Source organism: Nitrospira sp. T9 (assembly GCF_052156535.1).
GTDB lineage: Bacteria > Nitrospirota > Nitrospiria > Nitrospirales > UBA8639 > Nitrospira_E.
The window spans coordinates 322,501-380,171 of sequence record NZ_JBQKUP010000034.1; the positions used below are offsets into that span (position 1 = coordinate 322,501).

Below are 57,671 nucleotides of genomic sequence, written 5' to 3' on the forward strand. Positions count from 1 at the left end.
CATAACGACTGGAGCGCTGTCTCGGGGAGAGACTCAGCGAACTTGTTGTTCCGGTGAAGAAGCCGGGTGCCCGCAACTAGACGGAAAGACCCTGTGCACCTTCACTACAACTTGACATTGGGTGTTGGGCGAGTATGTGTAGGATAGGTGGGAGGCTATGAAGCGGGAGCGCTAGCTTTCGTGGAGCCAACCTTGAAATACCACCCTTGCTTTTCTGACATTCTAACTTGGCCCTGTCATCCAGGGTGAGGACATTGTCTGGTGGGTAGTTTGACTGGGGCGGTCGCCTCCCAAAAGGTAACGGAGGCGCCCAAAGGTTCCCTCAGGCTGGTCGGCAATCAGCCATTGAGTGTAAAGGCAAAAGGGAGCTTGACTGTAAGAGCGACAGCTCAAACAGGGACGAAAGTCGGGCTTAGTGATCCGGTGGTTCTGCGTGGAAGGGCCATCGCTCAACGGATAAAAGGTACGCCGGGGATAACAGGCTGATTTCCCCCAAGAGTTCACATCGACGGGGAAGTTTGGCACCTCGATGTCGACTCATCGCATCCTGGGGCTGAAGCCGGTCCCAAGGGTCGGGCTGTTCGCCCGTTAAAGCGGTACGAGAGTTGGGTTCAGAACGTCGTGAGACAGTTCGGTCCCTATCTGTTGTGGGCGGAGGTGATTTGAGAGGGTCTGTCTCTAGTACGAGAGGACTGAGATGGACGGACCGCTAGTGTGCCGGTTGTCGCGCCAGCGGCAGTGCCGGGTAGCTATGTCCGGTTTAGATAACCGCTGAAAGCATCTAAGCGGGAAGCTAGCCTCAAGATTAGATCACACGGAGGGTAACCTCCCTAAAGGCCACTTGTAGACTACGAGTTTGATAGGCTGGGTGTGGAAGGGCTGTGAGGCCTGAAGCTAACCAGTACTAATCGGCCGTGCGACTTAACAACATTTGTTCTTGATAGACATGGTCTAAGTGAATATGTGAGTTTGATTTAAAAAAATCTGCGTAATTAAAATTTTTTAAATTATTTACTATTCACAAACACTTTCTCGGTGACCTTACCGGAGGGGTACCACCCGTTCCCATTTCGAACACGGAAGTTAAGCCCTCCAGGGCCGATGATACTGCAGCCGTGAGGCTGTGGGAAAGTAGGTCGTTGCCGAGATTTAAATAGGAAAAGCCCAGGGATTTATCATCCCTGGGCTTTTCTGTTTCAAAGAAGTCCATACTAAGTTGAACATTCATTATAAGCACAGTGTGGGCGATGCATAGCATCATACATGGTATCAAATGTGGGTATGGTATGAGGAATTTTTCCTCGAACAAGTTCATTCCTTACCGAACTAAGTGGGCTTACCAATGAAAATGTACCTGAATTAGCTTGAAGAAATTGCTGTGCAAAAAAAAGGAGATTCACCACTTTAGGATCCAAATAGTACAAAGGAGACAAATTTAATATTAAATGTTGAATGCCATGGTTTTGTAATTGTTCAAGCCACTGAATAAATTGTTTTGTATCTCCCTCATCAAATCTTCCAAAACAATCAAGAATTGTTATTTTATTCTTTCTCCGTTGTTCACAATACATTGGTTCATCCCAATATGATTAAAAATTGTTGATTGTTGACGGTATTCTAAAATTTTCGGTTAAAAGTTATAAAAATAAATAGGAAAATTTTGCACTGCAGGCATGAAAAGAAGGCAGGAAAAATTTAATAGTTGCGACAATTGTTTACGTCTAAAATTTGAAGCTACATAGAAAATATATAATTGGAACCGGTCTCGAAACGTTTCTAAGTTCTGAATAGTAAAAGATGGGAAAAATTGGATGGCTGGTTGTTTCTCTGGGAAAAAAGTAGTGGTATGGTTGAAGCTCTGTAAAGTTGGAGTCAGACTGAAGGAGAATAAAAAAACCATTCTTGATAAATTTGGGGAGTTATGAATGTTTAGAATAATAAGAAAATTAAAATTTTGAATTCTTTGGAATGGTATGAATTTTTGAAAGTGCTTGGGTAGGTTTTGCTTTTGGGAAGACGGCTCAAATAACCTATTTAATTGATTTTAAAAGATTGAGGAAAATTTCGTGAAAACAACAAGGTCCCGTGCATTATTTCAACGAGCGAATTCATTTATTCCAGGGGGTGTTAACAGTCCCGTCAGAGCTTTTCGCTCAGTCGGGGGAGATCCCTTATTCATTAAGCAAGCTAAAGGAATAGTGTTAGAGGACGTGGATGGCAATAAATTTTTGGATTATGTTTTATCTTGGGGGCCTATGATTCTTGGGCATGCTAATTCGCGGGTATTAAAGGCTATCATCAGTGCGTCAAAACGCGGGACGAGCTATGGAGCCCCTTCCGAAGGAGAAGTGGACTTAGCCAAAACTATTATCAAAATGGTTCCCTCAATTGAAAAAGTCCGTCTCGTAAATTCAGGGACGGAAGCCGTTATGAGCGCAATTCGTTTAGCCAGGGCTTACACTAAACGTGACTCAATATTGAAATTCGAGGGCTGCTATCATGGGCATGCCGACCATTTGCTCGTTAAAGCCGGATCAGGCGTGGCTACGCTAGGGATACCTGATAGCCCTGGCGTACCAGAATCGTTTGCCCGCCATACACTGACCGCGCCATATAACGACATTAAAACTACCGAAAAACTCATTCATAAACATGCACAAAGTTTGGGCGCAATTATTGTAGAGCCTATTGCAGGAAATATGGGCGTGATTCCTCCGTCGGATGAATTTCTGCCATGGCTCCGAATGATCACTAAAAAGTACGATATTCTCTTAATTTTCGATGAAGTCATTTCTGGTTTTAGAGTGGATCCGGGAGGAGCGCAAGCCCTCTATAAAGTCATACCTGACCTCACGATTTTAGGGAAAATCATCGGGGGAGGCTTGCCCATTGGAGCATATGGAGGCGCCAAGGACATTATGCAAATGATTGCCCCGGCTGGTCCTGTGTATCAGGCCGGAACTCTCTCTGGAAATCCAGTGGCAGTGGCTGCCGGACTAGAGACACTCCGAATCCTTCAAACACCTGGAGTCTATAAAGAATTAGAAAAAAGATCCAAAGTGTTGGCCGAGGGATTAGGAGAAGCAGCTAAGAAAACAGGGATTCCCTACTATCAAACTCGAGTTGGCTCCATGGTGGGTGGATTTTTTACCGAAGGACCTGTCACTGATTACGCCGAGGCCAAAAAGTCAGACACCGTGCGATACGCAAAATTTTTTCATGGAATGCTCAATCATGGAATATATTTAGCTCCCTCTCAATTTGAAGCCATGTTGCTCTCAACGGCTCACACCAATAGGCACATTCATCAGACGATAGCTGCCGCACAAGAGGTCTTTCCTACACTAAGATAATCTCCTTATTGTTGCAGAGCCATAATATGGTTTGGCGTTTGGTTTATTGATTGCCAAGCAGAACTCCCCATGGTTTACCTATCAGTCTTTTCTGCTATGAATGGCCGAAGGATGCCTTCCTTCCATTGTCCTGATTGGGAATGGTTAAAAACCATGCCGGCGTGGTTCTCGCCCTTGGTCGTGCTCACGTTGTAAGCTTCCTGTAAGCTTCCCCGTCAAGCGGACAGTTCATAAGTAGAGTTTTCCGGTGTTGGGTTGTGATAGGTACACGGAGCCGCCCCCTGTAGCGCGTCATGTGGTCGGTGTTCATTATAGATGGTGATCCACTCTGCCGTGAGTTCACGCACCTGCTCCAAACTGCGAAACAGATAGAGATTGAGCACCTCATTCCGATAGGTACGATTGAAGCGCTCGATAAAGGCATTCTGTGTTGGGCGGCCGGGTTGAATGTGATAAATCAACACCCGATTGGCCTTGCCCCACTCGTGAAGCTGCTGTGAGAGAAACTCTGGCCCGTTGTCCACTCGGATCATGTGCGGTAACTCCCGCTCCGCTTTCAGGCGGTCTAACACCCGAATCACCCGCTCAGCTCTCAGAGAGGTATCCACTTCAATGGCTAAGACCTCTCGATTGAAATCGTCGATGATATTGAACGTGCGAAAACGAGTGCCGTGATACAACGCATCACTCATAAAGTCGGCTGACCATATTTCGCTCGGGGCCTCCGGAACGAACACGGAGATCGAGGGTCGCGTGGGTAAGCGGCGTTTCGTGCGTCGGGGATGATTCAACCCCAATTGACGATAGATCCGATGAATGCGTTTGTGATTCCAGGGATGGCCTAAGGCGTGGAGTCGGTCGATATATTTCCACACCCCCCAGCGCGGATGCGCCTCCACCATCTGATTCAGGGCGTCAATAATTTCCTTGTCCCGGGTTTGCCAATCAAAAGGTGTTTGATAATAGGAGGAGCGGGACAGGCCCACCGCCTGACAACTGCGGACCACCGAGAGGCCATGAGTCTCTCGCATCGTCGTGACCGCCGCCCGTTTGTCGGACGGCGTTAGAACTTTTTTTCAAGCAAATCCTTTAAAGCTTGATTCTCTAGGGCCAGCTCCGCATACATCCGTTTGAGCTTCGCGAGTTCGCTCTCGGTTTCCTTGAGCCGCTTGAGATCCGACACCTCCACCCCACCGTACTTCGCTTTCCAGTTGTAGTAGGTGGCATCGCTGATGCCATGTTCCCGACACAGGTCTTTGACTTTGACTCCAGCATCGCCTTGTTTCAAGATGGCAAAAATCTGTGTTTCGCTGAATCGACTCGTTTTCATGAGAACCTCCTGGGTGAATGATGCCAGAAAGCTCTACTTTTCGCCTGTCCATATTTTGGGGAAGCTTACAACGTATTCAGCCGTAACCTCCGTTTGCCAAAGCCGCGACGGGCTTGCGGGATGATTCTTCTTGAGCACTCCATTATTTTTCCTCGTGGGGGAGTTCTGTCACTTACTTAAAAAATATTCAACAGTGCGTGATTGCAAATTCTGGAAACAATTAGCAGGTATTCTTTAACTCCACTACCTGTCTATATCTATCGGAAATAATGGAATTTTTTGGAAAATTTCGCATAGTAGGCAAGGCATCGTATCACGACCAATTTCAAAAGATTGCCAAAAAATGGTTTGTTGACGCCAAAGGACAACCTAACGGACTAGGGTTTGCACTAGATATTGAATCGTCGCCATAATAAGAGGTAGTTCGAAATCCTTGGAGTCATAGGTGAAGCCGACGTCAAGAAGGGTGCCAGCGACAAAATCAGATTTTCAACCACCTTATATTTTTAAGGCAACTCATATGCCTGGTTCTTGAAATCCGATACAGATGATTTTTCCGAAAAAAAAGGAGGTACCCCAATGAGTATGGCGACTTCAACTGAACGGCTTCATCCGGCTGTCCAATCTTTTGTGTCCCATCCACGAAAAATGCTGATTAATGGTCAGTGGGTTAACGCACAATCAGGCAAAACATTTTCCACGTTTAATCCTTCAACGGGTGAAGTAATGGCGGAGGTGGCGGAAGGCGACAAGGCTGATATTGATCTTGCCGTGAAAGCTGCCAGAAAGGCCTTTGAACAAGGCCCATGGCGAAAGATGACGCCGTCTGACCGCGGCAAACTCCTATGGCGGTTGGCGGACCTTCTGGAGTCGAATATAGAAGAATTTGCTCAGTTAGAGTCTTTGGATAACGGCAAGCCGTTAACCATGGCGCGGGCAGCAGACGTGCCATTGGCTGTTGATTTGTTTAGATACATGGCGGGATGGTCCACAAAAATTGAGGGCAATTCCATTCCCATTTCGGTTCCCTATATGCCTGGGACTCAATTCCTGGCCTATACTCTTCGTGAGCCGGTTGGAGTTGTCGGGCAAATTATTCCTTGGAATTTTCCTCTGTTAATGGCGGCATGGAAACTTGGACCGGCGTTGGCCGTGGGATGTACTATAGTGATGAAACCGGCTGAACAAACTCCCTTGTCGGCATTGCGGTTGGGCGAGTTGTTCATCGAGGCGGGATTTCCCGAAGGAGTCGTGAACATTGTTCCCGGCTATGGGGAAACCGCAGGTGCGGCCTTAGCTGCGCATTCTGATGTGGATAAAATTGCATTTACTGGATCGACCGAAGTCGGCAAACTTATTGTGAATGCTGCGACAGGGAATCTTAAAAAAGTCACATTGGAACTTGGCGGGAAATCACCAAGTGTCGTCTTGCCGGATGCTGATCTGGAAACGGGAATACCCGGAGTAGCGAGTGCGATTTTCTTTAATCATGGGCAATGTTGCGCCGCAGGCTCACGGCTGTATGTGGAAAAGAGCATTTTTGACAAGGTCGTGGCAGGGGTTGCCGATCAAGCCAAACAAATTAAGATAGGACCGGGACTAGATCCTGCCACTCAAATGGGGCCATTAGTCTCTGATGAACAGCAACACCGTGTCCTGGGATATTTGGAGTCGGGGTTTGCCGAAGGTGCTCAAGCGGTTGCGGGTGGAAAACGGTCTGGAGACAAAGGGTATTTTGTTGAACCGACCGTCCTGGTCAATACCAATTCAACCATGAAGGTTATTCAGGAAGAAATTTTTGGCCCTGTGGTGTGCGCTGAACCTTTCACGGAAGTAAAAGAAGTGATCGCCAAGGCCAATGATAATATCTATGGATTGGCAGCAGCGGTCTGGACAAAAGATTTGAGTAAGGGCCATCGCATTGCCGCGCAATTACGGGCTGGAACGGTTTGGATTAATTGCCATAATATTTTTGATGCGTCACTCCCATTTGGCGGGTACAAGCAATCCGGCTGGGGGCGGGAAATGGGCCACGAGGCCTTGAATCTCTATACGGAGGTCAAATCGGTCTGCGCCAAATTGGCCTAAGACTGGAACGAAATTCTAAGGAACTTTTGGAAAAGAAGATTTTGTATAAACTCCCAATTTTCCTTCTTCGGATGAAGAGGAAGCCTATGGATAAACTAACGACGAAAGCCTCAAAAAACTTATGCAGGGGAAGCATTGAGTTGGGGGTTCGGCAAGAGGGAAATGCAACCCATATTGGTTGTCGGCCTCGGCTTCGAGGGAGTTCTGCCGAGCTCTCGACTGCATTCGGTGTTTAACGACGGCAGTGGGTTGCTCCGCGATTGGACTGCGGTTTACGAGGGGCTTCCGGTTAGGCCGATAGTGGCGCATGCTTGGCGCGCAAGCCTCTGCTGCTAAGGACGCGTGACTGGTGGCGATGAAAGCTTAACTGCCGGGCACTTCTCCTTTGGGGTATGGACGGGGGAAATTTCTAGATGGTTTTGACAGGAGTGTGTAAGCTCATAAATGAGCCACACTTGTCCAATTTCATTCAGCATGCGGGCATGAGGGACATCCAAAATTATCTATTGTGAGGTAACCGTGTGGCCAAACGATATTATCTTGAATCGGATAATGATGGTTTCATCGGTTCAATCGTTAAACATTGGATTAATGGGGAACGTCCGGTCCCACCATTTCCCAAGACCGTTCAAATACAGACCCTGTCCGGTTGTAATGCCCGGTGTCAATTTTGTCCAAACGGTCATACGACAAACCGACTTTCGATGGGGAGCATGAGTGAGGATCTTTTCAGAAAGATTGTGGACGAGGTCGTCCAGCATCCGGTGAGAAGGATTAGCCCGTACCTGATGAATGAACCGTTAGCGGATCCTCGGCTTCCAGATCTCATCCGCTACATCACGGAACGAAAGAGGAAAGAAACTAGTACGAGTATTAGCACCAATGCCACTTATTTGACATCAGAAATGGGCGAACGTTTAATTGAGAGCGGGCTTGATAGTCTGATGATTAGTTTTCACGGTATTCGGAAGGAGACCTATGAAACTAGCATGGGGAACCTTGATTGGGAAATCCATCTGAATCGGGTCAATGAGTTTATTGAACTTCAAAGGCGAAGAAAATCCAAGAAGCCGGTTGTGACCGTGACCATGGTTCACACCGCAACCCTCGATCAGGAATTGGGGGAAATACGGGATTATTGGAATTCTCGCGGAGTAATTGTCAGAATTCACACCCTGGAAAACCGGTCTCATCCATGGGTTGATGGCAAGGCCATAAATGTTAAGCCAATGAAGCCGTATACCAATTGTGATCGGTTAATGGGTCAGGCGTATCTTCTTTGGAATGGTGATGTCGTGTTGTGCTGCGTGGATTGGGAAAGGACAACCGTTTTCGGAAATGTGACTAATCAATCGGTGGAAAGTGTGTGGAAGGGGGAAACCTATACAGGGTACCGGCGTAATTACCTGGCGGGGCAGATTGGGGGAACGTTATGTGAAGGATGTAAGGTGCAAGACGAAGGGGACTTTAAATTTAAACCATCGTGGTCCATAAAAGGCTTGATAAAAGGTGCCCCCTATCATTATCAACCCCTCCCCCCTCCTCTTCCTGGGAAAACCAACAAAAAGTCATTGGCAGTTCGATCCATATAGAGGAATTTCTCCTTGTACCTAATAAGCATATGACTTGGGCTCTTCCAGGTTCCAAATTCAAATCTCCTCACTAGGGCATACGGAAAAGAGTTGAATGTAACTATTCATCATCGTCTTCTTCGTCTTCGGCGTCGATGGCGGCTTGGCGCATCTGTTCTTCCATGGCATTGTGGATGAGCATCCTGAGAAACATAGAAATAACTGAGCCTTTTTCCAGTGTTCCACCTGGAGGAATGGCAATTTTCCCTTCTTCCACCATTCTATCTAGCCATTTTTTTTGATCCGGGGTCACGTGAACCGGAATCTCCACGAGAGGAATCTTTCCAAAAATATCCATTATAGCCAGTCTCCTTTTTACATAAACCTGATAAATTTCCGCTAATCCCTTACCTCGTCCGGTGAGATTCAAAGGGAAGTGTTGATGAGTGAATGTGGTCCTTGAATCCCTTTCGATAAGACCACGTGCTCTTCGGCTTTGTCAATGAAAGAATTGTGTATCGATAGGATGAATGGAGCCTTTTGGGCCAGGATAAGTAGGTGTTCGATCTAATGGCTTGGAGACATTTGAGAGGATAGGTCTCATGCAATTGTTGTTGAGGAGGTATACCTTATAATTAAGCGTGATTGAAGTTTTTGTTGGCTGTCATCTTTTATGCCGATATAGCGAATAAATTCGGGAAGTAGTATTGTTTTTTAGGATAAGCCTAAAACGTCGGCCATGGAATAGAGGCCAGGTGGTTTTTGGGCTACCCATTCAGCTGCCCGGAGCGCGCCTTGGGCAAAGGTATCGCGAGTATGGGCCCGGTGGGTTATTTCAATGCGTTCTCCTGGCCCACCCAATAAAATGGTATGATCCCCAACAATATCTCCTGCGCGGATGGTTTGCATGCCAATTTCACGAGTTTTCCGTTCGCCGGTCATACCATGTCGTGTATAGACGCCCACTTCTTGTAAATCCCATTCCATGCCTTCTGCCAGAGCCTCAGCCAGTTTAAGGGCAGTTCCGCTGGGGGCGTCCTTTTTCTTATTGTGATGGGCTTCGATTACTTCGATGTTGTACTGCTCACCTAGAGATCTGGCGATTTTCCCGATGGTGCTGAGGAGCACATTGATCCCTACACTCATGTTTGGGGAAAACACACAGGGGATTTTGAGAGCGAATGTTTTAAGTTGGGCCAATTCTTGATCAGTGAATCCGGTAGTTCCAATGACCATGGCCTTGGTGGATTTGACGACTTGCTGGAGGTTGGCCAGACAGGATGAAGGAGCCGTGAAGTCGACCACCACATCACCCTGTGAAAGACAGGTTTGGAGATCGTCGGTGATCGGAATGTTCACTTGCCCGAATTGGGCGACTTCGCCAGCATCTTTTCCAATGGCGGGATGCCCTTTTACTTCGACTGCTCCGGAAAGCTGTAGTCCAGGGGTGCCCTGAGTTAATGCGACTAATCGCATGCCCATTCGACCGGCCGCGCCGGTAATGATCGTTCGAATCATGTGTTCTCTTTCTTCAGAGCACTCCGGCTTGTTTCAAGGCTTCTTGAAGTGCTGGTCGAAATTCCGTAGCAAGTGGGGTAAGCGGCAGTCGAACTTCTTCTGACATTTTTCCCATCATGGCCAGAGCCGCTTTTACAGGAATGGGATTAGTCTCTAAAAATAATGCTCCAAATACGGGGGAGAGTTTGTAGTGAAGGAGTCTCGCTGTTTCGTAGTCACCTTTTAGTGCGGCGTTCACCATGTTTGCCATATCGGTCGGGGCGACGTTGGCGGTGACGGTGATCACGCCTTTCCCGCCGAGGGCGATCATAGGGAGTGTCAAGGGATCATCGCCTGAGAGCACAAGGAAGCCAGGTCGGGATTGATGTATAATTTCGGACACCTGTTGGAGAGATCCACTGCCTTCCTTGATGCCAATAATATTTTGAATTTCCGACAGGCGGCTCACCGTGGTCGGCAACATGTTGATGCTGGTCCGCCCTGGAATATTGTAAAGGATCTGTGGGAAGTCGACGGCTTTGGCGATAGCGGCAAAATGACGATAAAGCCCTTCCTGTGTGGGCTTATTGTAATACGGGGTAATGAGCAAAGCCCCATCGGCACCCACGGCTTTGGCATGTTTCGTAAAAGTAATGGCTTCATCTGTAGAGTTTGAGCCTGTTCCGGCAATGACAGGAACCCGCTTATTCACCACTTCTACGGTGAATGAAACGACCCGTTCATGCTCTTCCGGGGTCAAGGTGGCTGATTCGCCTGTCGTCCCACAAGGTACAATGCCATGGGTCCCAAAAGAAATTTGGGATTCGATGAGATCGGCCATGGCCTTTTCATCGAATTTTCCCTTCGAAAATGGGGTGACAATAGCGACTAACGAACCGCTGAACATAATTCTGACCTCAATCTTTTGGTGTAGGGAATTTTTGTGTTGGTAACGACAAACCGGCGAACGCCTTGGCGAACCAATACAAGACTTTAAATCAAAAAATCAATTCGAGAAGGATTCTGAAATGGTTTCGCCTCGAATGAGATCCTCATAACTTTCTCGTTTTCGAATGACTGTGATGTCCTTCCCTTTCACGAGCACCTCGGGGACGCGTGGCCGAGAATTATAATTTGAGGCCATTGTAAATCCATACGCTCCGGCACTCATGACGGCCAGGAGATCTCCAGGTTGAGAATGGGGCATTTTTCGATCTTTTGCTAGAAAATCTCCTGATTCGCAAATGGGTCCAACTACATCAACCGTGTTGACTGCGGATGACTCTTTTTTTAAGACCGGCTGAATATCGTGGTGGGCATCATATAAGCTTGGTCGTAACAGATCATTCATTGCGGCATCGACAATCACAAAATGCTTGTCCGCGCTTTCCTTGTTATACAGCACTTTCGTCACCAAGATGCCCGCATTGCCTACAATAGACCGGCCCGGTTCCATAATAATCTGGCATGAGACGGATTGTAGCAACGGGGAAATAGCTTCAGCCAGCTCTTTGGGATGGGGAGGCGTTTCGTCCGAGTAGGTAATACCAAGTCCTCCGCCTATGTTGAGATACTGAATGTGGACACCTTTGGATTGCAGTGTTTGAATTAAGGCGATCGCTTTTTTTAAGGCATCAACAAATGGGGTGACCTGGGTTAATTGGGAACCAATGTGTGAGTGAACGCCTACTACTTCAATGTGAGGAAGATTCCCGGCTGCGTCAAATTCTTCAAGTGCCCGGTCCGCTCCAATTCCGAATTTGCTTTTTTTTAATCCGGTAGAAATGTACGGATGGGTTTGGGGATCAATATCCGGATTGATGCGTAACGCCACTTTGGCGCGAAGACCCATGGAACCAGCGACCTCATTGATCTGCTGCAATTCACCTGGAGATTCAACATTGAACATCAGAATATCTGATTCCAATGCATATTGAATTTCTTCTTTGGATTTCCCGACCCCGGCAAAGACAATTTTGTTGGTCGCCATTCCGGCTGTTAACGCGCGGAAAAGTTCTCCACCAGACACGATGTCTGCGCCACACCCTTCCTTGGCGAGGAGACGTAAGACGGTTAGATTCGAATTGGCTTTCATGGCAAAAGCCACGATATGTGGAATGGCATTGAAGGCTTGATCAAAAGCATGAAAATGTCGAATCAATGTCCGATGGCTATAAATGTAACAGGGAGTCCCTACCTGTTCGGTAATTTGGTGAATGGAGACCTCCTCACAGAATAATTCGTCTCCCTGGTAGTGAAAGTCATGCATGCTGGATATCCTCATCAAACAGGTCCAAATTTTCAAGAGCGATTTCGGAAACAATGGATTGAAAGGCTTCTTTTAAGTTTCGATACCGTAATTTCGTGTGGGGGGTGATGGCTCGGAGAATTTCCCCATCAAATAACGTGTAAATAGCTTTCGGAGTCGCATGTTTTATATGCTCAAAGTTGACCACGATATCCATTTTAGCGTCCCGTCCAGCTTGTGTAATCCTTTTCAAGAGTTCTTTGGCATTCAGGTGGTCTAATGTTCCCTCCAGATCAATGAACAAAGCCGCAAAGGCATCGTGACGACGAGCTTTCATTTTCAAACAGAGCTCCTGGGGTTTGGAGTCAGGAAATGGTTGAGGGTGAAGAGCGTTAGGAACGAGTTGCTGCGTTTCACATGTCGGGAGATTGGTTTGCAGATTTTTTAAGACTTTAGCCAGGGGGGATAGAGCGCCTTTGGGTGTGGTGCGGTATATCAATTTTCGAAATTCCCAATTCATTTCAAGCCGGGGAATCAGTCGTTGGCTCTTATGCCCCATGCGATTCCAGATGCAGGGCCAGGAATAAAACTGGTGGTTGGCCCAGAAAAACCCTTCCTGTAATTGCTCGGCTGACATGCGTTTGGGTGTGTATACCACATGCTTCCCGTCATACTTCGACCAGTCCTGATCAATGATCCGGCCCTCCCGCTTAAACCGTTCGAATAAAGCCGTCCCTGGAAGGGGGGTCAACACATTAAAGTAGGCCAATTCGACTTTGTTTCGTGTCAAAAATTCTACGGCGGTTTCGAATACCGATTCGTCATCATTATCAAATCCAAACACGAGGCCGGGATTCACCATGATGCCATGGTCATGAAACATTTTAATTTGTTTTTCAAATTTCCGCACCTGATTGAATCCTTTATTGGTTTCATCGAGCGAATCATCCGACAACGATTCCATCCCGACAAAAACCGATACGCAACCGCTATCGGCAGCCAATCGTACCATTTCAGGATCATCCCCAAGAAAGAGAGTGGACTGACAGCCCCATTTAATGTTGAGGGATTTCAGAGCCTGCCATAACTCACGGCAGTAGGCACGATGACTGTTGTGCAGGTCATCCACAAAAGCAACAATCGAACCTTCTTCCAGCCCTACCCAAATTTTCAGGGAGGTTGTTAGAGCGTGGAAAAGTGACCCACGGGTCATTCGTTCAATAATGTCCGATCGAAGCCATTCTTTGGCTCGTTTCAGTTCTTCAATGACTTCGGGAACGGGTCGGCGTCGAGTGGTTTTGCCATTAAATGGCGAAACGCTGCAAAACTCACAATCAAAATGACATCCTCGCGTCGTGAAGGTGCAAAGCCTGGTCATATAAGAATCCGGGCTGAGCAATTCAATACGCGGGGGTTTGTAATGACTCAAGGTTGGAAATTGGTCCATGCGATAGATTCGTTTCAAGGACCCGGTTTCGATGTCGGTGATGACTTGAGGCCAAAGGTCTTCGGCTTCCCCGCAGACAATGGCGTCGCAGTGGCGAAGGGCTTCATCAGGGCAATAGGTGGGGTGCACTCCTCCGAGAATGACGGGTTTCCCACGTCGACGAAACTCATCCGCGATTTCATAGGCTCTCGGGGCATAACATGTCATGATGGATATTCCAACCACATTACAGGGAGTCTCAAAATCGATATCCCTTACGGCTTCGTCCACGATTTCGACATCCCATGTTGTTGGAGTATAGGCGGCAATCGCTGGTAGGCTGAGTTTTGGAAACCAGATCGACCGGCGCTCGCTAGCCGTCATACGATAGGGATTATTTCGTGGATAGGGATCAAGCAACAGGAGTTTGGGACGAATTTCACCGTGAGTGAGAGAGGTATCCATTCTTTTAACCTCCACAAACAGTTAGAGAGACTGTGGAGGACCTCATTCTACCTTGTGAGGTTCTCCCTGGACAAATCCCTGTGTATTATCGGGTATCGATAGGATACACGGTGGGTAATTCCACTGCCTCTTCCAGTGGTACATTCAGGGGGTCCTGGTCAAAGGCTTCCTCAGTTTTAGCCCGATCTTGCTGTTGCTTGAGTCTCTTGGCTTCAATGCCAACTTTTTCTGGGGGAATGGGAGGGCCCACTGCTCCGCAACCTGAGGAGAAGAAGAGCGCCAGTATGCAAAAAATGAGGAAGTACCTGGAAGTAGTCTTTAAGATTTTCCTCATGCCGCTCACTGTTTTTTCATCGAACGTTTCATTTCGGCCTGTAATGATTTTTTCCAACCCTTGATTTGTTTTGTGACTTGGGCTGTAGCGGTACCACCTACAATGTTTTTACTGTTAATCGCAGCTTCGGGAGTTAAAATTTGAAATGCTTTGGGGTCAAAGGACGAGGAGGCATTCAGTAAATCCTGTTGGGTGAGTTGTCCCAAATCCTTCCCTTTCGCTAAACACTCCCGTACCAGACTTCCCACCACGTGGTGGGATTCACGGAAAGGCATTCCCTTTTTAACCAGATAGTCCGCCAACTCCGTGGCAAGTAGAAAACCCTGAGACACCGCCTCTTTCATAGGCTCAGGTCGTATCGTTAGTTGAGCCAGGAGTTCTGCGTAAATATTAACCGATATCGTCACGGTATCCAATGTGTCAAACAACGGTTCTTTGTCTTCCTGAAGGTCTCGATTGTAACTGAGAGGCAATCCTTTTAAAGTGGTCAGGAGGCTGAACAAATGTCCATAGACCCGACCGGTTTTTCCGCGGATCAGTTCAGGGACGTCTGGGTTTTTTTTCTGTGGCATCATGCTGCTGCCTGTACAAAACCCGTCGGGAAGATCTGTGAAGTGGAATTCTTGTGATGACCATAAAATCAGCTCCTCACTTAAACGAGAGAGGTGCATCATCACGATGGCGCAAGCGCTAAGCACCTCAATGACATAATCTCGGTCAGACACGGCATCCAGGCTATTCTGGGTCACGCGAGGGAAATGTAATAAGGAAGCGGTATAGTGTCGGTCGATCGGGTAATTGTTTCCAGCTAACGCACCGGAACCTAACGGCATGACGTTAATTCGAACCAAGGCATCATGGAGACGCCCTTTGTCCCGCTCAACCATTTCAACATAGGCTAGGGCGTGATGCGAAAAGAGAACGGGCTGAGCCCTCTGTAAATGTGTATAGCCCGGCATCATCACGCCCATATACCGCTCAGCGAGCGTCACGAGGGACTGTTGTAGTACACGAAGATCATTGCTCAGGTGTTGGAGGGTATCCCTGAGGTAGAGTCGAAGATCCAGGGTGACTTGATCATTCCGGCTTCGGCCGGTGTGGAGTTTTCCGCCAACTGGCCCAATGAGCTCAGTCAGCCGCCGTTCAATGCTCATGTGCACATCTTCATCTTCGGTCTTCCATTGATGGCGACCGGCGCGAATGTCCTCCCGAATGGTCACGAGTCCTCGAATAATGGTTTGGCATTCTCGCTGCGGCAAAACCTTGGCCCGTTGTAACGTTTTACAGTGGGCGATGCTGCCTTCAATGTCGTATTCATACAGGCGGCGATCAACGTTGATCGAGGCTGTGAACGTTTCCACTAGTTGATGTGTTTGACCTTGAAATCGCCCTCCCCAGAGCTTTTGATCTCCGGTTTTTTGTGGCGGCTTTGGTTGAGGAGATGCTGAAGAACGGGATCGGGTGTTGAGGGAGGTCGCGCCGGCGCGTTTCTTCATGAAGGCTATCTTCCTAACCATTGAAGCAAAATAGCTTTTTGGATGTGTAGGCGGTTTTCGGCTTGATCCAGAACGACTGATTGTGGGCCGTCCAGCACGTCTTCGGTTATTTCCTCTCCCCGATGGGCCGGCAGGCAATGCATGAGGAGGGCATCGGGTTTTGCCTGCTGCATGAGTCTCCCGTTGACTTGATAGGGCGCCAGAGCTTCCATGCGTGGTTTCTGCTGGTGTTCCTGGCCCATGCTGATCCACACATCTGTATAGATCACATCAGCGTCCGTTGCGGCAATGTTAGGATCATGGGTAATTTCAATTCTGGCACCTGTTTGTTGGCCTTCTTTTTGTGCCGCCTCAACGAGGCGGGGATCAGGTTCATAGCCTTTTGGGCATCCTACGATCACGTGCATGCCGACCTTTGACCCGATCTCGATGAGGGAGTGTGTGATATTGTTTCCGTCTCCAATGTATGCCAGCTTTAAGCCTTTCGCGTGGCCCCTGTGTTCGACAATGGTCAAAAGATCAGCCAATGCCTGGCAGGGATGACAATCGTCCGTTAACCCATTGATGACAGGAATTGAGGTATGTCGGGCCCATTCTTCTAGGGAGGCTTGGTTGAAGGTTCTTACGACGAGTCCATCCAAATATCGCGTGAGAACTTTTGCCGTATCGGCTAAACTTTCTCCACGGCTCAATTGAATTTTTTCGGACGCTAGAAAAATGGCTTGTCCACCAAGTTGATTCATCCCGGCTTCAAACGAAACCCTGGTCCGCGTAGAGGGTTTTTCAAAAATAAGACCCAACGTTTTGCCCTTCAACGGAAAGGTGGTGCGCCCCTGTCTTCGGGCAGCCTTCATCTTTTGAGCAAGAGTAATCAGATGATGAATCGTATCCCTGGGAATATCGGCCACCGTCAGCAAGTCCTTGGGAAGGGCCATCCTCTTCTTGCGCTGTGCGGAAGGGGTGGATTTTCGGGTACGAGAAGGCTGCCTTGGTGACGACATGATTTATCGATGCTTGGAAAGAACGTCAGAGAGGACGGACAGGAGACGATCAATCTGGGCGTTACTGATGATCAAGGGAGGCACAAATCGGAGTACCTTTCCCATAGTGCAGTTGATTATGACCCGTCGCTCAAGGCATTCCAGGACGAGAGGTTTTCCGTCAATGGTTAATTCTAAACCCTGGAGGAGGCCCATGCCGCGGGCCTCATGAATGCAGGAGAATTGTTCTTTCAGGGAGCTAAGTCCTTTGGCTAAATAGCGACCGGCAACCAGCCCTTGTTCAAGTTTTCCGCCTTCAATGAGGAGTTCCAAGACTTTTAAGGCTACCGCGCAGGCTAAAGGGTTGCCTCCGAACGTGGAGGCATGAGTGCCTGGTTCAAATGCCGCTGCGACGTTGTCGGTAGCTAGACAGGCTCCAATGGGGAGACCTCCCCCCAGGCCTTTAGCCAACGTCATAATGTCGGGTTGAATTCCGAACTGCTCATAAGCAAATAACGTCCCCGTACGACCCATCCCGGTTTGTACTTCATCAAAAATCAGAAGAATTTGTTTCTCTGTGCAGAACTCTCGAAGTTCTTTCAGATAGGAAGGATGGGGAACCATGATCCCACCTTCAGCCGGAATGGGTTCTAGCATCACAGCTGCCGTTTGGGGAGTTATATTGGTTTTCAACGCTTCCAGATCATTGAATGGAACATATCGAAATCCAGGAACAAGCGGTCCAAACCCTTCTTGTAATTTTGGCTGGCCGGTTGCAGTGAGACTCGCCAATGTTCGTCCATGAAAGGAATTCACCATGGTCAAAATTTCAAACCGTTCCGGACCAAAGGTGTTGTGTGCATATCTCCTGGCTAACTTTATAGCGGCCTCGTTGGCCTCTGTCCCGCTATTACCAAAGAACACTTTGTCCGCAAAAGACAGTTCCACCAGCTTTTGGGCCAGTCTGGTTTGGGGTTCGGTATAAAACAGGTTGGAGGTATGAATGAGTTGCCGGGCTTGTCGCGTGATGGTCTCCACAAGATCCGGTTGGGCATGGCCTAGGATATTGACGGCAATCCCCGCGAGACAATCGAGATATTCCCGGCCTTCTGCATCATACACCAGACATCCATTTCCTCGAACAAGAGAAATGGGTAGGCGGGTATAGGTATTCATCAGAAATCTACCCGTATTTTGTTGAAGTTCACTTGTAATCATATTGTCAAAAACCCGCGTGAATGCAGGCGAATTTATCACACGACTTCTTATGTGCGCAATAATGAGATGTGTGAGAGATTGGCCAGCAAACAAAAAGCAGGTGAGGAGGCTCCGTCCGAGAGTCCAATCCAGGCCGGAGGAGCCTCTAAATGCTAAATGTCGTTACGGCTGGTTAGGAGCCTGGCGACGAAGATCATAGGCTAAGCCTAATTTGCTCAACGTCCATATAAGCCATTTGGATGGATCAAAATTATACCAGCGAACTCCATTTCGATAGTCACTTTGATACATATGATGATAGTTGTGATATCCCTCTCCAAATGTGAGTAATGATATCCACCAACTATCTCGGCTCGAATCAGATGTTCCATGGGGTTGATCACCCCAGATATGGCAAATGGAATTAATGAAGAATGTTGAATTTAGGACAAAGAAGGTACGTGCGAGCCCAGCTAGGAGGAAGCACCCGACACCCCCAATCCACCCATTGTACAAAAGCCCCACGACGAACGGGAGCACAAGTCCAGACAAAAGAATGGGAAGGTAATATTTGTCTTGCCACAAAATCAGAGGATCCTGCAAAAGCCGGGTGGCATATTTGGGATCACGATTGGGATCTTTCCAGAAAATCCAGCCACAATGACTGTGCCAAAAACCCAGGGTGGCGTTATAGGGATCTTCTTTCTGGTCGCACCGGGCATGGTGTCTAATATGGTCGCTGGCCCATCGTAGTGCTGAGTTTTCTAACGCCATACCGCCTGCGATTAAGAAAATGGCTTTGATCCAGTTTGGGCACTTAAAGCTCCTATGGGTAATTAACCGGTGATAGCCTACAGTAATGCCTAATCCGGTAAATAGGTAAAGCATGACAAACATGGTCCAGTCTACCCAGGAGAAATCGTAAAAGTAGGCATACAATGGGAGCCCGACGATTGTGGTCAAGACAATTGCCCCAAACAGAATCATTGTGGGGTAGTCTCGTTGCGGAGTTCCGGCTAAGGAGGGGTCTAACGTTCGTGACATAGCTGTCTAAGTCCTCTTATATCTCTAGTCACCTAAGAACATGTTCCCCATGCCTGGATGGGAAATTCAACGGTGATAGATTTGTTAGTGAAATAAAACCTTAGGATTGAAATCTCTTTTACATATACGAAAGTGGGTTGTTGAAACCGACTAACACGGGATTTGATTTTCCCGTGTAAAAGAGTGGTTTGAGAGATTAATGTACCAATTTAGTTGGGAAGAGGCAATACTATAGCAGCAATCAATCTTGATACCATTCATATGAATAGGATACCAGATTGTTTGAAGAAAGCTAGGGGCCCTGTCAAGCCAAGGCCCCCTCAATGCTAATGTCTGTGGTAATTTTTGAATTCGCAATCAATTTTGTAGAAACACTATCACCATTTGTTATGTTCCCTGTGAAGAGGTCACTGGGAAAAATATCAAAACTACCATAAGGTAAATGTTAGTACTTGTAGCTGTCCTCTTTAAACGGTCCGTTGACTGGTACGTGAATATAATCAGCCTGTGTTTGAGTGAGTTTAGTGATAACCCCTCCAAAACCTCGAACCATATGGGCTGCCACTTCTTCGTCGAGATGTTTCGGTAAAACCTGCACCGTAATTGGTCCACCTTTCTGGTCGGCGAATTTCCGCTCGTAGAGGTAAATTTGAGCGAGGACTTGATTGGCGAATGAACCATCCATAACTCGGGATGGATGCCCGGTCCCATTTCCCAAATTCACCAAGCGCCCTTCGGACAGCAAAATGAGGTGATCATTGTTGGCTTTGTCACGATAGACCGTATGCACCTGAGGCTTTACTTCCTCCCATTTCCAGTTCTTACGCATGAAGGCAGTATCGATTTCATTGTCGAAGTGTCCGATATTGCAAACGACCGCCCCAGATTTCAAGGATTGCAGGATGGCTGAATCGCAGACATTCAAGTTGCCGGTAGCTGTGACGACGATATCGGTGTTTTGGAGAAGGTCAGAGTTGGTGTCTTCGACCTTGCCTGTATTGATCCCACTTCTATAGGGAGAGACCACTTCGTACCCATCCATGCATGCTTGCATGGCACAAATGGGATCAATCTCTGAAATTTTGACAATCATGCCTTCCTGGCGAAGCGATTGAGCCGAGCCCTTTCCGACGTCGCCGTACCCGATTACGAGGGCCTTTTTCCCTGACAGGAGGTGATCAGTCGCACGTTTGATCGCGTCATTCAAGCTGTGTCGGCACCCATACTTGTTATCATTTTTTGATTTGGTGATCGAATCATTCACATTAATGGCAGGAACTTTTAGCGTGCCATTTTTTAACATTTCCTGTAAGCGATGGACCCCGGTGGTTGTTTCTTCAGTAATTCCATGAATACGGTTTAACATGGCTGGAAATTTTTGGTGGAGCATCATCGTCAAGTCCCCACCGTCATCAAGAACCATATTGGCATCCCACGGTTGGCCATCTTTTAAAATGGTTTGTTCCAGGCACCACTCATATTCTTCTTCCGTTTCACCCTTCCAGGCAAATACAGGAATTCCCTTTGCGGCGATGGCAGCGGCGGCATGATCCTGTGTTGAAAAGATATTACAGGAAGACCAGCGAACTTCAGCTCCTAGTTCGATGAGCGTTTCAATTAACACCCCGGTCTGAATAGTCATGTGAATGCAGCCAAGAATTTTGGCCCCTTTTAATGGTTGGGAGTCATGATATTTCTCTCGAAGGGCCATCAATGCCGGCATTTCTGTTTCGGCAATGCATAATTCTTTTCGTCCCCAATCGGCCAGACGGATATCCGCAACTTTATAGTCAGTTGCGGCGGCTTTAGTCATAGTTGCGGTGCTCATAGAAATTTCTTCCCCTTCTCAGGATGAATGATTGAAGATGCTGGACACAAGAAGGGGGACTTAAATCCCCCTTACTCAAAAGGCGAAGCGCTTAAAAGTTATAGGCCTGCACCTTTTCTGAGTGCATTCGCTATGTCGGTTTTTTCCCAGGTGAAACCTGGTTCGTTTCGCCCAAAATGTCCGTATGCTGCAGTTCTTTTGTAAATCGGGCGGCGCAACTTGAGATGCTCGATGATACCTCTGGGAGTCAACGGAAAGTGTTTGATGATGAGCTTTTCGATCTGCTCAACTGACGCTTTTTCTGTGCCCTTGGTATCAACCAAAACAGAAACTGGTTCTGCAACCCCGATGGCATAGGCCAATTGCACTTCACATTTTTCTGCCAATTGGGCGGCAACGACATTTTTAGCAATATATCGCGCCATGTATGAGGCTGATCGGTCTACCTTGCTGGGGTCTTTTCCGGAAAAAGCTCCTCCTCCGTGACTGCCAACCCCGCCATAAGTGTCTACGATGATTTTTCGTCCAGTCAGTCCGGTGTCTCCCATGGGGCCACCAGTGACAAATCGTCCAGTGGGATTTATGTGGAATTTGATATTTTTTGGATTGAAAAATTTCTTAGGCATGACGGGAATAATGACTTTTTCCATCACATCTTTTTCGATTTTCTTTGAGGTGACCGCATCGCTGTGTTGGGTGGAAAGGACGATGGTGTCAATGCGAATGGGTTTTCCGTTTTTATATTCGACCGTCACCTGTGACTTTCCGTCAGGCCGAACCCAGGGGAGAATATTCTTTTTTCGAACTTCTGCCAGTTTTCTGGTTAAACGGTGTGCCAGGATTATGGGCATTGGCATGAGTTCAGGGGTCTCATTCGAGGCATATCCGAACATTAACCCTTGATCGCCAGCGCCACCTGAATCCACACCCATGGCAATGTCGCCCGATTGGTTATGAATGGCGGTCAACACCGAGCAGGTACTGTAATCAAATCCCCATGTCGCATCGGTATACCCCACCTCACGAATCGTCTCACGAATAATCTCAGGAATTTCTACATACGCCCTGGTGGAAATTTCTCCGGCCACAAAGGCGATTCCTGTAGTCAGAATGGTTTCACAGGCCACCCTGCAGTTCTTGTCTTTTGCAATGATTGCGTCAAGTATACCGTCGGAAATCTGATCGGCAATCTTATCCGGATGCCCTTCCGTAACCGATTCGGAAGTAAAGAGAAAATTGGTTTGTCTCATCAAGAGTTCCCCCTAACCAATTGCTTGAGCCCACATGCCCAGAACGATATGGTCTCAGTTGGTGAATAAAGCAAAGCGCAAAACACTTAATTTAGCGCAATTAAACCCCTATCCGCAATTTTTGGGTTGGCTAGGACCGAAAAACTTGAGGCTTTCCTGGTTTCGTCCTTTGTTTTCGGCTAAAGATCAGTAAAACATAAAATTTCTCTAATGCAAAGTTCTCGTAAAGATTAAAAAAGGGTGATGGCCTTAATGAATGGCTTTCCCCATTTCGATTGATTTGCCTGGGTCTCAAGCCGTATGTGACTCTATGGGTAGGTTGCAGCATTAGCTGCCATCTTTGGCAATTCGAGGCTCCTTTTTCGGATGATTAAGTCCTGCGTCGCTTCTAAAAAAAAGGAGAATAAAATTGGGGTTCGTTTAGTGAAAGCTTGGTAACCGCAATGACTTGTCCATGGGTAACCTAAGGGCTAGGCACAATAAATGGTGAGGGTTTTGACGTGCTTTCCATGAATTCGTAGTGGACTGGAAAAATGCTAACATGATTCATTCAATGCATATGATAAATATAGGATTTTTTATATTTTACTCATGTCAAGGTAGAAATGGTCATTGGGTTGCGTACCTAGATTTCCCAGTGGTAAGATCCGCTCTTATTTCATGTGAAAAAACATCTGTTTATAAAAATTTCCCGGCGATGGAGACGAGGGTTTGGTGCCGCTTTTTTTTTGGCGGAAATCTGTAAGGAGGCTTGTTGATGTACAAGACAATATATGTCCCGGTTGATAATTCAGACCATTCGAATATGGCTGTGGAGCTGGGAGTGCAGTTCGCGAAAATTTTCGGATCGAAAATTGTGGGAAGCCATGTATATGCGGCCAAGATGCATGATAAGCGATTTAAACAAATGGAGGCAGGTCTTCCTGAGGAATATCACGACGAAAAAGAGTTGGATCGCCAGCGCCAAATCCATGATTCCCTTATCACCAGAGGCTTGCAAATAATCACAGATTCGTATTTGGATTTTGTCGACCAGAAATGCGCGGAAGCAAACATACCTCTGGAGCGACGTTCACTGGAGGGGCGAAACTGGAAAGCAATCGCGGAAGATATCACCAAAAATGGATATGACTTGACCATTATGGGAGCTTTGGGAGTCGGTGCGGTGAAGGACTCTGTGATCGGGAGCAACACGGAACGTGTGATCCGTCGGATTCGTAATTCGGACATGTTTATTGTGAAAGATACCAAACCCATGAATGGTGGGAAAATTGTAGTAGCTGTGGATGGGAGCCATTACTCCTTTGGCGGTCTGAAGACCGCGCTCGCCTTGGGAAAGGCTCTTAATAAGCCGGTAGAAGCGATATCAGCATTCGATCCCTATTTTCATTATGCGGCGTTTCACAGTATTTCCGGTGTCCTGAATGAAGAGGCTGGGAAGGTGTTTCGATTTAAGGAGCAGGAAAAGCTTCACGAGGAAGTCATCGACAGCGGACTCGCGAAAATTTACCAGTCTCATCTGGATGTCTCTCGCGATGTTGCACAGGATGAGGGGGAGGATATTAAGACCACTCTGCTTGACGGCAAGGCGTTTGAGAAAATTATTCAGTACGTTCGAAAAGAGCAGCCCTGGCTGCTTATCGTTGGACGGATTGGGGTGCATAGCGATGATGATATGGATATTGGCAGCAATGCCGAAAATCTTTTGCGTTCAGCTCCTTGTAATATATTAATATCCAATAAGAAGTTTGTTCCTCCGATAGACACACAGGCCGAATACACAATTGCCTGGACGGAAGAAGCCCTAAGACGGATGGAGAAGATACCGGTCTTTGCGCGGGGAGTGGCCAAGACTGCGATACATCGATATGCCATCGAAAAGGGTCATACCATCATCAGTAATTCAGTCATTGATGATGCGGTTGGGGATATTTTACCCAAGGGTGCGATGGACGCTATGAAAACGCTAGGTGGTACTCTCGATGCGGCCGGAGTCGATCGGAATACTATGCAGGCAGGCAATGAAGTTGCGCAGGACTTAATGGGCTCAACATTGAGCGGTATGATGTCCCAGGTGGTGGAGGAAATACCGGCAGAGGTTTCTGAGCCTATGAGCGCAGGAAATAAATCCTATCTGGCTCGAATGTCGAGAGACTATTACGTCTGTGGTGGCTGTGGATATATTGGGAAAGGTGACCATCCGGTGATGTGTCCTGTTTGTGGTTTAGATGGAGCGCAATTTAAACAAGTCGATAAATCTATTTTTGATGCGGCTGCCAAAGCCGAAGGTGGCTTGGAAACACAAGTGGCATATGACGATATCCCTATGCAGTGGACGAAAGATGCTCGTGAAGCAATTCGAGCCGTTCCCGCTGGGTTCCAACGCCGACGGGCAAAAGCAAAAATCGAAAAAACCGCCAGGAAACTTGGAATGACCACCATTACCTTGGAATATTCAGGCGAGATGATTCAGGAAGCGGCAAGCGAAGACTACACACCAATTTTCGCCAATAAAACGGCTGGGGAGACGGCAACTATGGTCTCTGAATCTAATAATGATAAAACTGGCGACACTAATGGAGCCGACCCATACATATGGGAGCCGGATGCTCTCCAACGATTAGAAAGAGCTCCTGCTGGATTTATGCGGGATTGTACTAAAGCGTTAATTATAAAGCATGCTGAAAAAATTGGTACCACAACTATAACTCTGGATGTAGCGAACCAGGGCATTGAGCAGGCTAAAACCACTATGGAAGAAGCCATGAAAACAGGAAACGTCAAGGACATCGTGGCCAAGTTAACCGGCGCGGGGGCTCCCTCTGAGGCCCAATCCGGAGCCAGCCACAATGGGTAAGTCACTCCCTGTCATCAGTTCATTCTTCAATACGCTGAGTTCGTTAGGGTCCAGCGCAGTGACAAAGTTTGAAAATTTTCGTCCAGAGTCAGGGGGGCCTGGAGACGGCCGAACTGTGGATGATTTTAAGCCCTACCTGGTGGCTCTCAATTTAACCAAGCGATGCAATCTCAAGTGCGAACATTGTTACCTGGATGCCACGACAAAAATGGGCGGTGGGCATGATGAATTGACGACAGAAGAATGTTTCCGTCTTATTGATCAGATTGCCCAAGTCAATGCCGGAAGCCTTCTTGTAATTACCGGAGGCGAGCCGTTGGTTCGTCCCGATATTCTTGAAATCGCGCGTCATGCCGTTGAACAACGATTTATGGTCGTATTCGGCACGAACGGAATGCTGATTGACGACAAAATGGCCAAAGCCATGGTAGATATTGGTGTGATGGGCGTAGGAATTAGTATTGATTCCCTGGATTCAGCAACACACAATGCGTTTAGAGGTTTACCTGGTGCATGGGAAGGGGCTATGGCTGGTATTGAAGCCTGCAAACGAAATGGCCTTCAATTCCAAGTACATTTCAGTGCACAGCCCATGAACTACAAGGAATTGCCAGCCGTCATCGATTGGTCGCACGATTTGGGGGCCAAAGTCTTAAATGTCTTTTTCATGGTGTGCACAGGACGAGGTGAAGAGCTCACCGACATCACTCCTTCGCAGTATGAAGAGGTCTTGAGCTATTTGGTGGAGAGCCAAGATAAATACCAGGACATGTTGGTTCGAGCGCGTTGTGCACCACATTTTAAACGCCTGGCCTATGAAAAGGACCCAAATTCTCCCATCACCAAGGCCCAAGGCTACATGGGAGGAGGATGTCTGGCAGGGACTAATTATGCGCGGGTGACGCCAAACGGTGACCTCACGCCCTGCCCATATATGCCCTTGTCCGCAGGAAACATCCGCCAGACCAGCTTTGTCGATTTATGGGAAAATTCGGAAGTTTTCAATGCATTTCGTTATCCACACCTTAAGGGCAAATGTGGAGATTGCGAATACAGTGAAATTTGCGGAGGGTGTCGTGCTCGTCCCTACGTGGACCACGGGGATGCGATGGATGAGGACGAATGGTGTTTATACACTCCCAAAGGGGGAGAGAAAATAAAAGTGGCTTTCAATGTGCCGGAAGTCTCGTCTGTGGAATGGGAAGCTGCTGCGGAAGAACGGCTCAGTCGCATCCCCTATTTTTTACGGGCCATGGTTAAAAAAGGCGTCGAGCGTCATGCTGTAGAACAAGGCCTTTCAACCGTGACGATTGAATTAATGGAAGAACTTCGGAAGCGTCGGTTCGGGAATGAAAAACCTGTGTTTAAGTTCTAATGGAATCCCTCCTCGGAGTTCTCACCGACCTTAATCAGATTATTCCCATCCTGGTGCATTGGCTGCACCTCCTGTCTGCCGTGGTGTGGATTGGGGGGTTGGCCTTTCTTGTGATGGCTGTGACGCCAAGTCTTAAAACCGCTGTCCCAAAACAATTTATCCGACCAATATCTGAAACCTTCTATCGGCAATATAAACGGGTAGTCGGGATTCTTTTGGTGGTCATCCTTTTCACTGGAGGAGTCAATCTCCATTATGTGAGTGAGGGGATGGTTATGCAGTCGGGGGAAAACGTCGCCCATCATGCAAAATACCTCACAGTCTTTTTCATCAAATTGGCGTTGGTGCTGGGAATTCTGACCATTTTTCTGTACACCATCATCTTTAAAAATGAACCTACAGGTGGTGAGACAAGCGAGGAATTGGAAGAGATGGCCGTAGAGCCGGTTCCATTTCAGCGTGTAGCATTGTGGATGGGAGTATTTATCATTCTTTGTGCAGCAGCGATGAAACATCTCCATGTGTAACTCACTGTGTTAATCAATTGTCCCAGCCTTTTCCTCTGCCTCAATCTCTGAGTCCATTCAAAAATTGAATTCACCGGTGTGGATGGCTGGTAGATCACGAAAAATGTCTAACATTTTCGCAGAGCCGTCATAGTTGTTACCCAATTGCTGAATAATTTGCATGGGTTCATTTCCCATAAACCAATCGAACTGCAGGAAAGATTCTCCTCGATAAATTTCCTTGTGGCTGATCTACATTCTGTGTCTAAATAAAGCTTTATCCGCCGGTAGTTGACTGGGGGGCTTTATCCAGGCTATCACTTGACGGGCTCTTTCGATTAATCGTCTTGTTGATCTGGTAGACGACCTGACGTCCAAAAATAAATTTTCCTACCAGTTTGAACACCCTTAGCCGATAATTTGCTGTCCAATGACTCGATTTTCCCGTTCTCGCACACCCCGCTCTCGCATCAGACCATCTCTTGAATCGCCACCATGTCCGTCGGGCTTGCCTGTCGAAGTTTCCCCAGACCCCAAACCCTACAAACCTTTGGTTGCCCTTGTGGGACGACCAAATGTAGGAAAATCCACGCTGTTCAATCGGATTGTCGGTCACCGTACGGCAATTGTCGATGATGTTTCCGGAGTCACTCGGGATAGAAACACCGCAGAGTGCGATTATCAGAATCGGATATTCACGTTAATCGACACCGGTGGACTGGATCTGACCACTGACGATGTCATTGTGGAGCAGATCAAATTTCAAACCCAAGCGGCTATTGAAGAAGCGGATCTCATCATTGCTGTTATGGATGGCCGGGTGGGGTTGTCTCCGTTGGATGCCGATCTCGTTAAGCTGTTGCGACCGGTGAAAAAGCCGGTTTTTCTGGCGATCAATAAGATTGATACTCCTCAGGCTGAACCGCTCTTGGCCGATTTCTACAAATTAGGGATAAAGACGATTTTTCCTATTTCGGCTGAGGGAGGATTAGGGGTGGATGAACTACTGGAAGCCCTTTTGCCCTATCTTCCTCATGCTACGGAGGATGAGGTCCAACAAGAGACCCCAAGAATCGCAGTAGTGGGCCGACCCAATGTGGGGAAATCGACGTTGGTTAATGCCATCCTCGGTGAACGACGTCTCATTGTCAGTGATATTCCAGGAACGACCCGCGATCCGATTGATTCAATGGTCAGTCTTCATGGGCGACGGTATATCTTTACAGATACGGCAGGTCTCCGGCGAAGGGGGCGGATCGAGCGTGGGATTGAAGGCTATAGTGTCGTGCGAGCCATTCGAGCGTTGGGACGATCTGATGTTGCAGTGCTGGTTTTGGATGGGGTAGAAGGAGTCACAGAACAAGATACGAAAATTGCTGGCTTAATCAGTAAGCAAGGGCGAGGTTGTATCATTCTTGTGAATAAATGGGACATGCGGGAAGGGGATCGTGAGGCGTATCCCGCCTACAATCTTGAATTAGCTCGGCGATTTCCCTTTTTTACCTATGTGCCGGTTGTCTTTGGTGCCGCAATTCAACCGGAAACGCTCACGCGCCTTTTTCCTAAAATTGATCAGGTTGTGGCCGATTTTTCCAAACGCATTCAAACCCGTAAGCTGAATCTATTTGTTCAGGAACTCCTGGAAAAAAATCCCATAACGTTGGTCAGAGGGAATCCGAAAAAATCCGTATTTATCACTCAGGTGGCGACCAAACCGCCTACCTTTGCGCTATTTGTCAAATCCGCACCAAAAGTCCCAGCGTCCTACCTCCGTTATCTAGAGAACTCCATCAGGACGGAATATGGTTTTGAGGGAATTCCGCTCCGGATATTGTTGCGCAGTCAGTAGAGAGTTTTTGCAACTGCCACGGATTCCCATCTAAAATATTGGCTGATGGGCGAATTTTTGAATATATGCCATTCACGCAGTACAATTAAAGGCATGAATCGCCTGGTTTGGATGGGTGTCCTGGTTCTACTGAACGGCCTGATCATCTCAGGTTTAGGCGTGTTCTATACGTTAGGGACTTTTGGTGCGCAACCAGGAGGGGAGCAGGGGCGGGACCTCTATCGTATTCATTGTCTGGAATGTCATGGAGCGGAAGGACGGGGGGATGGGCCACGGGCGGCCCTGTTAGCCCCTCGCCCAGGAAATTTAGTTTCCGCAGCCACCTCAGCCAAAACTGATGCAGAACTCCTCGAGATTATTGCTGAGGGAATTCCCCGGACGGCCATGAGTGGCTGGAGTCATCAATTGTCGGCCAATGAGCGGCGCAATATTCTCGCCTATATTCGAACCCTCGTGCATTTTCAAGACCTACCTTCAGCTCAGTTACCTTCTTCCGGACCTTAGCTTGTTATTGGCTTGGATCGGGTTTTGGGTTTTTCTAATCGCATCCGACTCAAGCGATCGAAGTAGTGGACGAAGGCTTGTATCCCCCCTGAAGCTTGTCTCCAATCGAAATATTCATTGGGTGCATGATACCCATGTTCAGGCAGACTGAGACCCATAAACAGAATCGGGACTTTCCAGGCACGTTGTAACACCGCAATGGCCCCGATAGATCCACCTTCCCGTACAAACACTGGTCGGCGTCCAAAGGCCTGGGCTACCGACTCTTGTAATGCCTCCGCATAAGGGCCATCGGAAATTCCACGATAGGGTTCCAGTTCTCCATCATTAATCACCTCAATATCAGGATTGCGAGTACGGAGGTGTTTTTTCAGGAGTCGGAAAATTTTTGAGGGATGTTGGTTGGGAACTAATCGCATACTCACTTTGAGTTCACCCCAGGCCGGCACAACAGTTTTGACGCCTGGGCCCATATGGCCACCTGCTAACCCATGAACTTCAAAGGTGGGAGAGGCCCAGATTCGTTTGAGTAAATCCTGAGGATCGGATGTTCGCAGCGATCGCAGTTGATAGGCTTCTTTAAAAAGCCGAACCTGAAATCCTGATGCCAGAAAGTTTTTCAGTTCGGTTCTGGTGGGCGGGACGACATCATCGTAAAACCCTGGTATTTTCACGCGCCCGGTTTTTGCGTCTAAGCAGGAATAGGCGGCTTCACATAATTCCGCCAAGGGGTTGCGGGCTCCGCCGCCCGTGAGACCTGAATGAATATCGGTTTCCCCTGTGCGAAGCACCAACTTGGCGACTAACAAACCGCGAAGTCCACAGGAGAGAGCCGGGCGATCCTTCGCTACCCAAATCGTATCAGACACCAGAACCGAATCGGACGCAGGGACCGCTTTACGGTTCTGAAGGACCTCTGAAAAATTTGGGCTGGCAATTTCTTCTTCCAATTCCCAGAGGACCCGGATGTTCAGGGGGATGCCGGCTTCTCTGGCAAATTTTGCAGCAAAGAGGGCGGTTAACGCCGGGCCTTTATCGTCTGTCGCTCCACGTCCACAGTACCGATCACCATCTTTATGAAAGGCAAAGGGAGGCTGCCGCCATTCCGGTTCCTGAGCAGGCTGGACGTCTAAATGATTGTAAATGGTCAGGCTGGGGTATTGCCGGCCGGCCATCCATTCTCCGGACACGCTGGGAAAACCACTGGTGTTCACAATAGAGGCCTTGGCTCCAAATTGTTCCAGATACTGAACGGCTAACTCCGCCATCCGGTGCATATCGGGGGCATGTTCAGGGTCTGAGCTCACTGATGGCACTTCCACCATTTGACCAAGGAGGTCTTCAAAGCTGGCGCGGTGATCTTGAATGTAGGTGTGTAATTGGGATTGATAGTCACTCATGAGATCACGATTCCTTTTCGTGGTTGGGCTGGGAATTCCAGCACGGAAACGATGGTGGAGAAAACGGATGATGTTCCGTGAACAACCAGGGCATAGGCAAGGCTAACATGTCTGTCAGCCAACGGAAAACGGCACTGGGGCGAAAGTCACAATGAAAATAGCCAAGGCCGCCCAAGCCACCCATCGGCGGTGTTTGCCCAAAACGATGTCAGGGTCAATGACCGGGGGGTGGCCAATCCCGACAAGGCTGGCCAGGCCAACCCAGAGAATCCATCCAGGCCAACCCGTGAGTCCCAAATAAATAAGTATGGGAATCGTTCCCAAGGCCAGTGAGCGTTGCCGACGGCCTAACACCGCAAATGCCACATGGCCTCCGTCCAATTGACCCAAAGGCAGTAAATTAATTGCGGTGACGAAAAATCCGAACCACGCGGCGAAGGCAATGGGATGGAGTACAATATCGTGCGTAGGTGGAATCGGGCCAAACATGAGCCAGCCAAACCATTGCAGCAGGAGTGGTTCGCCCAACTGTAAGCCGTAGGTTTGTGATCGTGGGACGATATGGGAAAGGGAGAGTCCGATTATAATAGCCACGACTGCTGCGATAAAACCGGCAATGGGACCCGCAACGCCAATATCAAAAAGTGCCCGCCGATTCATAATGGCCGATCGCATGCGAATTACGGCCCCAAAGGTACCGATGAAGTGTGGAGGACCAGGGATGAACAGCGGTAAGGACGCGGGCACACGATGAATGCGGGAGAGGAGGTAATGCCCGAATTCATGGGTAACGAGGATACCTAAAAGGGTTGCGGCAAAGGGGATCCCATTGACTAAAGAGCCAGGATAGCGCATTAAAAAATCCCAGGCCCCATTGACGGGTTTCGTATTCACTTGAAATGCTCCTGCCCAGAGTGTGGTGAATACGGTGAGCCCAAAAAGCAAAATAGGAAGTCCCCATTGAGAAAAAACGCTGGGAGTTGGAGGAGGGAATTCGTCCACCTCCTCTCCAGTTTCGAGTAGTTCAGGTTCAAGTGATTGCCAATGATCCATCCCGCGGGAGGATGTTTCCGTTGTGTGGTCTTGACGTATGTCGTTTGTGGAGATAGGCCTGATTAGAGGCGGAGGAGCAGGTGGGTTGGTCTGGGGCAGTGGATCGGTGGGGGCAATAGGATTCAACAGAGAAGGTGGGGGAGTTGGCTTATTCTCTGAAGGAGTGGAAGGTTCAGGCGATTCGTGATCCATTAACACGTCCTTATTAAATGCCAAGCCAGTAAATGGTCTGACATGCAAGATCAGGCAAATGGATTATGCGCTTGTTCCTCAGTCACTGTGGTGGAGGGACCATGGCCAGGAAACAAGGCGGTGTCTTTTGGTAAGTGTAACAGGGTATGGCGAACGGATTGCAAATGCTGGGGATACAGTGAAAAGGGGTTTGAACGCCCCACCGAACCGGAAAAGAGCGTATCCCCCACAAAACACAGGGTTTGGCCTTTGAGCGATAACAGATAGCAAAATCCTCCAGGGGTATGGCCTGGGGTGGCCAAACATTCAACCGTCAACTCTCCCAGGGCAATCACCTGATGGTTGGCTGGTATTTTTATGGAGGCGTCAGGTGGTCTCCATGGGAGCAGATCGAAATCTCCATTACCCAGATAGACCGGCACTGGCCATCGAGACAGAATCTCTTCCAGCCCTCCCGCATGGTCCGTGTGCCCATGGGTGAGGCAAACCCCGATCAAGGTCAAATCACGCCGGGAGATGCTCGCAAGCATCTGCTTGGCATTGTATCCTGTATCAATCATGATGGCCTGTTTGGTGGCTTGATCAGTTAACAGATAGCCTTTGACCTCATACCCGCCAATGTCGCCTTTAATGGTTTCAACAAGATCGTGTTCAGTCGTCCATTCCGGTTGAGGCTGAGGTAACCATCCGTCCAAAGTCAGGCTTACCAGGGGGCCAACACGCAGGTGTAAGGCCTGGCTAATGCCTTGAATTTCGCCTTTGGTCGGAGGTCGATGGCCTTTCTCAAGGTGTTCCACCTCGGCCTGCTCCATTTTTGCCAATTCCGCAAGGGTCTCAATTCCCAGCCCTTGTCCAAAGCGCGCTTTTTTAATGATATCGCAAAATTCGTCTTCTAAAATCATTTACATGCTCATATGAAATTTGGCCATAAGAATCGGAAGCTCTCCATTCTGCTCACGTCCTTCATCTAAACAAAAAAGTGGGGTCTGTGGAAAGGGGGTGTCCCAGGTTTTGGCCAGTGAGATTCATGGTATAGAAAAATTACTACCTAACGTTCTTGAAGATTGTAGGGAAGAAAGCGCGTTTCTTGGAGGAGCAGCGGATAACGGTTTGTTGACATTATTTTTTGAATACGCTACTTAAGGGTAACAGAATTTTTAGAGAAAGTTTCATATACCATTAACAGAGGAGGTTTTGATGAAACAGTGCGTAAATCTGGTTCTTGTGGGGTTAATGTGTTTCATGCTTGTAGGCTGTATGGGGGCGGCAAGTTTTCAGCAGCCCAATGCGTCATTTGCTGTTGCGGGGATTTACACTGATGTGCAGGGGGGGAGCTTGGTGTTGGATAACGGTGTCGCAGCGGCGAAAACTGGAACAGCTTGTAGCCACCAAATTTTGGGCATTGTGGCGTCCGGAGATACACGAGTTGAGACCGCCATGGCCAATGGAGGAATTTCAAAGCTGGTATATGTGAATACTTCCTACAAAAATATTGTATGGGGAGTGTATACTGAAGTTTGTACGATTGCGAGAGGAAACTAGGTTTCCTAAAAAGAGATTCCCATGTTGGCGGGGAGCACCTGGAAGGTTATTCTGGGTGCTCCCTTTTTTTGCCAAAATGACGGGACCTGGGTTTTTGCCGAGTGCCGATTTGGAACGTTCAGCATGAAAATCGTAGCAGTCCTGATATGCTTGACGCTGCTTTCTGCTCCCTCAAAAGGATATGCATTGGAGAACATAGAGATTTATCTGGCCGGTTACGGGATGGCTACTCAACCCTTAAACCAGGGCCTTTCATTTAAGGGGAATGGTGTTACTGATGAACGAATTCATGGGCATCCTGGGCTTGGAGTGAAGGTTGGATTATTCCCGTCTTCTTTTAAGGGATATCTTGGAGTTGAACTAGAGTCATTTGGACAGAATAACTCCTTGAGATTCCCAATCGAAGAAAATGGTGCAGAAACGGGTAAAGGTAAAAGTGGCCTTGTGACGTATAGCTCGATGGTCAATTTCATCTTTCGGTATCCTGGCCTGTATGCACGGCCATATGCGGGAATAGGAGGGGGGATCTCGAATGGAATCCTTCATGATTCGGATATTCCCGGTAGAAAGGACCGCAATATGGAAACGAGTTTAGCTCCGGGATATCAGTTATTTGGCGGGATTCAGTTGGTAGTTGCCCCGAATTGGTTCGTGTTTGGGGAGTATAAATACAGTGCTGCGAATTACCACTGGGACCAACTCTCTGTGAATTTTCGAAGCGAATATTTTATAGGTGGAATTGGATATATATTTTAATGTGGCGTTCGACTTGTCTCGGCAACTCTCATGATCACGCATCTATAAGGATTAAGGGTATCTGTGTCGTTGTTTGGAGCTGTGGATCCTATGACTTGTGGATGAAAATAATGGCATTCCTGAATCAAAAATATCCATGAAATACACCCAAAATTTCATTGTCCTGTTCATGGTGAGTGAATGTGGCGCGCACGGCGAAATTTTTGGCAAATGTCCATCGTTGGCCAACAGAAATAGGGATGTCATGCGATCGATCTCCAAGGGGGTAATACAAATATCCTGCTGACATGAGCCATTTCCAGTTCGGAGTAATGGTGGCCATCACGCCGCCGGATACTCCTCCCCCCACCCGGTGGTTTTCTTTGTACCCTCCACTGATGTTGGCATCCATCTCCCCAAAGAGAAAAAAGACTTCCCGCTGAAACATCTGAGTTTCCAGAGCTCCACCGATTCCTGCATTGGCATTCCCATTTGAACAGAGGTCGCAACTTGAGGTCTTGACGGTGTCCATTCCAACATTAAATTTCCATGATGGCGAAACGAACAAGGAATCAATGGGGGCCAAGGAGAGGACATTAGCAAAGGTAAAACGTTCCACTCGAAATTGATTTTGTCCGTGATAATGCCTCAGCCGTAAATCCAGTAATTCTATTTGTGCATCCTGGGTGTATCCTGGGTCAGGGTCCAGGAGATCATGATAGGCGCCTCGGAAGTTGATTTCTTCAAATGTATTATTGTTTCTCCATCCGACTCCACCTCCGACTCTGATCGTTTGGTGTCCGTGTTCGGGAGAAAGAGAAAAAGGTTTAACCGGAAAGGGGCCGGATGGGATGGGAATGTGACTGCGTGCCACTAAGATAGATCGATTTTTGGCCTTATAGTCTTCAGCGTTGTCTCGATCGGTGACCCCTTTATAGCGCAAGACGTCTGAAGCGAAATCCAGAAGGAATGTTTTGCGGTTTTGTGGTAATTGAAGAAATTCGGATTGGCTTATTATCTGAGGATCGTGAAGGAGTTTTCGGACCAAGACAGCTTCCTCTTTTGTTAAGGCTTCTCTCTTGCGTTTAAGGAGAGTACTCCGGGCGGGACGATAAGAAATTTTTTGAACCAATTCTTTCTGTCGAGTAAGAAGGCGAATGGTATCGGCAGGAATCGTTGCAAAGTGAAACTGGTCGGTCAGGTGGAGATTGGGATCGGCTACTTCCAGGAGTGAGAGAATGTGGTACGCACAATTTTCTTTAAAGAAGTAATAGTCAAAATAGGCATTCCCTAATTCCCACGCATGCATGAGCAATCTGTAATATTGTTCTTGTGAAAAATTCAAGCGATATTCCCAAATGTCTCTATTCTCAAGATCCCGGTATTCTTTGACCTTCATGTAATAGGGAATGGTCGAAAAGAACCCCTTGTATCCTCCAAATATTCCTTTATATGCGAATTCAATCCCCGCATCCGGCGGGACCTCGGCAGCGTAGTTAATCGTATACGCCAAAATATTCGTTTCTGCGGTTTGGCCTTTTTGATCCACTCGTAAAAATGAATGTCCGAACATGGAGGCCGGGTTATCCATATAGGCCGAAGGAAAAACAAAGGTAATCGAGGCAGGATCCAGTTCTTTAAGCCAACTTACAAAACGTTCACATGGATGTGGAAGAAGCTTAGAGTCCTGAAAATGCAGTTTTTCTTTCAGCCAGTGATATCGGGCAATAAAAGCACATTGTGCCGGCTGTTTGGAGCGCCCAACTAAGGTGTCAGAAAAAAAATATGTCAGTGTGGCATGTAATTCAGCTTCTGGATCGGTTTTCCCATCTGGTGAAAGGAAGAACCCTGGATCATCGACTTCGCTGGTGTGGCCATTAAAAGGGTTTTGTCGGTAGTGGAGTAAACGATGCCAGTAGCGGTCCTGGTAAAGTTTTTCCGTGGTGGCTTGTTGAAGGAGTTCTTGCAGATAGAGGGAGGAGTGGGCTTGGGCCTTGAGCTCAAAAGGAAGTAGCAGAAGTACAAGAAAAAGAAGAAGAATGTTTACCACATGTCAGGAAGGTAAAGAAGAGAGAGGCTCCGGCTTTACCAGCCGGAGCCTGAAATAATTTACTTCGATGTCGTGACTTGAGCTAAAACGGGATGGTCCACCATGGCATCGTGAATGGCTTTTACCACCGCCTTTGGCGAGGTTTCACCCTCCTGAACCAGAGTGGTGTATTTCTCTTGGGTCATGGCAAAGAACGCAGGCTGTTGGGCAACAGGAATACCCATTAGTGTGGCCAATGACGTGAGATGTTCGCCTTCTCCTTGAGCCATTTCTTGAGCCAAATTGTCAAAATTAATAGCTGCAAAGACATTAACTTTTTCTGATGCCCAGACTTGCCCATCATTGGTGCAACCGGAAGTTCCCGAACTAATTCCAAATGTTTGAGATCCAAAGGTGCCGTTGGTTGTGGCCATCATGACCTGAGGAGCAATATTGCTTTTACTGACAGAGGTTTCTTCCCACGCTAATTTCCCTAACCCGCAACCTGGGCCATTGTTTGGCGGACTTCCTAACGCCATGCCCGACATTCCCATGACCAGAAAAAATGTTGACACCAATACCCATGGTTTTTCTGCCATGCTTTCCTCCTAGTTTGGTAGTGAGAGATAAAGGATTAGATTTACAACCCGTGAACATGATTATAACAAAAGAAAGCTTATTAGAAAGCCAAAATTTACACATGCATGTTGATCGCCTATGGTTGGCTGACCGGAGGCACGGGTGGATAGTGTATTTTATTCAGACTTTATGTGGTCGAATATTCCCTGTTTTCTAATGCAGGAGTATTTCGAAAGGCTTGGGCAGGAGAGTGCTTGCTGGTTGTGCATAGAGAAGGAATCTCAGAAGGATGTAGATTCGGAAATTTCTCGAGGAGTTGCTTGAGCGTTCGATGGCCTTCTTGATATCCAGGGTGGATGGTGATGATTTCTTTTATGGTAACCAAAGCTTGTGGGAGTTGTCCGGTCTCGATCAATAATGCTGCCAACCGTAATCTTCCTTCCAGAGTTGCGGGATTCTTATTGATCAGCGTTTGCAGCGTCTGAATTCCCTCCTGATAGTTGCCTGCACATGCGCAATTGTCGGCATAAATGCCATAAAGATGGTTATCCAATTCAGAGACAAAGTGCGGTTGTTCCAATTCGTCCCAGTCCATTGAGACAGTGGAATCTATTGGACCGATTTTTTGTGCCAACCGGAAACGGTGACTATGCGAATCAGACATCTCTGTGAATTCGGGATTGGATGATGGGTGTTCAAGGAAGCCTAAGCCGTTCCGCCGAAGGCTTTCTTCAATTTCCTGATGGGAATAGGACCGTATCCCAATGGTGTCCTCGAGAGGAACATCAAGATAAGGGCCTATGGGAAGTTGAAAGACCAGATAGCCATTAGGAGTCAAGACGCGGTGGATTTCTCCCAGGTAACGTTCAAACACAGGACGGGGCATATGCTGAAATGTGACATAGGAGTACACCAGATCAAAGGAGGAGTGAGGAAATTCTCGAAGATCCACCCCAGAGGTTTCATACGTGTGAACATGGGGATCGTCGGCTAACCACTGTTTGCTCTGGGCAATCATTGCGGAGGAGACATCGACTCCAACTAAATAATCAAAATAGGAGGCGAGAGCTTTGAGGACTCTGCCAATCCCGCATCCGATGTCCAAAACTTTCCACGACCGTAAGGGAGAGACAGGAATGGTTGCCAACAGTGCCTGAGCAGTGTCTTTTCCCGATTGAGCGAATTTTTCTTCTGTGTGGTAATCCTCGGTGGCAATCCAAAATCTTGCATGGTGTTGGGCCCGTTCGTTCCAGTCATGTTTCATTTTTTCCACAATGTTCATACGTCTCCGGATCTCCATCAGTTCGAGATATTGCCCGTGGGCCAATGTTTGTTGTTGTTTCCATATATTCGCGTGTGCTTGGGTATCTTTTTGTATTCCTATTTGGCTCTGCTTTGTTAAGAATAAATCCTCAATGGTTTGTCTTGGAACATACGATTTAGCAAGTCCGTTGCCAGCTTCGTTGGTAAAGGGACCGGCAGCATACTGGGATCACAATTTTCAGGATAGGCTTGTGAAAGGTGTTTTAAGAGAGCGAAGGAGTTTATTCAATGAGGAGAAAACAATGGGCAAGAGATTCTTGGGAGTGGAAAGGTCTGCCCAGCTTTAAGATTTAGTGATTAAATTAATGTACTTATGATCAATATGAGAGGGAAAGGCATTGTTTGGTTTTTCAGAGGGAGAGCTGTCTTCGCTGGTCTTTCGTTGCAGTTTCTGGCGGGCTGCGGTTTCAAGGCAATAGCTGACAAGGCCACCGCCAGATCCCGGACTGAAGGATCGGCTGGTGCTAGGGGTGCCGACTGAATTTGCTGGGCTTTTTGTAGGGTAGCTTGTGGATTACCTGGGACAGGAGAAGTTAGTGTCAATACTGACTTTTCCCCGACAGCATAGAGTATTTCATCAGACTTACTGGAAAGAAAAAAATCGTCCCATTTGGTTAGGACTCCGGCTGATGCTATGTGCGACTGCTCGTGATTTCGGAATTCACTTTGGGTCTGTTGAAAAAAGCCGCCAGCGGCGTTCTCGCCATTTTCCCGTGCTCACGTACTACGCGTACGCTCCGCGCGTAAAAACGGCTGCGGCCTTGCTGGACGGACTTTTTTGAACCGACCCGGAGCCTTTGATGAGTCATCTAATCCTGGGCAAATTTGCCCTTGAACATCTTTATTATTCAACACTCCCTCTTTCGCGACTCTGAGGTTCCACGACATCTTTCTTTTAAATAGAGGGAGTTTCTTATGTTGTTTGTCCTCGTCCGTCAGAATGCCTCTGGAGGCCTATTGGAGAAGAATGGAGTGAGGGTGAAGAGGATATATTTTTGGAAAACCCTGAATTCATCAGCTTCGGACTTTTGGGATTAATAAATTAACGATTTTTTGGCAAATCGGAATGGATAAATCATGGAAGTAGCTCTTCTGAAAGATTCTATGTGGAGGCGGCGCAGAAACGATAAAATCAGAAAAATGGCATGGATAATTTATCCTTGAAACGTTAATCGTGCATCACGTTTTCCTTCATTATCGTTTTCGAAACCGTTATTAGGCCAAAAGCCTTCTCCAACCCATTCATGCTCAGGGTCATGAAGCATGAACGGGTCGAGGCCATTAGCCATCCTTTTAAATTTCACTGGGAAGACAAATGAAATACCTATTGAAATATATCGATTTCAATACAGATTCGTTGGCCCACAAAGTAATAGTTTTGTCGGCATCAATGTCTGGTAGTCGCATTGACTGTCTCAGTCCGCATTATGCTCCCCTGCCAGCAGTTTCTCTCCCGACTGCTTTGTTGTCTTGGGATTGAAAATTTTGATTTTTAACAGTGCCGGCGCAATTGTTTGGTAATTTTCTTTGTGTCCAAAGCAGGCTTGGCAGGCCATAGAGCCAGAGAAGCAAGAAAGATACTTAAAAAGACCAGTAGTAGAAGTGTGGTGGTGGTGTCTGGTCGCTGGATCTGGTCAAAATATAAGGTTTGCGCATTCGCCAGAACTTTGTCTGCAGCAGATACCCCTCCAAAGAGTATCATGGTCATAAGGGAACCGATAATCATTCCTCCGAATATTTTCAGCATGAGAGCACTCCTTTTGTTAAAGAGAAAGTTTAACTGGAATTTTTTCGATTTCTTCGGTCGCTCACTTCCCAATATGGGGAAATGATTTTTGTAGGGTGGTAGTAGATCCATCGCCCTAGTGAAGAGATATCGAGAAAAGGGTTAATGAAGAAATACCGCTTATGGATTAGCAGATGAGCACATAGTAGGAAAAGTTAGAGATACGGAAGTTTTTTTAATACGAGGATTTAAGAGGAGCGCTGTTGAAGGAGAAGACCAGGAGGACAAAGAACAAGACTTATTGGTCCAATGCAAGCTGAACCATGGACAGGAATTGGCTAAAATTGCAAGGTTTATCCAGGATAGCAAAGACTCCTGCCTGACGCGCACGCTGTTTATCCTGGTCGTCGAGATGACCACTAAGTAAAATGACGGGGGTTGGGATGGGATCGTTCGCTTGCAATTTGATTTGATCAATAAAATCCAGGCCTGCCAGAACCGGCATTTGATTGTCGGAGATAATCAGGTCCGCCCGGTTGTTGGACAGCCAAGCGATGGCTTCTGATCCATTACCGACCTCAATGCATTCTAATTTCTGAGATTCCAGGACTAGGCGAAGGGCCTCACGAGCATTGAGATCATCATCTACTAAAAGAACTTTTTTCATGTTCTCGTTCGCTTGTTCTATCGATTTTTAACACATGCACGATTTCCTCTCATTTTAAATGATCAGAACGACACATTGTCCACCCCCCTAAGAGACTAGCCGTTTTTCTTGTTAACGAAAACTCCAGAATTAATCCTCCCCAGGATTTTTAACCAAACTTTTGATTTTTCGTTATTGAGAAGAAAGCGGGATGGCTGTATAACCCTTTGCCTCCAAACACCCTTCTAGGGAATAAACCTCTTTGGTCCTTTGAGTGGTTCCTGTTGAGAACAAAGCTTCTTCGCAATCAGCTTTATCCTTGGAAAAGGTCGCCTGTGAGGTACCGGGCTTGAACCATTTCACCGGTGCGGAAGCGCAACTCAGGCCTGTCAGAATTACCAGAAGGCCTACGATCACCTCTATTTTTATTTTCTTCATTTTTTCCTCATGGAGAAAAAGAAGGCGAATTGTAATGATTTTATCTCGAGTATTCAATCAAACGCATGGAACATGGAAAAATTTTGATCTAGGATGAAAGTTGGACGGAAATCAGCGAGGAAGGTGAATGATGACGCCGAAGAAAATTCGTGGAGATTAGGTATCCTGACCAATTTGGATAAGGGCCCAAGAGGCCCAAAAATGCACATTGGGAGTCGGGTCTGTTTCCATGGCTTGCTTCAGTGCCACCACATCCGCGCTGGTTCCCAATTTGCCTAAACGATATGCGGCTTCCGATCGGACACCCACGCTTGGATCCTGGAGAAGATGAGTGCGTAACAACGGGAGTCCCCGGGGGTCGCCTAATTCACCGAGCCCTGCAATTGCAGATTGTCGAGTGAGAGAATCCGGACTTTCCAGAGCTTGAAGGTACACGGAATAGGAAAATGGAAAATCAAAGTGAGCAAGAGATTGGATAATGGCTCTTTGAGTGTCAATGGTGGAAATAGCGTAGGCTTGGGTTAACACTTGTATTAATTCCTTCTGCACAGCTGTCCGACCCAAGGCCAATACCACAGCCTGTCTAACTAATTCGGAAGGGTCCGTAAGGTGCTGAACCAATGCAACTAGAGCCTGGTCTGATAGTGAATCGGCCATCGTTCCCAAGGCCCAAGCACTTGATTGTCGAACCTGATCATCTGGATCCGACAACGAGATAACAAGGGCTGGAATGCCCTGAGGGTCGCCAATTTTTCCAAGTGATAAGGCTGCGGTCCGTCTCGTATCAGTCTGAGTATCCGTTAGAAGTGGAATAAGTCGTGCGGTAACGGATTCAGCTGATTCAGGTGGGGATTCAATGACACACCCAAAGAGTCCAAAGAAACAAATTGCTCCAATAACGGGAGCAGAATTGGTAGAGAACGTGAGCAAGAAAGGCTTATGCAGATCCAGAGGGTTCTTTGGGAGTTAGGGGCTCTTTGGCTACTTCAATGGAGTCTTGCATCTCTTTTTCGGCAGACTCCAGTTCCGCTTGAATGGTGCGCATTTGAGGATCGATCGAATTTTTAATATCTGCCGCGGCATCGCGGAAGGTACGTACGGCACTTCCAAGACCTTCTCCCAATGATTGCATATCTCGGGGAGCTGATCCGGATTGCTGGGAAGCCTGAGCTTTCATTGCAGCTTGTTGAGCTTGGACTCGCGCCACAGCTTGTTTATTCACAACAGCTGCAGGTCGCTTCAGCACGGGCTTCGCTTGTGCACCAGCCGGGAGGGCAGGATATTGCCTGGAAGCCATGGGGGCTGGTTGCGCTTGCCTATCCTCCATCGACATCGGTGGGGGTGAAGAAGGAGTCGTCGTGGCTTGAGGAGGACTGGAAGCCCCGCCAGATTGAGATGAAGGTTGGATCACCTCAGGCCCTGCTCCCTTATAAAGTAACGCTGCAGTGGTTCCCGGGGTTTGTTCAGGACCAGGCTGAAATGGCTGATTTGTCGGAGTGCCTACAGAGGTAGTTGGTTGGGATTGCACCTGTCCTGGTTCTGGCGGTGTATTGGGAAGTGGCTCATTGGGGTCCACAGGTGAGGGTATATCGGCGACTTCTTTTTTAAAGCCTTTTAAGGCTTTCCCCACACCCTCTCCGATTTGCGGGAGCCGACCTGCCCCGAAAATAATCAGGATGATCACCAGAATGATCATGAGTTCTGAGAACCCCATGGTTCCGAACATAGATAAAACCTCTCCTTTAACACTATGAAAATTTAAGACTTAAAAGACTCTATCTTTCAAGATTGACGAGTGTCAACCTAAATGCGGTAGGCTTGGGACACTATGCCCTAGCCAAGTTTTTGCGTATTCTTCATTTTTTGTTGTGCTCTTAAAAGAAACGAGTAGATCACGGATGTCATTACTCTCACCGCCCCAAATTCCCCTCTTTCGCATTACGCTGTTTTACGGCCCTGAAGCCGTTGAAGGTGCCTCAGATTCTGTACACTGTGTGTTTAATGTCAAAAAACGCAGCTGGAAAGGTGGGGTACAAGTCGAGGTGGTGATGAAAAGGAACCAAGTAGACAGGCTCGAAGGAATCCTTCAGCATTCGTCATGGTTGGATGTTGTTCTGAGGGGCGTTCCAGTTGAAACGCAGGGAGCCTATCGAGAAAAAAGCCATGATTTATTGGTGCAGTTGCTGTGCTTTCATAAGCTTCATGCCTTTATTCAGCAGGGAATCAAGCAGGAAAATATTCAAGTTTCAGGGGATGCTCTCGTAGCTGAGACTGATGAGGTAGTTGAGCGTGAGGCCGAGGAAATCAAGAGGCAGATTTTTATCGAGTTGGATCTGATTGAAACCGAAAAGAGACCCCCGTCACAATGAATATACCAAATTTGCTATAATTGCTCATTTCGGATTTAAAAACAGAAGACTAATGCATCATTCAGGTTTAAAATACCAACGAGAAGGTTTGCATAAAAATTAAACAGGAAGGAGTATTCCTTATGCGGCAATCCAAGGTTTTTGGGGAAGGTGTGCTTAAACAATTAACCGGGGTGTGCGTGTTGTTGGCTTTTTCCCTGATAGTATGCCTGGGTGCCCCAGGGGTCAGTTTGGCTGCCGAACAAGAATTATCGAGCCCAACCAATGAAGCGGCCCTTGGGATCGGGAGTGCTTTGCTGACCGTGATTTATTTCCCTGTGAAGTTTGCCTATGCCATCTTGGGCGGGGTTGTGGGAACGTTTACCTATGGATTGACGGGTGGTGACCTTGAAACCGCAAAAGCTGTATGGGAGCCGAGCTTCTACGGCACGTATGTCATCACTCCTGACCATCTAAAGGGGAATGAGCCCGTTCGATTCCTTGGGGTCTCCGCATACGAGGATCAAGCGCTATAGACCGAAAGATCAAACCCGCCCGAGTTGAATCGGCTGGCATGCTCAAACCTATCATTGGAATTACACCGGATTTTAACCCTGGAAATCGGAAGGATATGGGTGGGAAAGAGCCCACCTATTTTTTGAGGGCCAGGTACCTTCAGGCAATTCAGGACGCCGGGGGAGTGCCCATCGTGCTTCCTCTGGTCCGTGGGTTGGCGAAACAGAAATATCTTATACAACGGTTGGACGGTCTTCTGGTGACCGGGAGCGGATCGGATTTAGCCCCTGAGTTGTATGGGGAGAAGCAGCGGTATCCTTTTCAGCAAATGAGCGAAGAGCGCGCTCAACTAGAGCTGGGATTATCCAAGCTGGCCTTTCGTCAGGGGGTGCCGACCCTGGGCATCTGCGGAGGGATGCAATCCATGAACGTGGCCTTGGGAGGAACTCTGGTGCAGGATATTTCCTCTCAATTGTCGACGAAAATTGAACATCGACCCACCAAATCGGCAACGAAAACAGCCCATCTGGTTAATATTGAACCCAACAGCCTACTGCAGCGCATCGCCAAGCAATTAAGTATTGCGGTGAATAGCTCCCACCATCAATCTATCAAATCTGTTCCGTCGTCATTTCAGGTGACCGGGATTGCTCCAGATGGAGTCATTGAAGCGATTGAAGCCTCTCGTCATCCATTCTGGCTTGGGGTCCAATGGCATCCGGAGTTTTTATACCGGCAGGATGCAATTCAGAAACGTCTATTTACGGCGTTGATAGAATCCGCCAGGCAGTTTGCCGACAGCCGAACATAGCATGCCAAGGACATTTTGGCTCGGTTCACACAAAACCCATAAGAAAGAGAACTCTCAAAACGGATAAAAGGACTGGGAGTTTTTACTTAGCTGCGTCTTCGGCTTCTGGACTTGGTTGTGGTGGATCCGGCAGAGCCGGTGTTTTAGGTGCAGGCGGTTTGGTCTCTTTTGCAGCCTCTGTCTTTGCTGCAGGGGGAGTGGCAGGTTTTGGAGCAGGCACAGGTTTGGGCTTTTCCGGCTTGATGCCACCTTCCCAATGAGGGCCGGTATACATATCGTCGGCCAAGTCCGTCTCTTTCCACCTGGCTTCGAAGTCTGCGGCGGCCTTATTGGGGGTTTCTCCGGTTCCAACAGTTTGATTCCACGGATAGATACGAGGAGAAATCCGGCAGGTAGACTCATCCTGGCACATGTACAGTGCAATCGGATTTCCTCGATAAGGGCCCAGAATAATATGGACTGTGCCGACTAATTCAGGAAGAGAATCCATGATACCAACACTACAGATTGTCGTCTAAAAAGGAGGCTATACTGCCACAGCCCCCGGCGGTATGCAATATGAGCCGAAGAAGTTCATGAGGAATTTCTGACAATACTATGATTGAGGGAAGAGAAAGGGGAAAAGAATTTTCCTGGAATTCGGAAGGGCTATTTGTTGAGAAGAGGTTCTACCGGGAGCTCGGATTTTCGGTGAAGATATAATGCAATCATGAGGACCAAAATCACGATGACATGTAAGGACATATCCATGAGATAATGACGAAACATGTCTTCAGGGACAGATTCCTGGTGCGAGAATTCAGCTCCAGCGGTAAGAATTCTTCGGACAGATGCGATGATCCCCACATGCAGGAAGGGTTCGAGTCGAATGCGGTCGTTTTGTAAGAAGCCTAATACCGTGCGAAACAACTCCAAAAGAATGATGACGAACAACAGGTCATTCAGTAAAGTGATGGTTGCTGGCAAAAACTCGGTCTGTACCGATTGAGCATAGGCTACCCAACTATACCCGAACACCAGCATACCCACGAGAAGAAAACTCAAGCAGGCGGTGATGTAGCCCCACCGGTCGAGGAACTGCATCCATCGGACCCATTGTTTAATTGAATCTGGTGTCCACCCTAACATGTTGAATGTGTCCTCTTATGCGGTTCCTTGATGTGGGGTGTTGGGGGGGGGCTCCTGCTTGATGTCCTCTCCCCGCATCTGACCAAACTCTAAACTCTGAATCGCTTTCGCACCAAACGAATGACCACAACAGATGACTTCCTGAAATCCCTCCCCACCCGCCATCACCATTAGGCGAAGTCCACAGGAATCAGTGGCAACTATTTTTTCATCGAGGGGCATGCCAACTGCCAAGGCTCCTGCTCGGCGGCCACGCTCTTGATTAAACGAGGGAACCACGTCTTCCAGGGTCAAGTCATGTCCGCAACATCGAATTTTTTCAAACCCTTCCCCACCGCTCATCACCTTCAGTACCAGTCCACAAGAATCAGGATACCGTTTGCGTTCGTCGATAATGTCCCCTTTTTTCAATGCCATAGCCATGCTCCTTGCTTCCGAGATGAATCATGAAATTCTGTCATTAGCAATAGGAATAGATGATTGGATGTGTCGATTTGTACAGCAAGGTTGATAGCTAAACAAATCTTTGTAGGGAATGTCCAGAATTGGGCCAGGCCCTTCTTTTTTACACCTAAGAAGGTGAGAGGATCCGGCATCCAAGACATGGCCTAAAGCGTGCCGAACCTCCTACTCCTTATTGGAGCCCGTCCGGAAATCCGTCTTATCTTTTCTGTGTCTTCAGGTCAGGGTGCGAGACTGTCCTTGGATCTGTGCTAAGACATGGCGATGGGCAGAAATCCCGACAGTCTTAGGGATGGAGGGAATGTCGACTGGATGATAGGGGAAGACAAATTGCTGTTTGACGGAGGCGATACGGGCCAAACTTGTCTCCAGGCGGCTTTGATCCAATACGTGAGATTCAACTGCACGACTGACGGCTTTAATCGTATCGGTCGCAAGCCTGCGGGTTTTGCACACTAATAACATATCCACTCCGGCTTGCAACGAGTGCACAGCGGCCTCACCGACTGTCAAATGGTTCACAATGGCGCCCATCTCCAAGTCGTCACTCAAGATGACACCGGAAAATCCCATCTGCTGCCGAAGGATATCTGTCAATATCATGGAAGACAGGGTTGCGGGGTTTGTGGGGTCCAAGGCGGGATAGTGGACGTGGGCCGTCATGATAGCTTGAAGGCCATGAGCAATGGCGTATTGAAATGGTTTGAGCTCCACACTCTTCAGCCGCTCCCGTGTGGCATGGACCACCGGCAGTTCCACATGTGAATCGGTACTGGTGTCGCCATGACCAGGAAAATGTTTTCCGCAGGCCAATACGCGATGATCGTGCAGGCCAGCGAGAGTGGCCGCTCCCATAAGGCACACCTGTTCCGGCTCGGTCCCAAACGCCCGATCTCCGATAATAGGATTGGAGGGATTCGTATGAATGTCCAAAACCGGTGCCATATTCATATTAATCCCTACGGCGCGTAACTCTTTAGCGGTCACGGCAGCCGCCTGGTAGGCCAGTTCCGTGGATCCCGAGTGGGCGACGGTGGTTGCAGGAGGAAAGATGGTAAAGCCTGCAGGAAGGCGGGAGACGCGTCCGCCTTCTTGGTCGATGCCGATGAGCAGCGGGATGTCACCGGCCAGGGCTTGGAGGTCGTTCGTGAGGTGTGCGATTTGGAAAGGGTCAACCAAATTGCGGGAAAAAAGAATGATCCCTCCTGGTCGGAATTCCTGCATCCAGGCTCGAAGGTCCGGAGTGACCTCCGTCCCTTCGAAACCGATCATACACAGTTGCCCTACGAGTTCAGCGCTAGACATCGCTATGTGTTCCCGACTAGCGATTGACGTGATTCAGCAAATATTGAATGAGCAACCGGGTCCCGATACCTGTCGGACCTTTAGGAGTATACGGGCGTTCGGTTGTACCCCAATCGGTGCTGGCAATGTCCAAATGGACCCAGGGATGGTCTCCAACGAATTTTGATAAGAACATCGCCGCCGTAATCATTCCGCCTCCCCGCCCACCGATGTTCCGCATGTCCGCCACGTCACTTTTGAGCTGTTCAAAGTATTCATCCCACAGGGGCATTTCCCATACCCGTTCCCCGGCCTGATTGCCGGCCTTTTTGAGATCGGCTTTCATGGTGTCGTCATTGCCCAACATGCCAATCGCGAACTGTCCCAACGCGACAGCAGCCGCACCGGTCAGTGTGGCGATATCAATCACGCAGGCGGGTTTGAGTCGGGAGGCATAGGCCAGGCCGTCAGCAAGAATCAAACGACCTTCCGCATCGGTATTTTGGACTTCCACCGTTTTTCCGGAGAGCATGGTAAGGATATCGCCGGGTTTAGTTGCCCGTCCTCCCGGCATGTTTTCCGTCACAGGCAGGAGGCCGATCGCATTCACCGGGAGCTTGAGCCGTGAGGCGGCTCGAATCGTCGCCAACACTTCGGCTCCACCCGTCATGTCGGCCTTCATCTGTTCCATGTTTTCCGATGGTTTTAGGGAGATCCCACCGCTATCAAAGGTTACCGTTTTGCCGACAAAGACAATGGGTTTTTGTGTGCGAGGGCCACCCATATATTCCAGAATGATAAATTGGGGCGGTTCGATGCTGCCACGAGAGACCCCCAATAATCCGCCCATGCCGAGTTTTTCCTGCTGTTTGCGGTCCAAGACTTTGAGCCGGACTTTGGCCTCCCTGGCGATGTTTTTGGCCTCGGTGACAACCCGTGAAGGCGTCATCACGTTCGCGGGGTGGTTGCACAAATCCCGGACGAAACAGGTCGCTTCCCCAAGGATTTTGCCACGGTTGGCGCCAGCTTTGGCCTCATTCAGGTGAGCGTTGGATTTGGTGAGTAGGGTGCAGGATTGCAAGGAGTGGGTGTCGTCTGTGCGGTCCGTACGGTACTCATTAAACCGATATTCTCCAAGAACTACCCCTTCCACCATGGCTTGGGCCACGTCATCCATAGGGCCGGTGCCCTTTGGCACGTCCGGCATTACGCAAACGATCCCTTTGGCTTTGGCGGTGCGGGCGCGCTTGGCAGCGGTCCCCATTGCTTGACGAATTCGTTCCAAGGTCACCGTCTCCCGTGTTCCAAGACCGACAAGAAGCACGCGTTTTGCGGGCAATTTCCCATCGATATGTAGTAAGGCGGTGTTATTCGGTTTGCCCGAAAATTCTCCACTTTTGCGCAGGGCGCTCAATTGTCCACCGAGTTTCTGATCGACCGGCCGGACGGCTTTGCTCCAGACTTTGTCCTGTTCATATTCCAAACATACCAACACATCCGTTGTCGTAGCCGTGGCTTCACCACTCTTCACAAGAATATTCATACGCCTCCTCAATAAATAAATCGCCCCAAACGTAAACAGATCCCCTTGCCGTGGTATTGTTACACGCCACGGGTTTGGGGATCCCAGATCACTTTATGCAATTGGAGTTGAAAACGAACAGGCAGTCGATCTTCCAGAATCCATTCAGCCAGGGATTGAAGATGAAGGACTCCAAAGACCGGACTCATATGGACGGGACAGCGGTCCCCCAATGAATACCGTTTCACGATATCGCGCGCCCACTCGTAATCGGCCCGGTCCTTCAAAACAAACTTTACTTCGTCTTTTCCGGACAAATGCCTAAGGGTATCCCACCGCATCCGGTCGGTCATTCCACTACCCGGACATTTCACATCCAGAATAATCGAAACCCGCTCATCCACGTTGGCAATATCAAACGCCCCGCTGGTTTCCAGCATCACCTGAAATCCAGCCTCGCATAATTGTGTTAACAATACCAGAGAGCCAGGTTGATGCAATGGTTCACCGCCGGTCACCTCGACGAGCGGACAACCATATGATTGTACCTGCGTCAGAATTGTCTCAATCGGCATGGTATTTCCACCATAAAAGGCATATTCCGTGTCACACCAGGTGCAACGAAGCGGACAACCCGTTAACCGGACAAACACGCACGGTTGTCCCACACGGGTGGATTCACCTTGAAGGCTATGAAAGATTTCGGTGATCTTTAGGGAAGGCAAAGTGGTCATAAACACTCTCAGCTCCAGCACGCATCAGGTGACATTGTACTCAAAATACGGGGTGAGGGGGAGGGGACAGAGAAGGGTGTGCTAGGTGGCTGTCGGAGATGAGTAATCGTCACAAGGTTGGATCGGGTTGAGTGATATTTTCGATCATGTGGGGCGAAAAGGGGGCTATTCGATGAAAAGGACCGGAGAAGCTATCAAACCGGCGCAAGCAAGCAGGTCGATTTCATCCAGGATGACCGCGCCTTCTAAGCCCATTGTGTAATTGGCCAACCCCGCTCGCGGGCAATGCGAGCCATGCCCCGAATGGGATTCACGACAAAGGGATGGCCAACCAGTTGGAGTGCGTGAAAATCTCCAGGGCTATCGCCATAGGCATAGCTGCGCGTCAAGTCCAGATTGAAATGGGCGGCTAGGCGCTCCACATAACGGCCTTTTCCCTCACCATAGGGCAACGGGGCAAACACTTTTCCCGTAAAGAGTCCTTCCTGGGATTCCGGTCTTGCGCCAAATACCAATGAGACTCCAAGTGCCTCGGCCAGTGGTTTCACTAAGAACTCAGGTGATCCGCTGACGAAGGCTACGACATGTCCGGCATCCCGATGACGGGATAAACGATTCAAAGCCCTCGCTGCGACCCGTGGAACAACATATAACTCCACGTACTCGCTGGCCATCTGTTCAATGAGTGAGACATCATGCCCCATCAGATACAGCTTCCTCCGTCGCAGAGGGTTGAACGAAACGGGGGGCATGTGACGAATGGCATATTCCAGGCTATGCCATACCTCCGGCCAACCCACGACACCGTCTTGCCAGAGATACCGGAAAAATCCTATTTCAATCGAGGCGCCGGGAATCAATGTGTTATCCACATCGAAAAAGGCACCGATCCAGTGTTGAGAATGAGTCAGGGGTGCGGGCGAAGAGGTCGAGCGGGTCATGGTGAGCTATAATCCGGGCGGTCAATTAATTTTTGAGGATGGCCGGGATTCTACTCCGCGTTTCACGCGTTGACAAGGACATCAAGAGGTTTCATAATCTGCCTACTTCGTGCCGAAGTGGTGGAATGGCAGACACGCACGTTTGAGGGGCGTGTGGGGAAACCCATGCGGGTTCAAGTCCCGCCTTCGGCACCAATAATCCTACCGACTTCATATACTTCTCGTACTTCAAAACTCTACTTAGTCTCAAATGATAAAAGTGAGGCTCAAACCGCCGGTTTTGAAGGGGGTATTCCCCCTTCATGGGGTGACCGGAGCCTAGCGGAGGCACGAGGGGGCTGGCCCCCTAAGTGAGAGCAGGAGTCAGGCTTCCGCTCCTGCGACTTCAAGTCCCGCCTTCGGCACCAAAAAAATCCTTCCGATCTCTAAAACTTCTCTCTTGTGAATTCCCACCCCTTACAAAAAATTGTGTCGAGATTCAAGGTGGGTTCTCAATCGGGAATTCTCCCTTCAGGGTGACCGGAGTGAAGAGACTGCATGAGTGAGGGCTTTCGTGCGAGCAGAAGCCATCCTTCTGGCCCCTGCTCGTTCTAGTCGGTCTTCAGCACAACTCCCTTTCTCCCGATTATCTTATCGATGGTGCTCAGGTATGCCACTGTCACCGCATACATTCTCGAGATAAAAACTTTCTCAACGACCTTTGGCGTTCGGGTCATTTATTCATAAAGGAACCGGGGTAAATTGAAAGATATTGTCGATGGGATTCTGGCTCATGGGCTTGCTTGCGGACTATTTTGGAGGATAAACGTTATCCTGATGCTTAGGAAAAGGCAAATGAGAAGACATATTCAATTGCCTTGAAGGGGATTCATGAAACGCGGGTGGTATTCACGACGAGTGTTTCCCAGGCTGGTCCATTGGAGTATGGGTCAAGCGGGTTTTGTCCCCTTGCGGCAGGCGTTGGTTGCAAAGGCGTCAGGGTTGGTTTTGGAAATCGGGTTTGGGTCCGGCGCCAATTTTTCTTACTATTATTCCCGGATCCATTCCTTGACGGCGATTGATCCCAACCCCGGGATGATCCCGTTGGCCCGCTCGCTTCAGGCGGAGGCGGTGGTTCCCGTTCATCTTGCCTTGGCCTTGGCTGAAGCGCTCCCCTTTCCCTCTGCCTGCTTTGATACCGTTGTGAGCACGATGACCTTATGCAGCGTTCCCCAACTTTCGAAGGCTCTGCAGGAATTGTTTCGGGTCGTGAGACCTGGAGGACGGTTGTTGTTTTTAGAGCATGGGCAAAGTCCGGATCGTTCGGTCCGCCGGTGGCAGGATCGTCTCACGCCGGCCTGGAAACATCTTGGTGATGGCTGTCATTTAAACCGTCCAATGGTTCAGATGATTGAGGCTCAGGGTTGGACGGTCACCGCACTCGAGAACTTTTATCTTCCCGGCGTTCCGAAGCCTTTTGCCTATTTTTCTCAGGGGATGGCGGTGAAGGCCTGATAGTCCAGTTACGCCCTTCCATTTTCCTTGATTTCTTAATAAATTGAAGTTGGTGCTCATGAGGGTGACGTGGCTTCTTGAGCCTTATCAATTTCTAATAGCCAATTTTTCTGATGGTAAATCGAGGGGGATCTGCCTACTTGACAGTCTGGTCGGCGATGTTGGGAGTTTCCCTCTCGCTGGGGCTTCTTATCGTTTACCCCTCCTCTGCAGAGGTGACTGGTGCCTCCCAAGCGGATTCATCTCCCATTCAGGATTCCGCGGAAGCGCATCTTCAGTTAGGGATTGATTTTTTTCTCACGAATGAACTGGATGTGGCCATTGACGAGTTTCGGGAGACTGCTCGTCAACGGCCTGGCTATGCCGATGCCTATCATAATCTTGGGGTGGCCCTGGCCAAAACGGGGGATTTAACCGGAGCCATTGCGGCCTGGTCGCAAGCGGAACGGTTGGATTTTCACACGGCCTCCTTGCGGTATCACCTGTCAGCCCTGGTTTCGTATAACTATGGGATCTCTCTGGTGCGGGATGGTCGGCTTGCGCAGGCCCTGGCGCAATGGCGGGCGGTCCTTCGCCTTCAGCCTGATTTTTTTGAAGCCCATTATGCGTTGGGATTGGGGTATTTGGCTGCAGGAGATCCTGTGCAAGCTGTGGCCCATTTTCAAGCGACGATTCATGACGCAACTCATTGGGCGCATGCCTATGAAGCCTTGGGGTTGGCCTATTATGCATCACATGAAAATACTCTGGCCGAACAGGCCTGGAGGCGTGCCCTGGCGTTGGAGCCCGAACTCCCCAAGGTCTATGCCAATTTGGGATTACTCCGTTTGCAAGAGGGGAATTATCAAGAGGCGATCGGACATTCCCGGAAGGCGTTGGCACTTCAATCTGACCTTGTAGCCGCGCATTACAATATCGGTGTGGCGTTGTTTGCGAAAGGAGACGAGTCAGCCAGTGTTCCTTCACTGGAAAGGGCACTTTCTCTCGATCCTCGATTGACTTCAGCGAGATTGCTGCTTGGTGTTGTGTGGAGTCGTCAGGGAAATTGGGCGCGGGCTGCTTCGCTCTGGCGTGAGGCTTTACGCCGGGATCCCTTTGCCAAAGATGGAGTATGGCTCCATTACAATTTGGGAGTCGCCATGGCTGCCATGGGACTTATCGACGAGGCGGCGGTTGAATTTGATGTGGTAACGGGTCAGCGTCCTGAATGGGCTCCGGGGTGGTCTCAGTTGGGCTCGGCGCTTCTGGCCACCCGCCAATGGGAAAGGGCTGTGGTCGCCCTGCAATCCGCTTCTCGATTGCAACCGGCCTGGGCGCACCTCCATTTTGCCATTGGAAAAGCCCAGGCTGAAGCGGGGAACTTATCTCAGGCTGTTGCCGCCTTTCAACGAGCGGTCGAGATTGAGCCTCAATTGGTCGAGGCATGGTTTCATTTGGGGGTTGTGCTTCGTGCTCAGAATCGAACCGGTGAAGCGGTCGAGCCGCTCCGTCTGGCGGCCGAAGGCGGATCGGGCGAAGCCCAAAGCCTGTTGGCTTCGATGTATGCCAATGGCAGTGGTGTGGATCGCAACATCCCCTTGGCGATGTTATGGTGGTTTCGGAGTAGTCGGGCGTGGATGGCCGATTCGCTCACGCAGACCGCCAGAGAACAGCTCTCACAATTCCGTCGCGGCCTGCATCGACACCTCTTTTCATCCAGTGACCGGCAGGAGGTGTTAACCGGCTTTGGTCTCATTCGAGAAGATCTTCACCGGTTGGCTCCTCCCCATCCCATGTCCAATCAGGTGGCCAATGATGAAGGGACCTGGGACCACCTGACTCCGAGTGAACCCGTTGTTGAATGGGTAATCAACCAGGCTTTGGCCGGTGATCGGGCTGCCCAACATACCCTCCATGCCTGGTATGTGAATGGAGAGCGTGGTCGCTTGGTTCCAGCAGATTCTCAGATCCGAAATTATTTTCTGCAAACGGCGAAAGAAGGAAATCCCTTTTCCTGTCAGGTCGTTCGAGCCGTTGCTCCTGAATCAGCTGAACGTTTTTCCGCAGATTGGCAATTGGCGGCAAATGGATGTCCGGACCAGTCCGTCATGCCGGGGTTGTAATTCTGAGCCAGGTTGCATGTATGGGAACGGGAACTTCCTGAATTTTCTGTGATTAGGACCTCAATGACGGATCGTTCCAAGACCATGGCATTGGCCCTCGCCTTTTCACTCGTGAGCACGGTGCTGGCTTTTAGCGTCTCCTCCCTTTTTCCCCAGAGAGAACGATGGTTGACTGATTGGCAACTGGCTCACATGGCACCTGGACCTGTCGACCCTTCACTGGTCTTGGTGACGGTCACGAAGAGCACCAGTCCCGCGTTATGTGGGGAAGGACGATGGAATCTTTCCGTGTTGGAATCCACACTGGTGGCCCTTCATGAGGCTGGCGCTGCTGTCATCGTTCCTTCAATTGATGTGTCCTCTCCAATAGCCTCGGAATGTGGGGGGTTGGCTGGACTGGTTCGACTGGCTGAAGTGACCAAACGAGTCGGGTCTGTGGTCTACCCGGATTCGGTTCCTCCCGCCTTGGCCGATGCGGCAACCGCATTGGGGACGCTGGACGTGATACCTGATGCGGACGGAGTGTCTAGGGGTGTGAAGTCCCATGCCCTTTCTGCAGGTTCATCGCCGCATCCTCCGATCGGTCTCGTAATGGCCTCGTTGTTATCGGAAGCGGCCACATCTATGGAACCGAAGATCAACGACCTTCAGATCCGGTTTGTTGGACATTGGGCCACTTCACCCTTCCCTAGGCATGCCTTTGCGGATGTGTGGAACATCATTCAGAGTAAAGATCGCGATCAATTAACGAAGTTGTTTCGCGGAAAAGCGGTGATCCTTTTTTCTCCTGTGTCGAAGAAAACAACGCTTTCAACCCCGTGGGAATCAGCGGTGCCGGCTGAATTTCTTCATGTCTTATTGACCAATGCGGTGCTGACTAACGGATGGGTCTCCAGGACTCCTGTATGGGTCGCTTTCCTTGCGACAATGTGTGTAGGGCTGTTCTTCGCCTGGTTTATTCTTCGGGAAATTCCGCTAATCCGCCTTGGGATGATGGGCCTAGCCGGTATTCTTCTTGCGGGGCTTGCTCTGCTGTGGGGACTTCACAGTGGTTGGGTGTGGCCGATCTTGAGTACAGGATTGGCTTTAGGAATGACCGTAGGGGGAACGCTGGCTTGGCGGTTGTCCCGGTCCCGGTCGATTATCCAACGGCGGATCACTCAAGGGCGACAGCAGCTACAACAATTGGAAACAGAGCTGGCAAAGAGACAGCAGCATGTCCATGAACTCGAGACTCGCTTGCATGTGGCACACGATCATGTACACCGGTCGGCAACGGTTATTGAAGGTTTAGAAACTCAGCAAGGGGGGGTGTCTCGCCAATTGGAGATTTCTCAATCCGAAATTGAAGAAACCCGACGACAGATTGACCGGTTGCAGATTGAATTGGAGGATCTTCGTCGGCAGGTGCCGGCCATGCAGCATGCTGAGCATCAGCACCCCGAATCCTGTGAGAATCAGGCATTACTTCAAGAATGTGAGTCGTTTCATATTCTGACCCGTGCCCCTGCGGTCCTTCGTGTTTTCCAGGATGTAAAAAAAGCGTCTAGAACCCAGGGCCCCATTCTTCTATTGGGAGAAACGGGCACGGGCAAAGAAGTGTTTGCTCGAGCGGCCCATGCCTTGAGTCCTCGGCATCGTGGCCCATTTGTGTCGGTAAATATGGCCGCGATCCGGGCGGAGTTATTTGAAGGAGAATTGTTCGGCCATGTGAAGGGAGCCTTTACCGGCGCGGTTGGTCGTGAGGGGTATATTGAAACGGCGAATGGGGGAACGCTCTTTTTGGATGAAGTCGGGGAACTCCCATCCGATTTGCAAGCAAAATTACTGCGGTTTTTGGAGGACGGGTCATTTCACCGGGTTGGAGAAAGCCGGCTCACCCAGGTGGATGTGCGAATTATCGCGGCGACAAATTGCAATCTTCAACAGGATGTAGAGGAAGGTCGATACCGGGAAGATCTCTATTATCGATTACGGAGTATTGTGTTGACTCTGCCTCCTCTACGGGAACGGGGGGAGGAAGACTGTCTGCTGTTGGCCCAATCCTTCCTACAGTATTTTTCTCGGCAACAGAATCGAATGGATGTGAGGTTCACGCAAGGGGCACTGGATGCGATCATGGCCTATCACTGGCCGGGCAATATTCGAGAACTTCGACAAACCGTGGCCCAGGCCGTGGCGTTGGCCAACGGGTCCCTCATTACCGAAGCAGATTTGCATCTCAGTAGACCCGTCCTGCCCTCCGTGAAGGGCGAGGGGCACGGTCGGGTGGAACTGGAGCGATTGGAGGATGACATGGTGTTGGAATACCTGCGACGTCATGGATTCGATATGCAGGCGACAGCTAAAGCTTTAGGGTGGGATCGCAGCACCGTCACCCAACGATTGAAAGGTCTTGGATTTCAGGCGTTGGTCACCTATCAGGGAAATATTGAAGCGGCGGCGCAGGCGTTGGCCGGGGATGAAACCTTGGCCCCCTTGGTCGCGAGGCGGCTGCGCGAGTATTCAAAAAACCTGCTTCCTTCTTCCAGACACTATACGTCTGCTGAAGAAGCGGTGGCTGACTGCCGAAAACGGTTTCGCAATCTTCCGGAGCGACATTTTCCGGCAGTCGAGCAGTTAGTGCACCAGCGCTTTGCTACGCCGGAACAAATTTCAAGGCCGCAGAATTAATGCAATAGCGTAATCCCGTCGGCGGTGGGCCGTCGTCAAATATGTGTCCCTGGTGGCCACCACATTGGGCGCAATGGACTTCGGTTCGTGGATAAATCAATTTCCAATCGGTGCGGGTTTCGACCACTTTTTCCGAAATCGGTTGCCAAAAGCTGGGCCATCCCGTCCCGCTGTCGAATTTCGTGTCGGAAGAAAAGAGTGGCAACGCACATCCTGCGCATTGGTAAATGCCTTTGGCTTTACTTTGATGATATTCATTGGTAAAGGGCGGCTCGGTGTCTTCATGCCGCAAGACACGGTATTGCATGGGTGTTAACAGTGCCTTCCACTCTTCATCCGTTTTCGTGACTTTGGTGATATCCGACCCCCCGGTTGGGGTCGTGGGAGCGGCCAATGCCACGCCAAGAGTTTTGGCGAGAACTCCGAACCCTAATGCCATGCCGATTTTCATAAGATTTCTCCTGTTGACGTTTACATTTATAGACATCTGCTAGCCCTCCTCTGAGCTGAGAGGGTGGAAACTTCTTCGTTTTCCACCCACCCTGATATACTGTATCAGTCTTGCAAAGAGAAAAAAAATTACAGAATCGGTGATGAGACCTTTGACTGAAGAAAGAGAAATTTTTACACTATAGATAACCAATAAAAAAGGAGGGTTGACTCAGGATTTCGTCATCCGAAAAACAGGCCGGAAGGTGTTGGATGTTTCACAGCTTGAACGAACAGCCAAAGAAGGAGTGTCTATGGATGAACAATCGCTGGATGTAAAAATTGAGAGCCGTAACGTTGGCATGA

The 57,671-nt window shown here is 48.8% G+C and carries 49 protein-coding genes, 1 tRNA gene, 2 rRNA genes and 1 pseudogene (2 of these 53 only partly in view); 20 read left to right on the forward strand and 33 right to left on the reverse strand.

Annotated elements, in window-relative coordinates; all coding sequences use genetic code 11:
- Both ACTRXD_RS10045 and rrf read left to right on the forward strand, forming a co-directional pair.
- Nucleotides 1-929, forward strand: a 23S ribosomal RNA gene (locus tag ACTRXD_RS10045) (it extends 2,081 nt beyond the left edge of the window).
- A 102-nt stretch (nt 930-1,031) separates the two neighbouring features.
- Nucleotides 1,032-1,148, forward strand: a 5S ribosomal RNA gene (gene rrf / locus ACTRXD_RS10050).
- Between the two features lie 63 nt (nt 1,149-1,211).
- Here the strand turns inward: rrf and ACTRXD_RS10055 are convergent.
- On the reverse strand, nt 1,212-1,571 hold the full coding sequence (locus tag ACTRXD_RS10055) for an STAS domain-containing protein (RefSeq protein ID WP_442431672.1): 360 nt from the start codon (nt 1,569-1,571) through the stop codon (nt 1,212-1,214).
- A gap of 495 nt (nt 1,572-2,066) precedes the next feature.
- Between ACTRXD_RS10055 and hemL the strand changes: the two genes are divergently transcribed.
- The gene (hemL, locus tag ACTRXD_RS10060) at nt 2,067-3,353 is read left to right on the forward strand and encodes a glutamate-1-semialdehyde 2,1-aminomutase (protein ID WP_442431673.1); all 1,287 of its coding nucleotides are present in this window, start codon (nt 2,067-2,069) and stop codon (nt 3,351-3,353) included.
- Between the two features lie 215 nt (nt 3,354-3,568).
- On the opposite strand, the gene ACTRXD_RS10065 is transcribed toward hemL, so the two are convergent.
- A protein-coding gene (locus ACTRXD_RS10065) for an IS3 family transposase (RefSeq protein ID WP_442431674.1) occupies nt 3,569-4,683 on the reverse strand; the annotation gives its coding sequence in 2 pieces (ribosomal slippage) (nt 3,569-4,422 and nt 4,422-4,683; 1,116 coding nt in all).
- A gap of 579 nt (nt 4,684-5,262) precedes the next feature.
- Between ACTRXD_RS10065 and ACTRXD_RS10070 the strand changes: the two genes are divergently transcribed.
- Entirely contained in the window at nt 5,263-6,771 is a 1,509-nt protein-coding gene (locus tag ACTRXD_RS10070; RefSeq protein WP_442431675.1) for an aldehyde dehydrogenase family protein, read from the forward strand.
- Between the two features lie 521 nt (nt 6,772-7,292).
- The gene (locus tag ACTRXD_RS10075; RefSeq protein ID WP_442431676.1) at nt 7,293-8,363 is read left to right on the forward strand and encodes a radical SAM/SPASM domain-containing protein; all 1,071 of its coding nucleotides are present in this window, start codon (nt 7,293-7,295) and stop codon (nt 8,361-8,363) included.
- Nucleotides 8,364-8,463: 100 nt separating this feature from the next.
- Here the strand turns inward: ACTRXD_RS10075 and ACTRXD_RS10080 are convergent, their stop codons facing one another.
- From ACTRXD_RS10080 to metK, 12 genes are all read right to left on the reverse strand, one after another.
- A complete protein-coding gene (locus tag ACTRXD_RS10080) occupies nt 8,464-8,700 on the reverse strand; it encodes a hypothetical protein (RefSeq protein WP_442431677.1) in 237 nt (78 codons plus the stop codon).
- A 356-nt stretch (nt 8,701-9,056) separates the two neighbouring features.
- Nucleotides 9,057-9,860, reverse strand: coding sequence for a 4-hydroxy-tetrahydrodipicolinate reductase (dapB, locus tag ACTRXD_RS10085; protein ID WP_442431678.1), 804 nt, complete (start codon nt 9,858-9,860; stop codon nt 9,057-9,059).
- 13 nt (nt 9,861-9,873) lie between these two features.
- A complete protein-coding gene (dapA, locus tag ACTRXD_RS10090; protein WP_442431679.1) occupies nt 9,874-10,746 on the reverse strand; it encodes a 4-hydroxy-tetrahydrodipicolinate synthase in 873 nt (290 codons plus the stop codon).
- Between the two features lie 99 nt (nt 10,747-10,845).
- Nucleotides 10,846-12,108, reverse strand: a complete 1,263-nt coding sequence (gene lysA, locus ACTRXD_RS10095; RefSeq protein ID WP_442431680.1) for a diaminopimelate decarboxylase — start codon at nt 12,106-12,108, stop codon at nt 10,846-10,848.
- Complete coding sequence (locus tag ACTRXD_RS10100; RefSeq protein ID WP_442431681.1) at nt 12,101-13,978, reverse strand: B12-binding domain-containing radical SAM protein; 1,878 nt, start codon at nt 13,976-13,978, stop codon at nt 12,101-12,103. The genes lysA and ACTRXD_RS10100 overlap by 8 nt, the downstream gene beginning before the upstream one ends.
- A gap of 85 nt (nt 13,979-14,063) precedes the next feature.
- Entirely contained in the window at nt 14,064-14,312 is a 249-nt protein-coding gene (locus ACTRXD_RS10105; RefSeq protein ID WP_442431682.1) for a hypothetical protein, read from the reverse strand.
- A 5-nt stretch (nt 14,313-14,317) separates the two neighbouring features.
- Complete coding sequence (argH, locus tag ACTRXD_RS10110; RefSeq protein WP_442431683.1) at nt 14,318-15,808, reverse strand: argininosuccinate lyase; 1,491 nt, start codon at nt 15,806-15,808, stop codon at nt 14,318-14,320.
- 5 nt (nt 15,809-15,813) lie between these two features.
- The gene (gene argF / locus ACTRXD_RS10115) at nt 15,814-16,743 is read right to left on the reverse strand and encodes an ornithine carbamoyltransferase (RefSeq protein ID WP_442431684.1); all 930 of its coding nucleotides are present in this window, start codon (nt 16,741-16,743) and stop codon (nt 15,814-15,816) included.
- A gap of 69 nt (nt 16,744-16,812) precedes the next feature.
- Nucleotides 16,813-18,006, reverse strand: a complete 1,194-nt coding sequence (locus ACTRXD_RS10120; protein ID WP_442431685.1) for an aspartate aminotransferase family protein — start codon at nt 18,004-18,006, stop codon at nt 16,813-16,815.
- 162 nt (nt 18,007-18,168) lie between these two features.
- The gene (locus ACTRXD_RS10125) at nt 18,169-19,029 is read right to left on the reverse strand and encodes an acyl-CoA desaturase (protein WP_442431686.1); all 861 of its coding nucleotides are present in this window, start codon (nt 19,027-19,029) and stop codon (nt 18,169-18,171) included.
- Nucleotides 19,030-19,474: 445 nt separating this feature from the next.
- Nucleotides 19,475-20,857, reverse strand: a complete 1,383-nt coding sequence (gene ahcY, locus ACTRXD_RS10130; protein ID WP_442431687.1) for an adenosylhomocysteinase — start codon at nt 20,855-20,857, stop codon at nt 19,475-19,477.
- A 98-nt stretch (nt 20,858-20,955) separates the two neighbouring features.
- Complete coding sequence (metK, locus tag ACTRXD_RS10135; RefSeq protein ID WP_442431688.1) at nt 20,956-22,107, reverse strand: methionine adenosyltransferase; 1,152 nt, start codon at nt 22,105-22,107, stop codon at nt 20,956-20,958.
- Between the two features lie 757 nt (nt 22,108-22,864).
- Between metK and ACTRXD_RS10140 the strand changes: the two genes are divergently transcribed.
- From ACTRXD_RS10140 to ACTRXD_RS10160, 5 genes are all read left to right on the forward strand, one after another.
- The gene (locus ACTRXD_RS10140; protein WP_442431689.1) at nt 22,865-24,964 is read left to right on the forward strand and encodes a universal stress protein; all 2,100 of its coding nucleotides are present in this window, start codon (nt 22,865-22,867) and stop codon (nt 24,962-24,964) included.
- On the forward strand, nt 24,957-26,339 hold the full coding sequence (locus tag ACTRXD_RS10145) for a radical SAM protein (RefSeq protein ID WP_442431690.1): 1,383 nt from the start codon (nt 24,957-24,959) through the stop codon (nt 26,337-26,339). The genes ACTRXD_RS10140 and ACTRXD_RS10145 overlap by 8 nt, the downstream gene beginning before the upstream one ends.
- Complete coding sequence (locus ACTRXD_RS10150) at nt 26,339-26,866, forward strand: hypothetical protein (protein WP_312742562.1); 528 nt, start codon at nt 26,339-26,341, stop codon at nt 26,864-26,866. The genes ACTRXD_RS10145 and ACTRXD_RS10150 overlap by 1 nt, the downstream gene beginning before the upstream one ends.
- A 541-nt stretch (nt 26,867-27,407) precedes the next feature.
- On the forward strand, nt 27,408-28,694 hold the full coding sequence (gene der / locus ACTRXD_RS10155; protein WP_442431691.1) for a ribosome biogenesis GTPase Der: 1,287 nt from the start codon (nt 27,408-27,410) through the stop codon (nt 28,692-28,694).
- 93 nt (nt 28,695-28,787) lie between these two features.
- The gene (locus ACTRXD_RS10160; protein WP_442431692.1) at nt 28,788-29,198 is read left to right on the forward strand and encodes a c-type cytochrome; all 411 of its coding nucleotides are present in this window, start codon (nt 28,788-28,790) and stop codon (nt 29,196-29,198) included.
- Here ACTRXD_RS10160 and ACTRXD_RS10165 read toward each other — a convergent pair.
- The 3 genes from ACTRXD_RS10165 to ACTRXD_RS10175 form a co-directional block, all read right to left on the reverse strand.
- Nucleotides 29,195-30,598 (reverse strand): M20/M25/M40 family metallo-hydrolase, encoded by a 1,404-nt coding sequence (locus tag ACTRXD_RS10165; RefSeq protein ID WP_442431693.1) that lies wholly within the window; start codon nt 30,596-30,598, stop codon nt 29,195-29,197. The two genes, ACTRXD_RS10160 and ACTRXD_RS10165, sit on opposite strands and share 4 nt — an antisense overlap.
- A gap of 114 nt (nt 30,599-30,712) precedes the next feature.
- Entirely contained in the window at nt 30,713-31,843 is a 1,131-nt protein-coding gene (locus ACTRXD_RS10170; protein WP_442431694.1) for a site-2 protease family protein, read from the reverse strand.
- 50 nt (nt 31,844-31,893) lie between these two features.
- On the reverse strand, nt 31,894-32,745 hold the full coding sequence (locus ACTRXD_RS10175; protein ID WP_442431695.1) for an MBL fold metallo-hydrolase: 852 nt from the start codon (nt 32,743-32,745) through the stop codon (nt 31,894-31,896).
- Nucleotides 32,746-33,040: 295 nt separating this feature from the next.
- Here ACTRXD_RS10175 and ACTRXD_RS10180 point away from each other — a divergent pair, with 295 nt between their 5' ends.
- Both ACTRXD_RS10180 and ACTRXD_RS10185 read left to right on the forward strand, forming a co-directional pair.
- The gene (locus ACTRXD_RS10180; RefSeq protein ID WP_442431696.1) at nt 33,041-33,385 is read left to right on the forward strand and encodes a TRL domain-containing protein; all 345 of its coding nucleotides are present in this window, start codon (nt 33,041-33,043) and stop codon (nt 33,383-33,385) included.
- 123 nt (nt 33,386-33,508) lie between these two features.
- Entirely contained in the window at nt 33,509-34,141 is a 633-nt protein-coding gene (locus ACTRXD_RS10185; RefSeq protein ID WP_442431697.1) for a hypothetical protein, read from the forward strand.
- Between the two features lie 124 nt (nt 34,142-34,265).
- Here ACTRXD_RS10185 and ACTRXD_RS10190 read toward each other — a convergent pair whose 3' ends face one another.
- The 8 genes and pseudogenes from ACTRXD_RS10190 to tatA form a co-directional block, all read right to left on the reverse strand.
- Entirely contained in the window at nt 34,266-36,170 is a 1,905-nt protein-coding gene (locus tag ACTRXD_RS10190; protein WP_442431698.1) for an Lnb N-terminal periplasmic domain-containing protein, read from the reverse strand.
- A 59-nt stretch (nt 36,171-36,229) separates the two neighbouring features.
- A complete protein-coding gene (locus tag ACTRXD_RS10195) occupies nt 36,230-36,748 on the reverse strand; it encodes a DUF3015 domain-containing protein (RefSeq protein WP_442431699.1) in 519 nt (172 codons plus the stop codon).
- A 167-nt stretch (nt 36,749-36,915) separates the two neighbouring features.
- Complete coding sequence (locus tag ACTRXD_RS10200) at nt 36,916-38,010, reverse strand: methyltransferase domain-containing protein (protein WP_442431700.1); 1,095 nt, start codon at nt 38,008-38,010, stop codon at nt 36,916-36,918.
- 338 nt (nt 38,011-38,348) lie between these two features.
- Nucleotides 38,349-38,717: pseudogene (locus tag ACTRXD_RS10205) on the reverse strand (putative metalloprotease CJM1_0395 family protein); the annotation flags it as partial.
- Nucleotides 38,718-39,543: 826 nt separating this feature from the next.
- Entirely contained in the window at nt 39,544-39,798 is a 255-nt protein-coding gene (locus ACTRXD_RS10210) for a hypothetical protein (protein WP_442431701.1), read from the reverse strand.
- 277 nt (nt 39,799-40,075) lie between these two features.
- Entirely contained in the window at nt 40,076-40,444 is a 369-nt protein-coding gene (locus ACTRXD_RS10215) for a response regulator (RefSeq protein ID WP_442431702.1), read from the reverse strand.
- 573 nt (nt 40,445-41,017) lie between these two features.
- Entirely contained in the window at nt 41,018-41,791 is a 774-nt protein-coding gene (locus ACTRXD_RS10220; protein WP_442431703.1) for a HEAT repeat domain-containing protein, read from the reverse strand.
- A 7-nt stretch (nt 41,792-41,798) separates the two neighbouring features.
- A complete protein-coding gene (gene tatA / locus ACTRXD_RS10225) occupies nt 41,799-42,587 on the reverse strand; it encodes a twin-arginine translocase TatA/TatE family subunit (RefSeq protein ID WP_442431704.1) in 789 nt (262 codons plus the stop codon).
- Nucleotides 42,588-42,759: 172 nt separating this feature from the next.
- Here tatA and ACTRXD_RS10230 point away from each other — a divergent pair, with 172 nt between their 5' ends.
- From ACTRXD_RS10230 to ACTRXD_RS10240, 3 genes are all read left to right on the forward strand, one after another.
- Entirely contained in the window at nt 42,760-43,230 is a 471-nt protein-coding gene (locus ACTRXD_RS10230; RefSeq protein WP_442431705.1) for a hypothetical protein, read from the forward strand.
- 122 nt (nt 43,231-43,352) lie between these two features.
- Nucleotides 43,353-43,745 (forward strand): hypothetical protein, encoded by a 393-nt coding sequence (locus ACTRXD_RS10235; protein ID WP_442431706.1) that lies wholly within the window; start codon nt 43,353-43,355, stop codon nt 43,743-43,745.
- Nucleotides 43,746-43,783: 38 nt separating this feature from the next.
- Entirely contained in the window at nt 43,784-44,536 is a 753-nt protein-coding gene (locus tag ACTRXD_RS10240) for a gamma-glutamyl-gamma-aminobutyrate hydrolase family protein (protein ID WP_442431707.1), read from the forward strand.
- An 82-nt stretch (nt 44,537-44,618) separates the two neighbouring features.
- On the opposite strand, the gene ACTRXD_RS10245 is transcribed toward ACTRXD_RS10240, so the two are convergent.
- The 7 genes from ACTRXD_RS10245 to ACTRXD_RS10275 all read right to left on the reverse strand — a co-directional run bounded on the left by ACTRXD_RS10245 (nt 44,619) and on the right by ACTRXD_RS10275 (nt 50,607).
- Entirely contained in the window at nt 44,619-45,026 is a 408-nt protein-coding gene (locus ACTRXD_RS10245; protein ID WP_442431708.1) for a hypothetical protein, read from the reverse strand.
- Nucleotides 45,027-45,184: 158 nt separating this feature from the next.
- Nucleotides 45,185-45,664 carry a phosphate-starvation-inducible PsiE family protein gene (locus ACTRXD_RS10250; protein ID WP_312742512.1) on the reverse strand — a complete coding sequence of 160 codons (480 nt, stop codon included), beginning with the start codon at nt 45,662-45,664 and terminating at the stop codon, nt 45,185-45,187.
- Nucleotides 45,665-45,679: 15 nt separating this feature from the next.
- The gene (locus ACTRXD_RS10255) at nt 45,680-46,081 is read right to left on the reverse strand and encodes a hypothetical protein (protein ID WP_442431709.1); all 402 of its coding nucleotides are present in this window, start codon (nt 46,079-46,081) and stop codon (nt 45,680-45,682) included.
- A gap of 261 nt (nt 46,082-46,342) precedes the next feature.
- Complete coding sequence (gene nagZ, locus ACTRXD_RS10260; protein WP_442431710.1) at nt 46,343-47,431, reverse strand: beta-N-acetylhexosaminidase; 1,089 nt, start codon at nt 47,429-47,431, stop codon at nt 46,343-46,345.
- A 16-nt stretch (nt 47,432-47,447) separates the two neighbouring features.
- Complete coding sequence (locus ACTRXD_RS10265) at nt 47,448-48,953, reverse strand: leucyl aminopeptidase (RefSeq protein ID WP_442431711.1); 1,506 nt, start codon at nt 48,951-48,953, stop codon at nt 47,448-47,450.
- Nucleotides 48,954-49,012: 59 nt separating this feature from the next.
- Nucleotides 49,013-49,666 carry a 7-carboxy-7-deazaguanine synthase QueE gene (gene queE, locus ACTRXD_RS10270; protein WP_442431712.1) on the reverse strand — a complete coding sequence of 218 codons (654 nt, stop codon included), beginning with the start codon at nt 49,664-49,666 and terminating at the stop codon, nt 49,013-49,015.
- A gap of 245 nt (nt 49,667-49,911) precedes the next feature.
- Complete coding sequence (locus ACTRXD_RS10275; protein WP_442431713.1) at nt 49,912-50,607, reverse strand: HAD family hydrolase; 696 nt, start codon at nt 50,605-50,607, stop codon at nt 49,912-49,914.
- Nucleotides 50,608-50,718: 111 nt separating this feature from the next.
- On the opposite strand from ACTRXD_RS10275, the gene ACTRXD_RS10280 reads away from it, so the two are divergent.
- The 4 genes from ACTRXD_RS10280 (at nt 50,719) to ACTRXD_RS10295 (ending at nt 56,876) form a co-directional block, all read left to right on the forward strand.
- Nucleotides 50,719-50,802: transfer RNA gene (locus ACTRXD_RS10280), tRNA-Leu, on the forward strand.
- 675 nt (nt 50,803-51,477) lie between these two features.
- The gene (locus ACTRXD_RS10285) at nt 51,478-52,101 is read left to right on the forward strand and encodes a class I SAM-dependent methyltransferase (protein ID WP_442431714.1); all 624 of its coding nucleotides are present in this window, start codon (nt 51,478-51,480) and stop codon (nt 52,099-52,101) included.
- Nucleotides 52,102-52,241: 140 nt separating this feature from the next.
- Nucleotides 52,242-54,203 (forward strand): tetratricopeptide repeat protein, encoded by a 1,962-nt coding sequence (locus ACTRXD_RS10290; protein WP_442431715.1) that lies wholly within the window; start codon nt 52,242-52,244, stop codon nt 54,201-54,203.
- Between the two features lie 63 nt (nt 54,204-54,266).
- A complete protein-coding gene (locus ACTRXD_RS10295; RefSeq protein ID WP_442431716.1) occupies nt 54,267-56,876 on the forward strand; it encodes a sigma 54-interacting transcriptional regulator in 2,610 nt (869 codons plus the stop codon).
- On the opposite strand, the gene msrB is transcribed toward ACTRXD_RS10295, so the two are convergent.
- The gene (gene msrB, locus ACTRXD_RS10300; protein ID WP_442431717.1) at nt 56,842-57,327 is read right to left on the reverse strand and encodes a peptide-methionine (R)-S-oxide reductase MsrB; all 486 of its coding nucleotides are present in this window, start codon (nt 57,325-57,327) and stop codon (nt 56,842-56,844) included. The genes ACTRXD_RS10295 and msrB overlap by 35 nt on opposite strands.
- Nucleotides 57,328-57,619: 292 nt before the next feature.
- On the opposite strand from msrB, the gene ACTRXD_RS10305 reads away from it, so the two are divergent.
- Nucleotides 57,620-57,671: the beginning of an HPF/RaiA family ribosome-associated protein gene (locus ACTRXD_RS10305; protein ID WP_442431718.1), read on the forward strand. Its footprint extends 326 nt past the window's final position; 52 of the gene's 378 nt are visible here — the first part of the coding sequence; its start codon is at nt 57,620-57,622; its stop codon lies off the right edge, out of view.

Coding starts and splice junctions, on each gene's coding strand:
- ACTRXD_RS10055 (WP_442431672.1), bottom strand. CDS start 1,571: ATGTATTGTGAACAACGGAGAAAGAATAAAATAACAATTCTTGATTGT.
- ACTRXD_RS10070 (WP_442431675.1), top strand. CDS start 5,263: ATGAGTATGGCGACTTCAACTGAACGGCTTCATCCGGCTGTCCAATCT.
- ACTRXD_RS10080 (WP_442431677.1), bottom strand. CDS start 8,700: ATGGATATTTTTGGAAAGATTCCTCTCGTGGAGATTCCGGTTCACGTG.
- dapB (WP_442431678.1), bottom strand. CDS start 9,860: ATGATTCGAACGATCATTACCGGCGCGGCCGGTCGAATGGGCATGCGA.
- dapA (WP_442431679.1), bottom strand. CDS start 10,746: ATGTTCAGCGGTTCGTTAGTCGCTATTGTCACCCCATTTTCGAAGGGA.
- lysA (WP_442431680.1), bottom strand. CDS start 12,108: ATGCATGACTTTCACTACCAGGGAGACGAATTATTCTGTGAGGAGGTC.
- ACTRXD_RS10100 (WP_442431681.1), bottom strand. CDS start 13,978: ATGGATACCTCTCTCACTCACGGTGAAATTCGTCCCAAACTCCTGTTG.
- ACTRXD_RS10105 (WP_442431682.1), bottom strand. CDS start 14,312: ATGAGGAAAATCTTAAAGACTACTTCCAGGTACTTCCTCATTTTTTGC.
- argH (WP_442431683.1), bottom strand. CDS start 15,808: ATGAAGAAACGCGCCGGCGCGACCTCCCTCAACACCCGATCCCGTTCT.
- argF (WP_442431684.1), bottom strand. CDS start 16,743: ATGGCCCTTCCCAAGGACTTGCTGACGGTGGCCGATATTCCCAGGGAT.
- ACTRXD_RS10120 (WP_442431685.1), bottom strand. CDS start 18,006: ATGATTACAAGTGAACTTCAACAAAATACGGGTAGATTTCTGATGAAT.
- ACTRXD_RS10125 (WP_442431686.1), bottom strand. CDS start 19,029: ATGTCACGAACGTTAGACCCCTCCTTAGCCGGAACTCCGCAACGAGAC.
- ahcY (WP_442431687.1), bottom strand. CDS start 20,857: ATGAGCACCGCAACTATGACTAAAGCCGCCGCAACTGACTATAAAGTT.
- metK (WP_442431688.1), bottom strand. CDS start 22,107: ATGAGACAAACCAATTTTCTCTTTACTTCCGAATCGGTTACGGAAGGG.
- ACTRXD_RS10140 (WP_442431689.1), top strand. CDS start 22,865: ATGTACAAGACAATATATGTCCCGGTTGATAATTCAGACCATTCGAAT.
- ACTRXD_RS10145 (WP_442431690.1), top strand. CDS start 24,957: ATGGGTAAGTCACTCCCTGTCATCAGTTCATTCTTCAATACGCTGAGT.
- ACTRXD_RS10150 (WP_312742562.1), top strand. CDS start 26,339: ATGGAATCCCTCCTCGGAGTTCTCACCGACCTTAATCAGATTATTCCC.
- ACTRXD_RS10160 (WP_442431692.1), top strand. CDS start 28,788: ATGAATCGCCTGGTTTGGATGGGTGTCCTGGTTCTACTGAACGGCCTG.
- ACTRXD_RS10165 (WP_442431693.1), bottom strand. CDS start 30,598: ATGAGTGACTATCAATCCCAATTACACACCTACATTCAAGATCACCGC.
- ACTRXD_RS10170 (WP_442431694.1), bottom strand. CDS start 31,843: ATGGATCACGAATCGCCTGAACCTTCCACTCCTTCAGAGAATAAGCCA.
- ACTRXD_RS10175 (WP_442431695.1), bottom strand. CDS start 32,745: ATGATTTTAGAAGACGAATTTTGCGATATCATTAAAAAAGCGCGCTTT.
- ACTRXD_RS10180 (WP_442431696.1), top strand. CDS start 33,041: ATGAAACAGTGCGTAAATCTGGTTCTTGTGGGGTTAATGTGTTTCATG.
- ACTRXD_RS10185 (WP_442431697.1), top strand. CDS start 33,509: ATGAAAATCGTAGCAGTCCTGATATGCTTGACGCTGCTTTCTGCTCCC.
- ACTRXD_RS10195 (WP_442431699.1), bottom strand. CDS start 36,748: ATGGCAGAAAAACCATGGGTATTGGTGTCAACATTTTTTCTGGTCATG.
- ACTRXD_RS10200 (WP_442431700.1), bottom strand. CDS start 38,010: ATGAACATTGTGGAAAAAATGAAACATGACTGGAACGAACGGGCCCAA.
- ACTRXD_RS10210 (WP_442431701.1), bottom strand. CDS start 39,798: ATGCTGAAAATATTCGGAGGAATGATTATCGGTTCCCTTATGACCATG.
- ACTRXD_RS10215 (WP_442431702.1), bottom strand. CDS start 40,444: ATGAAAAAAGTTCTTTTAGTAGATGATGATCTCAATGCTCGTGAGGCC.
- tatA (WP_442431704.1), bottom strand. CDS start 42,587: ATGTTCGGAACCATGGGGTTCTCAGAACTCATGATCATTCTGGTGATC.
- ACTRXD_RS10230 (WP_442431705.1), top strand. CDS start 42,760: ATGTCATTACTCTCACCGCCCCAAATTCCCCTCTTTCGCATTACGCTG.
- ACTRXD_RS10235 (WP_442431706.1), top strand. CDS start 43,353: ATGCGGCAATCCAAGGTTTTTGGGGAAGGTGTGCTTAAACAATTAACC.
- ACTRXD_RS10240 (WP_442431707.1), top strand. CDS start 43,784: ATGCTCAAACCTATCATTGGAATTACACCGGATTTTAACCCTGGAAAT.
- ACTRXD_RS10245 (WP_442431708.1), bottom strand. CDS start 45,026: ATGGATTCTCTTCCTGAATTAGTCGGCACAGTCCATATTATTCTGGGC.
- ACTRXD_RS10250 (WP_312742512.1), bottom strand. CDS start 45,664: ATGTTAGGGTGGACACCAGATTCAATTAAACAATGGGTCCGATGGATG.
- ACTRXD_RS10255 (WP_442431709.1), bottom strand. CDS start 46,081: ATGGCATTGAAAAAAGGGGACATTATCGACGAACGCAAACGGTATCCT.
- nagZ (WP_442431710.1), bottom strand. CDS start 47,431: ATGTCTAGCGCTGAACTCGTAGGGCAACTGTGTATGATCGGTTTCGAA.
- ACTRXD_RS10265 (WP_442431711.1), bottom strand. CDS start 48,953: ATGAATATTCTTGTGAAGAGTGGTGAAGCCACGGCTACGACAACGGAT.
- queE (WP_442431712.1), bottom strand. CDS start 49,666: ATGACCACTTTGCCTTCCCTAAAGATCACCGAAATCTTTCATAGCCTT.
- ACTRXD_RS10275 (WP_442431713.1), bottom strand. CDS start 50,607: ATGACCCGCTCGACCTCTTCGCCCGCACCCCTGACTCATTCTCAACAC.
- ACTRXD_RS10285 (WP_442431714.1), top strand. CDS start 51,478: ATGAAACGCGGGTGGTATTCACGACGAGTGTTTCCCAGGCTGGTCCAT.
- ACTRXD_RS10295 (WP_442431716.1), top strand. CDS start 54,267: ATGACGGATCGTTCCAAGACCATGGCATTGGCCCTCGCCTTTTCACTC.
- msrB (WP_442431717.1), bottom strand. CDS start 57,327: ATGAAAATCGGCATGGCATTAGGGTTCGGAGTTCTCGCCAAAACTCTT.